The sequence below is a fragment of the Aliisedimentitalea sp. MJ-SS2 genome, assembly GCF_032586155.1.
In the GTDB taxonomy this organism is placed as follows: Bacteria; Pseudomonadota; Alphaproteobacteria; order Rhodobacterales; family Rhodobacteraceae; genus JAWHTC01.
In genome coordinates this window covers 1-56,837 of the sequence record NZ_JAWHTC010000005.1, presented here as the reverse complement: position 1 = coordinate 56,837, position 56,837 = coordinate 1, and the positions used below count along the sequence as shown (strand labels likewise).

At 61.1% G+C, this 56,837-nt stretch carries 54 protein-coding genes, 1 tRNA gene and 1 pseudogene (1 of these 56 running past the window's edge); 37 read left to right on the top strand and 19 right to left on the bottom strand.

The annotated features are described in order from the left end of the window. Positions 1-33, bottom strand: the beginning of a protein-coding gene (locus RXV86_RS17910) for a hypothetical protein (protein ID WP_316301646.1). The gene continues 348 nt to the left of window position 1, outside the view; only the first 33 of its 381 coding nucleotides appear in the window; its start codon is at positions 31-33; its stop codon lies beyond the left edge, outside the window. A 149-nt stretch (positions 34-182) separates the two neighbouring features. On the opposite strand from RXV86_RS17910, the gene RXV86_RS17905 reads away from it, so the two are divergent. The 4 genes from RXV86_RS17905 (at position 183) to RXV86_RS17890 (ending at position 2,878) form a co-directional block, all read left to right on the top strand. Then, positions 183-971, top strand: a complete 789-nt coding sequence (locus RXV86_RS17905) for an exodeoxyribonuclease III (protein ID WP_316301645.1) — start codon at positions 183-185, stop codon at positions 969-971. 141 nt (positions 972-1,112) lie between these two features. Continuing rightward, positions 1,113-2,021 (top strand): thioredoxin, encoded by a 909-nt coding sequence (gene trxA / locus RXV86_RS17900; RefSeq protein WP_316301644.1) that lies wholly within the window; start codon positions 1,113-1,115, stop codon positions 2,019-2,021. Between the two features lie 27 nt (positions 2,022-2,048). Next, positions 2,049-2,690 (top strand): LON peptidase substrate-binding domain-containing protein, encoded by a 642-nt coding sequence (locus tag RXV86_RS17895; protein WP_316301643.1) that lies wholly within the window; start codon positions 2,049-2,051, stop codon positions 2,688-2,690. Continuing rightward, positions 2,687-2,878: a Trm112 family protein gene (locus RXV86_RS17890; protein ID WP_316301642.1), complete on the top strand. Its 192-nt coding sequence runs from the start codon at positions 2,687-2,689 to the stop codon at positions 2,876-2,878. The genes RXV86_RS17895 and RXV86_RS17890 overlap by 4 nt, the downstream gene beginning before the upstream one ends. Before the next feature lie 69 nt (positions 2,879-2,947). Here RXV86_RS17890 and RXV86_RS17885 read toward each other — a convergent pair whose 3' ends face one another. After that, positions 2,948-4,162 carry an FAD-dependent monooxygenase gene (locus RXV86_RS17885; RefSeq protein ID WP_316301641.1) on the bottom strand — a complete coding sequence of 405 codons (1,215 nt, stop codon included), beginning with the start codon at positions 4,160-4,162 and terminating at the stop codon, positions 2,948-2,950. 125 nt (positions 4,163-4,287) lie between these two features. On the opposite strand from RXV86_RS17885, the gene RXV86_RS17880 reads away from it, so the two are divergent. From RXV86_RS17880 to RXV86_RS17865, 4 genes are all read left to right on the top strand, one after another. Further along, positions 4,288-5,631, top strand: coding sequence for an amidase family protein (locus tag RXV86_RS17880; RefSeq protein WP_316301640.1), 1,344 nt, complete (start codon positions 4,288-4,290; stop codon positions 5,629-5,631). Between the two features lie 104 nt (positions 5,632-5,735). Continuing rightward, a complete protein-coding gene (locus RXV86_RS17875) occupies positions 5,736-6,920 on the top strand; it encodes an aminotransferase class I/II-fold pyridoxal phosphate-dependent enzyme (protein ID WP_316301639.1) in 1,185 nt (394 codons plus the stop codon). A 15-nt stretch (positions 6,921-6,935) separates the two neighbouring features. Next, complete coding sequence (locus RXV86_RS17870) at positions 6,936-9,851, top strand: DNA translocase FtsK 4TM domain-containing protein (protein ID WP_316301638.1); 2,916 nt, start codon at positions 6,936-6,938, stop codon at positions 9,849-9,851. 142 nt (positions 9,852-9,993) lie between these two features. After that, entirely contained in the window at positions 9,994-10,596 is a 603-nt protein-coding gene (locus RXV86_RS17865; protein ID WP_316301637.1) for an outer membrane lipoprotein carrier protein LolA, read from the top strand. 169 nt (positions 10,597-10,765) lie between these two features. Here the strand turns inward: RXV86_RS17865 and RXV86_RS17860 are convergent, their stop codons facing one another. Continuing rightward, positions 10,766-11,353 (bottom strand): transglycosylase SLT domain-containing protein, encoded by a 588-nt coding sequence (locus RXV86_RS17860; protein WP_316301636.1) that lies wholly within the window; start codon positions 11,351-11,353, stop codon positions 10,766-10,768. Between the two features lie 196 nt (positions 11,354-11,549). Between RXV86_RS17860 and hspQ the strand changes: the two genes are divergently transcribed. Then, positions 11,550-11,876 carry a heat shock protein HspQ gene (hspQ, locus tag RXV86_RS17855; protein ID WP_316301635.1) on the top strand — a complete coding sequence of 109 codons (327 nt, stop codon included), beginning with the start codon at positions 11,550-11,552 and terminating at the stop codon, positions 11,874-11,876. 41 nt (positions 11,877-11,917) lie between these two features. Here the strand turns inward: hspQ and RXV86_RS17850 are convergent, their stop codons facing one another. The 4 genes from RXV86_RS17850 to RXV86_RS17835 all read right to left on the bottom strand — a co-directional run bounded on the left by RXV86_RS17850 (position 11,918) and on the right by RXV86_RS17835 (position 15,149). Further along, the gene (locus tag RXV86_RS17850; protein WP_316301634.1) at positions 11,918-12,301 is read right to left on the bottom strand and encodes a rhodanese-like domain-containing protein; all 384 of its coding nucleotides are present in this window, start codon (positions 12,299-12,301) and stop codon (positions 11,918-11,920) included. Between the two features lie 24 nt (positions 12,302-12,325). Beyond that, complete coding sequence (locus RXV86_RS17845) at positions 12,326-13,900, bottom strand: gamma-glutamyltransferase family protein (protein ID WP_316301633.1); 1,575 nt, start codon at positions 13,898-13,900, stop codon at positions 12,326-12,328. A 338-nt stretch (positions 13,901-14,238) separates the two neighbouring features. Beyond that, on the bottom strand, positions 14,239-14,778 hold the full coding sequence (locus tag RXV86_RS17840) for an ATP-binding protein (RefSeq protein ID WP_316301632.1): 540 nt from the start codon (positions 14,776-14,778) through the stop codon (positions 14,239-14,241). 32 nt (positions 14,779-14,810) lie between these two features. After that, positions 14,811-15,149 (bottom strand): STAS domain-containing protein, encoded by a 339-nt coding sequence (locus tag RXV86_RS17835; protein ID WP_316301631.1) that lies wholly within the window; start codon positions 15,147-15,149, stop codon positions 14,811-14,813. A gap of 105 nt (positions 15,150-15,254) precedes the next feature. Between RXV86_RS17835 and RXV86_RS17830 the strand changes: the two genes are divergently transcribed. Beyond that, positions 15,255-16,427, top strand: a complete 1,173-nt coding sequence (locus tag RXV86_RS17830) for an acetyl-CoA C-acyltransferase (protein ID WP_316301630.1) — start codon at positions 15,255-15,257, stop codon at positions 16,425-16,427. Between the two features lie 199 nt (positions 16,428-16,626). On the opposite strand, the gene RXV86_RS17825 is transcribed toward RXV86_RS17830, so the two are convergent. Then, positions 16,627-17,670 (bottom strand): aminotransferase class I/II-fold pyridoxal phosphate-dependent enzyme, encoded by a 1,044-nt coding sequence (locus tag RXV86_RS17825; RefSeq protein WP_316301629.1) that lies wholly within the window; start codon positions 17,668-17,670, stop codon positions 16,627-16,629. A gap of 63 nt (positions 17,671-17,733) precedes the next feature. Further along, positions 17,734-18,567: an AraC family transcriptional regulator gene (locus RXV86_RS17820; RefSeq protein ID WP_316301628.1), complete on the bottom strand. Its 834-nt coding sequence runs from the start codon at positions 18,565-18,567 to the stop codon at positions 17,734-17,736. 217 nt (positions 18,568-18,784) lie between these two features. Here RXV86_RS17820 and RXV86_RS17815 point away from each other — a divergent pair, with 217 nt between their 5' ends. Next, positions 18,785-19,825, top strand: coding sequence for an alpha/beta hydrolase (locus RXV86_RS17815; RefSeq protein WP_316301627.1), 1,041 nt, complete (start codon positions 18,785-18,787; stop codon positions 19,823-19,825). A gap of 98 nt (positions 19,826-19,923) precedes the next feature. On the opposite strand, the gene RXV86_RS17810 is transcribed toward RXV86_RS17815, so the two are convergent. Beyond that, positions 19,924-20,259 (bottom strand): DUF1294 domain-containing protein, encoded by a 336-nt coding sequence (locus tag RXV86_RS17810; RefSeq protein WP_316301626.1) that lies wholly within the window; start codon positions 20,257-20,259, stop codon positions 19,924-19,926. Positions 20,260-20,397: 138 nt separating this feature from the next. Between RXV86_RS17810 and RXV86_RS17805 the strand changes: the two genes are divergently transcribed. The 10 genes from RXV86_RS17805 to rarD all read left to right on the top strand — a co-directional run bounded on the left by RXV86_RS17805 (position 20,398) and on the right by rarD (position 30,827). Further along, a complete protein-coding gene (locus RXV86_RS17805; protein ID WP_316301625.1) occupies positions 20,398-20,967 on the top strand; it encodes an XRE family transcriptional regulator in 570 nt (189 codons plus the stop codon). An 11-nt stretch (positions 20,968-20,978) separates the two neighbouring features. Beyond that, entirely contained in the window at positions 20,979-21,350 is a 372-nt protein-coding gene (locus tag RXV86_RS17800; protein WP_316301624.1) for a GFA family protein, read from the top strand. A gap of 14 nt (positions 21,351-21,364) precedes the next feature. Further along, positions 21,365-21,748 carry a GFA family protein gene (locus RXV86_RS17795; RefSeq protein ID WP_316301623.1) on the top strand — a complete coding sequence of 128 codons (384 nt, stop codon included), beginning with the start codon at positions 21,365-21,367 and terminating at the stop codon, positions 21,746-21,748. A gap of 3 nt (positions 21,749-21,751) precedes the next feature. After that, positions 21,752-22,375: a LysE family translocator gene (locus tag RXV86_RS17790; protein ID WP_316301622.1), complete on the top strand. Its 624-nt coding sequence runs from the start codon at positions 21,752-21,754 to the stop codon at positions 22,373-22,375. Between the two features lie 7 nt (positions 22,376-22,382). Continuing rightward, positions 22,383-24,839, top strand: a complete 2,457-nt coding sequence (locus RXV86_RS17785) for an FAD-dependent oxidoreductase (protein ID WP_316301621.1) — start codon at positions 22,383-22,385, stop codon at positions 24,837-24,839. Continuing rightward, entirely contained in the window at positions 24,836-25,285 is a 450-nt protein-coding gene (locus RXV86_RS17780) for a DUF2867 domain-containing protein (protein WP_316301620.1), read from the top strand. The genes RXV86_RS17785 and RXV86_RS17780 overlap by 4 nt, the downstream gene beginning before the upstream one ends. After that, on the top strand, positions 25,282-26,184 hold the full coding sequence (locus RXV86_RS17775) for a homocysteine S-methyltransferase family protein (RefSeq protein WP_316301619.1): 903 nt from the start codon (positions 25,282-25,284) through the stop codon (positions 26,182-26,184). The genes RXV86_RS17780 and RXV86_RS17775 overlap by 4 nt, the downstream gene beginning before the upstream one ends. 6 nt (positions 26,185-26,190) lie before the next feature. After that, on the top strand, positions 26,191-27,162 hold the full coding sequence (locus RXV86_RS17770) for a helix-turn-helix domain-containing protein (protein WP_316301618.1): 972 nt from the start codon (positions 26,191-26,193) through the stop codon (positions 27,160-27,162). 160 nt (positions 27,163-27,322) lie between these two features. Then, positions 27,323-29,770 (top strand): FAD-dependent oxidoreductase, encoded by a 2,448-nt coding sequence (locus RXV86_RS17765; RefSeq protein WP_316301617.1) that lies wholly within the window; start codon positions 27,323-27,325, stop codon positions 29,768-29,770. 154 nt (positions 29,771-29,924) lie between these two features. After that, a complete protein-coding gene (gene rarD / locus RXV86_RS17760) occupies positions 29,925-30,827 on the top strand; it encodes an EamA family transporter RarD (RefSeq protein WP_316302294.1) in 903 nt (300 codons plus the stop codon). Between the two features lie 301 nt (positions 30,828-31,128). Here the strand turns inward: rarD and RXV86_RS17755 are convergent, their stop codons facing one another. The 7 genes from RXV86_RS17755 to RXV86_RS17725 all read right to left on the bottom strand — a co-directional run bounded on the left by RXV86_RS17755 (position 31,129) and on the right by RXV86_RS17725 (position 38,299). Next, positions 31,129-31,836: a YafY family protein gene (locus RXV86_RS17755; RefSeq protein WP_316301616.1), complete on the bottom strand. Its 708-nt coding sequence runs from the start codon at positions 31,834-31,836 to the stop codon at positions 31,129-31,131. 3 nt (positions 31,837-31,839) lie between these two features. Continuing rightward, a complete protein-coding gene (locus RXV86_RS17750) occupies positions 31,840-32,211 on the bottom strand; it encodes a VOC family protein (protein WP_316301615.1) in 372 nt (123 codons plus the stop codon). Between the two features lie 72 nt (positions 32,212-32,283). Continuing rightward, complete coding sequence (locus tag RXV86_RS17745; protein WP_316301614.1) at positions 32,284-32,967, bottom strand: NnrU family protein; 684 nt, start codon at positions 32,965-32,967, stop codon at positions 32,284-32,286. Positions 32,968-33,006: 39 nt separating this feature from the next. Further along, a complete protein-coding gene (locus RXV86_RS17740; protein WP_316301613.1) occupies positions 33,007-33,870 on the bottom strand; it encodes a 3-keto-5-aminohexanoate cleavage protein in 864 nt (287 codons plus the stop codon). Positions 33,871-33,873: 3 nt separating this feature from the next. Further along, the gene (locus tag RXV86_RS17735; RefSeq protein ID WP_316301612.1) at positions 33,874-34,665 is read right to left on the bottom strand and encodes a TIGR03084 family metal-binding protein; all 792 of its coding nucleotides are present in this window, start codon (positions 34,663-34,665) and stop codon (positions 33,874-33,876) included. Continuing rightward, the gene (locus RXV86_RS17730; RefSeq protein ID WP_316301611.1) at positions 34,662-36,632 is read right to left on the bottom strand and encodes an acetyl-CoA carboxylase biotin carboxylase subunit; all 1,971 of its coding nucleotides are present in this window, start codon (positions 36,630-36,632) and stop codon (positions 34,662-34,664) included. The genes RXV86_RS17735 and RXV86_RS17730 overlap by 4 nt, the downstream gene beginning before the upstream one ends. A gap of 47 nt (positions 36,633-36,679) precedes the next feature. Continuing rightward, positions 36,680-38,299, bottom strand: coding sequence for a carboxyl transferase domain-containing protein (locus RXV86_RS17725; RefSeq protein WP_316301610.1), 1,620 nt, complete (start codon positions 38,297-38,299; stop codon positions 36,680-36,682). A gap of 180 nt (positions 38,300-38,479) precedes the next feature. Between RXV86_RS17725 and modA the strand changes: the two genes are divergently transcribed. The 4 genes from modA to RXV86_RS17705 all read left to right on the top strand — a co-directional run bounded on the left by modA (position 38,480) and on the right by RXV86_RS17705 (position 41,227). Next, positions 38,480-39,247, top strand: coding sequence for a molybdate ABC transporter substrate-binding protein (gene modA, locus RXV86_RS17720; RefSeq protein WP_316301609.1), 768 nt, complete (start codon positions 38,480-38,482; stop codon positions 39,245-39,247). Beyond that, a complete protein-coding gene (gene modB / locus RXV86_RS17715) occupies positions 39,244-39,936 on the top strand; it encodes a molybdate ABC transporter permease subunit (protein WP_316301608.1) in 693 nt (230 codons plus the stop codon). The genes modA and modB overlap by 4 nt, the downstream gene beginning before the upstream one ends. Further along, positions 39,933-41,030, top strand: coding sequence for a molybdenum ABC transporter ATP-binding protein (gene modC, locus RXV86_RS17710; protein ID WP_316301607.1), 1,098 nt, complete (start codon positions 39,933-39,935; stop codon positions 41,028-41,030). The genes modB and modC overlap by 4 nt, the downstream gene beginning before the upstream one ends. 121 nt (positions 41,031-41,151) lie before the next feature. Next, a tRNA-Thr gene (locus tag RXV86_RS17705) sits at positions 41,152-41,227 on the top strand. Between the two features lie 181 nt (positions 41,228-41,408). Here the strand turns inward: RXV86_RS17705 and RXV86_RS17700 are convergent. Further along, positions 41,409-41,867 (bottom strand): aspartate/glutamate racemase family protein, encoded by a 459-nt coding sequence (locus tag RXV86_RS17700; protein ID WP_316301606.1) that lies wholly within the window; start codon positions 41,865-41,867, stop codon positions 41,409-41,411. Here RXV86_RS17700 and RXV86_RS17695 point away from each other — a divergent pair. Beyond that, a pseudogene (locus RXV86_RS17695) lies at positions 41,866-42,270 on the top strand (cytochrome c). The gene RXV86_RS17700 and the pseudogene RXV86_RS17695 overlap by 2 nt on opposite strands. 447 nt (positions 42,271-42,717) lie before the next feature. Here the strand turns inward: RXV86_RS17695 and RXV86_RS17690 are convergent. After that, positions 42,718-43,482 carry an IclR family transcriptional regulator gene (locus tag RXV86_RS17690; RefSeq protein ID WP_316301605.1) on the bottom strand — a complete coding sequence of 255 codons (765 nt, stop codon included), beginning with the start codon at positions 43,480-43,482 and terminating at the stop codon, positions 42,718-42,720. Positions 43,483-43,590: 108 nt separating this feature from the next. On the opposite strand from RXV86_RS17690, the gene RXV86_RS17685 reads away from it, so the two are divergent. From RXV86_RS17685 to RXV86_RS17635, 11 genes are all read left to right on the top strand, one after another. Next, positions 43,591-45,192, top strand: coding sequence for a GMC family oxidoreductase N-terminal domain-containing protein (locus RXV86_RS17685; RefSeq protein ID WP_316301604.1), 1,602 nt, complete (start codon positions 43,591-43,593; stop codon positions 45,190-45,192). Positions 45,193-45,337: 145 nt separating this feature from the next. After that, complete coding sequence (locus RXV86_RS17680; protein WP_316301603.1) at positions 45,338-46,432, top strand: TRAP transporter substrate-binding protein; 1,095 nt, start codon at positions 45,338-45,340, stop codon at positions 46,430-46,432. Positions 46,433-46,562: 130 nt separating this feature from the next. Beyond that, positions 46,563-49,037 carry a TRAP transporter large permease subunit gene (locus RXV86_RS17675; protein WP_316301602.1) on the top strand — a complete coding sequence of 825 codons (2,475 nt, stop codon included), beginning with the start codon at positions 46,563-46,565 and terminating at the stop codon, positions 49,035-49,037. A 3-nt stretch (positions 49,038-49,040) separates the two neighbouring features. Then, complete coding sequence (locus RXV86_RS17670) at positions 49,041-50,087, top strand: DUF475 domain-containing protein (protein ID WP_316301601.1); 1,047 nt, start codon at positions 49,041-49,043, stop codon at positions 50,085-50,087. Between the two features lie 26 nt (positions 50,088-50,113). Further along, entirely contained in the window at positions 50,114-51,421 is a 1,308-nt protein-coding gene (gene hisD / locus RXV86_RS17665; RefSeq protein ID WP_316301600.1) for a histidinol dehydrogenase, read from the top strand. Beyond that, positions 51,414-52,175, top strand: coding sequence for an SDR family oxidoreductase (locus tag RXV86_RS17660; RefSeq protein ID WP_316301599.1), 762 nt, complete (start codon positions 51,414-51,416; stop codon positions 52,173-52,175). The genes hisD and RXV86_RS17660 overlap by 8 nt, the downstream gene beginning before the upstream one ends. Continuing rightward, on the top strand, positions 52,172-53,152 hold the full coding sequence (locus tag RXV86_RS17655; protein WP_316301598.1) for an alcohol dehydrogenase catalytic domain-containing protein: 981 nt from the start codon (positions 52,172-52,174) through the stop codon (positions 53,150-53,152). The genes RXV86_RS17660 and RXV86_RS17655 overlap by 4 nt, the downstream gene beginning before the upstream one ends. A 24-nt stretch (positions 53,153-53,176) precedes the next feature. Beyond that, positions 53,177-53,587: a universal stress protein gene (locus tag RXV86_RS17650; protein WP_316301597.1), complete on the top strand. Its 411-nt coding sequence runs from the start codon at positions 53,177-53,179 to the stop codon at positions 53,585-53,587. A 27-nt stretch (positions 53,588-53,614) separates the two neighbouring features. Next, positions 53,615-54,121: a sulfopyruvate decarboxylase subunit alpha gene (gene comD / locus RXV86_RS17645; RefSeq protein ID WP_316301596.1), complete on the top strand. Its 507-nt coding sequence runs from the start codon at positions 53,615-53,617 to the stop codon at positions 54,119-54,121. Then, a complete protein-coding gene (gene comE / locus RXV86_RS17640; RefSeq protein ID WP_316301595.1) occupies positions 54,118-54,672 on the top strand; it encodes a sulfopyruvate decarboxylase subunit beta in 555 nt (184 codons plus the stop codon). The genes comD and comE overlap by 4 nt, the downstream gene beginning before the upstream one ends. After that, a complete protein-coding gene (locus tag RXV86_RS17635; RefSeq protein ID WP_316301594.1) occupies positions 54,672-55,787 on the top strand; it encodes an alpha-hydroxy acid oxidase in 1,116 nt (371 codons plus the stop codon). The genes comE and RXV86_RS17635 overlap by 1 nt, the downstream gene beginning before the upstream one ends. Positions 55,788-56,837 lie beyond the last annotated feature (1,050 nt).

Below are 56,837 nucleotides of genomic sequence, written 5' to 3'. Positions count from 1 at the left end.
CGAGGTATTGCGACGTTTGCGTGTTCCAAGCAATCAACTCCGGGACTCGACCGGGCCAGAGAGACCAGTATGGCGCTCTCAGGCCGCTTCTCACTTTGGGCGGTTTTCAATCTGGCCTCTCCTGTCTCGCCGGGATAGCCTGCCGCGCACCGCGACAGGACTTCGACAGGAAAGACACGCCCATGCCCTTCACACTCGCCACCTGGAATATCAACTCGGTCCGCCTGCGCGAACCCATCGTCCTGAAACTTCTTCAGGAGGAAGCGCCCGACATCCTGTGCCTGCAGGAGTGCAAAAGCCCGGTCGAAAAAATTCCGACCGAAGGCTTTGCCGCGCTCGGCTACACCCACATGGTTGCTCGCGGTCAAAAGGGTTACAACGGCGTCGCCATCCTGTCGAAACTCCCGATGGTCGAGGCTGGATCACAGGACTTTGCCGCCCTCGGTCACGCCCGCCATATCGCCGGGCGGCTGGAAGATGGCACCGTGATCCACAATTTCTATGTCCCGGCGGGCGGAGACAAACCCGACCGTGAGGTAAACGAGAAATTCGGCCAGAAACTCGACTACCTGACCGAGATGCGTGACTGGTTCCATTCCGAGAAACCGAAAAAATCCATCCTCGTCGGCGACCTCAACATCGCCCCGGGCGAAGATGACGTCTGGGATCACAAGAAACTCTTGAAGGTGGTCTCACACACCCCCATCGAGGTCGAACACCTGGCCGAGACCCAGGACGCCGGCAATTGGATTGACGTCACCCGCGCCGACATCCCCGAAGGCCAGCTTTACTCCTGGTGGTCCTACCGCGCCCGCGACTGGGATGCTGCCGACAAGGGCCGCCGCCTCGATCACATCTGGGCCACCCCTGACATCTCGAACACCGCGCACGGCTCCCGCATTCTTCGCCATGCGCGCGGCTGGGAGAAACCAAGCGATCATGCACCCGTCTTCGCCACATTCGACCTGTAACAGCCCCTCTTTCTTTGGAAAAATACTCCGGGGGTGCGGGGGCTGGCCCCCGCTCCTGACATTTGCGTCAGAAAACCCCCTTTGAATTTGCAGCGCGCCACATCATATATGGCTCAAACCTGATCCCAAAGGACGTGACCAATGCTCGAACTCGGCCAAAACCCTTCCACCGCCCCCGCGGGCGACCTGATCAAAGACGTTTCAGAGGCCGATTTCATGGCCGAGGTGATCGACGCCAGCCAGGAAACCCCTGTCATCGTCGATTTCTGGGCGCCATGGTGCGGCCCCTGCAAAACCCTCGGCCCTGCGCTGGAAGAGGCCGTCACCAAGGCCGGTGGCAAGGTCAAGATGGCCAAGGTCAATGTCGACGAAAACCAGATGATCGCCGGGCAGCTCAGGGTGCAATCCATCCCCACCGTCTATGCCTTCTACCAGGGCCAGCCGGTCGACGGGTTCCAGGGCGCGATAGCCCCTTCGGATATCGCCAAGTTCGTCGAGAAAACCGCCGCCCTTGCCGGTGACGGTGGCCTGGGCGAAGCGGTCGCCGCTGCTGAAGAAATGTTAGAAGAAGGCGCGCTTGCCGACGCCGCCCAAACTTTTGCCGCCATTTTGGAGCAAGAGCCTGCAAACGTCGCCGCCTATGCCGGCCTCGTACGCTCCTACATCGCAGCTGGCGATCTTGATCAGGCCGAAGCGACCCTGAATGGCGCACCTGCTGAAATCGCCTCCAAGCCCGAGCTTGAAGCGGCCCATGCCCAGCTTGAACTCGCCCACGCCGCCGCCAACGCTGGTCCCGCCGATGAACTGGCTGGTCAGGTCGAGGCCAACCCGGACAACCACCACGCCCGGTTCGACTTCGCCCAGGCGCTGCACGGCGCAGGAGACATCCAGGGCGCGGTCGATCAACTGCTCGAGCTTTTCCGCCGGGATCGCGAATGGAATGACGGTGCCGCCAAGGCCCAGCTGCTGACCATTTTCGAGGCCTTGCCGCCGCAGGACGAAGTCGCGTTGACCGGTCGTCGCAAACTCGCCTCAATGATCTTGGTCTGAACGCCCGACCCGGTCTATGCTGACCCCATGACCATGCCCCAGGATCTCCCCGAGGTCATCTCGGTCTTCCCGCTGCCGGGCGCGCTCCTCTTGCCGCGCTCGCGCCTGCCCTTGCATATTTTCGAGCCCCGCTACCTGACCATGCTCGAAGATGCGCTCAAGACACCCGAGCGACTGATCGGTATGGTGCAACCTTTCGAAGCGCCCGATGGCAGCGACACCCTGATGACCATCGGTTGCGCCGGGCGCGTCACCCAGTTCTCGGAAACCGAGGACGGGCGCTACATGATCACGCTCACCGGCATCTCGCGCTTCCGCATCGTCGAAGAAGTCGAAGGCTTCACCCCCTATCGGCGGGCTCAGGTCAATTGGGACGGGTTCGACCGCGACCGCGCGGGCAAAGACCGCGACCCCACATTCGACCGATCCCGTTTCATGGACCTGCTACATCGGTTCTTTGCCGCCAAAGGGTTCGATACAGACTGGGACACGCTGAAAGAAGCCGATGACGAACTCTTGATCAACTCGCTGTCGATGCTGCTGGAATTCGATCCCGAAGACAAACAGGCGCTCTTGGAGGCGCCCTCGTTGGCCACCCGCCGCGAAACCCTGATCACATTGATTGAATACGCCCTGCACGGCGGCAACGGAGACGACCTGATCCAATGAGTGACACACCCCAATCCCCCACCTTCGACCGCCACATGCTCGAAGCCCTGATCTGCCCGCAGACCCATGCGACGCTGGAATACGACGCTGAGAAACGGGAGCTGATCAGCAAATCCGCCGGTTTGGCGTTTCCGATTCGCGACGGCATTCCGGTTATGCTGATCGACGAGGCGCGCAGGTTGGATTGACGCCGTGGTGCGTGAAATTACACACCCCACATATGCGCGCACCCCGTAGGGTGTGTGCTTGCACGCACCTTACCCCCGCATCAACTCGGGCAATTCCCCGGTCAGCCCCGCTGCCTCGCGCATGAACCCACGGCGCAACCCCGGCATGGCGCCAATCATACCCATACCCACATCGCGCACCGCGCGCAGAAGCGGATTATCGTTGGAAAACAGCTTGTTGGTGAGGTCCGTCGCCATCGCCAGCGCCTGCGTATCGAACCGCCGCCATTCCTGATACCGCGCCAGAACCAGCTCGCTGGCAAAATCTTCACCTCGCCTGACAGCGTGGCACAGAACATCCACCAGCGCGCCGACATCGCGCAGCCCGGCGTTCAACCCCTGCCCGGCAATCGGGTGCATCCCGTGCGCCGCATCGCCAATCAGCGCCAGACGGTCCGCGACAAAGGTATTCGCGATGGTCAGGTTCAAGGGATAGGTGAACCGCTTGCCCTTCAGCTTGATGTCGCCCAGAAAATCGCCAAACCGCGGCCGCAGAACTTCCATGTAATCTGCATCATTCAGCGCATGGATCGCCGCCGCGTTTTCGTGGGTTTCCGACCAGACGATGGACGACACCTTGCCCGGCAGAGGCAAGATCGCCAGTGGCCCACTTGCCATGAAGAACTGATGCGCAATCCCGTTATGCGGCTTTTCATGGCCAATGGCACAGACCAGCGCCGTCTGCCCGTAATCCCAACCGCTGCGTTTGATGCCCGCCCGTTCCGCCGTGCCCGATTGCCGCCCGTCGCAACCCACCAACAGCCGCGTGCGCAGGGTCTTGCCCGAGGCCAGCGTCACGGTCACGCCCAAGGCATCCACCTCCTGCGCCACCACGCGATCCTCGATCTGGGTGATTCCCTTTTCCTCGCCCATCGCCTCCAGAAACGCACGACGCAGGTACCGGTCTTCCAGCATGTAGCCCATCGCGCCTTCTTCGATCTCGGCGGCGTCGAAATGCAGGAAAAACGGTGCGGGCCCTTCGCCCGCGCGTCCGTCACTTGCCTTGATCTCGTACATCGGCTGGCTGTGTCCGGCCACGCGCGCCCAGACCCCGATCCGATCCAGCAACCGCTTCGAGGCCAGCGCCAGCGCATAGGCGCGGCCATCAAAGGCGGCATTCTTGCGCACAGTCTCGGGCAGGGCATCGACCACTGTCACACGCAACCCGCGTTGCGCCAGCGGCAACGCCAACGCCGGGCCATTCAGCCCGCCACCGACAATCACGATATCGCTGTCATGTTCCATGGGTTTCATAAAGCCCGCGCAGGCGGGATTGTCCATGGGGCGTATCACCGCTAGCGTTGGCGCATGCCGGAACTTTGGGAGCCTCCGGCGGGGATATTTAAGGCAAAAGGAAGAGGGTGGGTGCGATGAAAGACTGGCTGTGGATGAGCATGGGCGATCTGGGGCGTGGCATCGCCGCGGGTGAGATTGATCCGTTGGCGCTGACCGAGACCTATCTTGACGCGATCAACACCCATGAGTTGCGCGACCGTATCTATGCCCGCACGACCGACGACCGTGCCCTGGCCGAGGCCGAGGCCGCATCGAAACGCGCCAAATCGGGCCACCGGCGCGGGCTTCTGGATGGCGTGCCAGTCAGCTGGAAAGACCTGTTTGACACGGCAGGCGTCGCCACCGAGGCTGGATCGGCCCTGCTCGAAGGCCGGGTGCCCGATGCGGACGCGCCGGTGCTGAAAAACGCCACGCTGGCGGGCACAGTCTGCCTTGGTAAGACCCACATGTCAGAACTGGCCTTTTCCGGGCTGGGCCTGAACCCGATCACCGCCACGCCACCCTGCGTCAATGATGCGGGCGCGGTATCGGGCGGATCGTCCTCGGGCGCAGCGGCGTCAGTGGCCTTTGGCCTCGCCCCTTGTGGCATCGGCTCTGACACCGGCGGATCGGTGCGGATTCCGTCTGCGTGGAACGACCTCGTGGGCCTGAAAACCACCTCCGGGCGGCTGACCCTCAAGGGGGTTGTTCCGCTTTGTGCCCGGTTCGACACCATTGGCCCGCTGTGCCGCAATGTCGAAGATGCCGCGCTGATGCTGGGCGCGCTGGAAGGCACTGCGGCCGTCGATCTGCGCGGCGCTTCCACCAAGGGGTTGCGCATCGGGTTGTTGCAGGCCCCAGCGCTGGATGATGTTCGTGACGCGCCCATGGCGGCCTATGACGAAGCGGTCACTCGCCTCGCCGACGCCGGTGTCACCATCGAAAAATTCGACGCGCCCGAGGTTGAAACCGCGATGTCGCAATCCGGGGTTACCTTCACCGCCGAGGCCTACGGCACATGGAAAGACACAATTGAGGCCGCGCCCGAAAAGATGTTCGACCAGATCCTCGAAAGGTTCCGCGCCGGGGCCCAGCATTCCGGCCCCGATTTCGTCCGGGCCTGGCAGATGCTCGATGAATGTCGCGAGGTCTGGAACGCCCGCGTCGCCGGGTATGATGCGGTGCTGATTCCCTCGGCCCCGATCCTGCCGCCCAATGTTGAACGGCTGCTTTCGGACCACAACTACTATGTCACCGAAAACCTGCTGGCGCTGCGCAACACCCGGATCGGCAACATGCTGGGGCTTTCCGCGATCACATTGCCGGTATCGGGCCACCCCTCCTGTGGTGTCATCGCCATGGGTAAAGCTTATGGCGAAGAGGCGCTTTTGCGGGTGGCCGCAGCGATGGAACCAGCCCTGAAACCATCGTTGTCATAATTGCCACAACTGCCCGTAAACCCGTGTCTTTTTCTGGACGACACGGGGCGTCCGCGCTAATTTCACCTCAAACGGGGCGCCAATGACCCCGACTTTGAGGCAATTTGAATATGTTCCCCGAGCGGTTTTCGAACCTACCGGAATACGCGTTCCCGCGTCTGCGGGCGCTTTTGGACCACCACCAGCCAGGCGGCGAGGTGGTGCATATGACCATTGGCGAACCCAAACATGCGTTTCCGCCCTGGGTCACTGATATCATTGCGGAAAATGCTGCTGGCTTTAATCGTTATCCCCCCAATGACGGCAGCGACGGGCTGCGTTCTGCTATCGCGGACTGGGTGAAAAACCGCTTTGACGTTGCGGTTGACCCGGCCAGCCAAATCCTTGCCCTCAACGGCACCCGCGAAGGGCTCTACAACGCCTGCATGGCGCTGGTGCCCGAAAAGGTCCGGGGTGAACAGCCGCTCGTCCTTTTGCCGAACCCGTTTTATCAGGTCTACATGGTCGCCTCGATTTCCGTTGGCGCGCGCCCCGTCATGGTGCCCGCCACCCGGGACAATGGCTACCTACCCGACTATACCGGCCTGCCCACCGACATGCTCAACCGTGTCGCCGCGGCCTATATCTGTTCCCCGTCGAATCCGCAGGGGGCCGTCGCCGACAAAGGCTATCTGCGCGAGCTGATCGAGCTGGCCGAGCATTTCGATTTCAAGATCTTCGCCGATGAATGCTATTCCGAGATCTACCGCAATGACCCGCCCCCGGGTGCCCTGCAAGTGGCGCGCGACATGGGCGCAGACCCGGAACGGGTGGTGATCTTCCATTCACTGTCGAAACGCTCGAACCTTCCGGGCCTGCGCTCGGGCTTTGTTGCCGGTGGCCCGCAAAGCATCGCCCGCATGAAGCAACTACGCAATTACGCCGGTGCGCCCCTGCCCCTGCCCCTGCAAGCGGCGGCAGAAAAGGTTTGGGCCGACGAAGCACACGTGATCGAAAACCGCGCGCTCTACCAGGAAAAATACACCGTCGCCGACGAGGTGTTCAGCGGCGTGCAGGCCTACCAGGGACCCGAGGCCGGGTTCTTCCTGTGGCTGCCGGTGGACAATGGCGAACAGACCACGCTCAAGGCGTGGAAGGAAACCGGGGTCCGGGTCCTGCCCGGCGCTTACCTTAGCCAAGAGGTGAACGGCCAGAACCCGGGACATGAATATATCAGGGTGGCCATGGTCGCCCCCAAAGAAGAAATGCGGCAGGGGCTGATCCGGCTTCGCGACTGCATCTATAGCTGAGGACGAGGGAAACACATGGCATATCAGGCACGCGGGCGCGATCCGCTTCTTGACAGCAACATGGCCGAAGCGATCGAAAAGCGCGGCAAGGAACTGATCGGTATTGCACTCCTGCTGACCGGATTGGCCGCCGTCGCGATGTTCTGGTCCTACGCTCCTTCGGACCCGTGGTGGATGTCGGCCACCGATGCCCCGGTGCAGAACTGGCTTGGTCGCTTTGGCGCCTCGATTGCCGCACCGATGTTCATGATCGTCGGCTTTGGCGCCTGGGGTCTGGCCGTTGTGCTGCTGGCCTGGGGCCTGCGCTTTGTCCTGCATCGCGGCAATGAACGCGCCATTTCCCGGCTGATCTTTGCCCCGATCTGGATTGCCCTGATCTCGATTTATGCCGCCACGCTGACCCCCGGCCCCGGCTGGACCCATTCTTTTGGTCTTGGCGGGTTGTTCGGCAAAACAGCCGCCGGTAGCCTTCTGAACCTCTTGCCCATCGTTGAAACCACCGGCCTCAAGATCCTGTCGCTGGTGCTGGGCGTTGCCGTTGTCGCCATGGCCTCTTTCGTACTGGGCTTTACCCGCCCCGAACTGCGCCAGTTCGGCCGCTTCCTTCTGGTTGGGTTGATCCTTCTCTATGCCTCGCTGATGAAGCTCTTGGGCCGCACCGCCCAAGGCGCCGTCGCCAGCGCCCAAACCCTTCAGGCAAAGAATGCCGAGCGCCGCGAACGTCGCGCCGTCGAGGCTGCCGAGGCCGCCGAATTTGCCGCCATGCAGGCCGAGCAAGAGGCCCAGGCCGCCGCCGCCCACGCCGCGGCCCATCCGGCCGAGGTCGCCCTGCCGCCCGAACCGTCCCTGACCCAGCCGATGGCTGGCCACGCGCCGGAACACGTCGCCGAAAAACCCGGCCTGCTGTCGCGTGCCACCAACCTGATCAAACGCCCCGAGGCCGACCCGGAACCGGAACTGATCGAAACCGAACCGCATTTCGACGACGCCACCCAGGCCCCGAGTGAGGACCACATCAAGGCCCGCATCGCCGACGTGATCAAATCCCGGGTCCGTCAGAATCCATCGGTTCAGGTTGAATCCGTTGCCCCCCTGACCAAGGGCCGTGGCCGTGGACCCGACCCTTTGGTCCTGAACACCGAACCGTCTCACGAGCTTCCCCCGGAACCGCCCATGACCGCCATGGACCTGCCGCCCGAGCCCCCGCTCACGGCACCGCAACCGCTGGCCTACGCCCCGGAACCCGCGCCCGCCGAGGCGCTGCCGCTGCAACCGGCCCCTGCCCCGGCGCAGGCCGCGATCCCCGTGGCGCAGCCGAAAAAGGTCGTCCAACAACCGGCGCGCAAACCGATCAAGCACAGCACCCGCGCCAAGGCCGAGGCCCAACCCTCGCTCCAGTTCGAAGAAAACCGCCCGCAATACGAATTGCCGCCGCTGTCGCTTCTGGCCAACCCGGTCAGCATAGAACGCCACCACCTTTCGGACGAGGCGCTCGAAGAAAACGCCCGCATGCTCGAAGCCGTGCTGGATGACTACGGCGTCAAGGGCGAGATCGTCTCGGTCCGCCCCGGCCCGGTTGTCACCATGTACGAGTTGGAACCGGCCCCCGGCCTCAAGGCCAGCCGTGTCATTGGCCTCGCCGATGATATCGCCCGCTCGATGTCGGCCCTTTCGGCCCGTGTCTCCACCGTGCCCGGCCGCTCAGTGATCGGCATTGAACTCCCGAATGACCACCGCGAGATGGTCTCTTTCCGCGAAATCCTATCCTCGCGTGATTATGGCGACGGCAACCACAAACTGCCGCTGGCCTTGGGCAAGGATATTGGCGGCGACCCGATGGTCGCCAACCTCGCCAAGATGCCCCACCTCCTGATCGCGGGCACCACCGGTTCGGGTAAATCCGTGGCAATCAACACCATGATCCTGTCGCTGCTTTACAAGCTGACACCGGAAGAATGCCGGTTGATCATGATTGACCCCAAGATGCTGGAACTCTCCGTCTATGACGGCATTCCGCACCTTCTGTCGCCGGTTGTGACCGACCCGAAAAAGGCCGTCGTCGCCCTGAAATGGGTCGTCGGCGAGATGGAAGAACGCTATCGCAAGATGTCCAAGATGGGCGTGCGCAACATCGACGGCTACAACAGCCGCGTGGCCGACGCGCTGGCCAAGGGTGAAACCTTCGACCGCACGGTCCAGACCGGGTTCGACGATGAGACCGGCGAGCCGATCTTCGAGACCGAGGAAATCACCCCCGAGAAAATGCCCTACATCGTCGTCGTCGTCGACGAGATGGCCGACCTGATGATGGTCGCAGGCAAAGAGATCGAGGCTTGCATTCAGCGACTAGCGCAAATGGCGCGGGCCTCGGGCATCCACCTGATCATGGCCACCCAGCGCCCGTCGGTCGATGTCATCACCGGCACGATCAAGGCCAACTTCCCGACCCGGATTTCCTTCCAGGTGACCTCCAAGATCGACTCGCGGACGATCCTCGGCGAAATGGGCGCCGAACAGCTTCTGGGCATGGGCGACATGCTCTACATGGCCGGTGGTGCCCGCATCACCCGCTGCCACGGGCCCTTCGTGTCGGACGAAGAGGTCGAGGAAATCGTCACCCATCTCAAGGCCTACGGCCCGCCTGAATATGTCGGCGGCGTGGTGCAGGGTGTCGATGACAAAAAGTCCGGTGATATCGACGCCGTTCTGGGCCTCAACACCGGTGGAAACACCGGCGGCGAAGACGCGCTTTATGACAGCGCCGTTGCCATCGTCATCAAGGATCGCAAATGCTCCACCTCCTACATCCAGCGCAAGCTTGGCATCGGCTACAACAAGGCCGCCCGTCTGGTCGAGCAGATGGAAGAGGAGCAGCTGGTCTCGCCCGCCAACCACGTCGGCAAACGCGAAATCCTGATCCCGGAACAGTGACCCGTGTATGGTGCGTGATTTCACGCACCTTCCCCGGCTTGCCTGTTAAGAACACTGGCTTGTTATCGCTTATCAATTGGGTTTGCGGCAGACTGTGCCTATCTAATCGGCTAGACCGACAAAAAAGCACGAGGTCCGAGTAATGAAACTGTCCCGCCTGATCCTGGCCACGGCCACGACCATCGCGCTCGCCCTGCCCGCCAGTGCCGACAAACAGTCGCTGAACGCCATCTCGAAATATCTCAACGGGATGAAACAGGCGAAAACCAAATTTACCCAGATCAACGATGACGGCACCATCGACACCGGCACGATCTATATCAAGCGCCCGGGCAAGATGCGGTTCGAATACGACCCGCCCAACAAGGCGCTTGTGCTTGTCTCGGCGGCCACCGTGGCGCTGTTTGATCCCAAGACCAACCAGGGCCCGGAAACCTATCCGCTGAACAAGACACCGCTCTCGATCATCCTGGCCAAGACTGTAAACCTGGCTCAGGCCAACATGGTCACGGGACATTCCTATGACGGCACCGCCACCATCGTGACGGCGCAGGACCCCAAGCACCCGGAATACGGCAATATCCAGCTCAAGTTCACCGGCAACCCGGTCGAGCTGCGCCAATGGATCATCAACGACGACAGCGGCTCGTCGACCACCGTGGTCCTGGGCGCGCTGAGCAAGGGCGGGTCCATGCCGCACAAGCTTTTCGACATCGACCTGAATACGAACACCTTCAACCGGTAGCTTCCGCTCAAAGACCGGTAATGGCCTCAAGCGGTCATTCCAACACTCCGGTCCACCTCTTCCTCTTGCCAGAAATATCCCGGGGGGTCTGGGGGGCTGGCCCCCCAGCCGGTCGGATTGCGTAAGCAATTCGAAAGTCAGCTCCAGGCCAAACCCGGCCCTTTGCTCATCACTTCAACCGCCGACAGGTCCTCAGCTGCGCCTGGTAGGTCTTGGACCGCGCGCCCACCTCGCCCGAAATCCGCATCAGCCACGCCTTGCGCCGATAGGTCCCGCGCTTATAGCCGGTATGCCCCTCGTGATAAGCAAGGTACTGGTTGCGCGCATCATTCAAGGGAATGCCGTTCCGCTCCTTGGTGATGTTCATGTACCAGCCCATGAAATCGGTGGCATCGCGGATATCGTCGCGCTTGGCGCTGCGGCTGCCAGTGGCCTGCTTGTACTCCTTCCAGGTCGCATCCAGCGCCTGGGCAAAGCCATAGGCGCTCGATTGCCGCCCCATCGGGATCACGCCGATCGCCCAGCGGAACGGCGTGCGCGCATCAGCCTTGAACTTGCTCTCCTGATAGATCGTCGCCATCTGCACATGCACCGGCACGCCCCATTTGCGTTCCGTCGCGCGAAAGGCGCGCACGAAATGCGGTCGGCTCTTCAGGATCGTACAGGCATTGTCGAATGTTTTCGGCGCCGAACGGTCCCTGGTGCCGCAGCTTGCCAGCAGCAGCAGGATCAAAACGGCGCGAAGGGGTCTGCTCATGATGCCTCTCGCTATTTTTCTTGTTTGCGGGCATTTTAGCCTTTTTTTGCCCGTGGCTAAAGACAAAACGCGGGAACGACGGAAACCTCACTGTCATGTGTGGGTTCACAGACTGTTTCCCGGTTTTTACCCCCCGGCAAATGGACAATCCCCCCTTGTTCCCTGTATGGTACATCGTTAAGGGGCTGTAGAATAAATGTTGAAGACTCGTGCGAAATATCACTTGGGCCAAGTTGTCCGGCACCGCAAACATCCGTTTCGCGGCGTGGTTTTTGATGTCGATCCGGAATTCAACAACACCGAGGAATGGTACGAAGCGATCCCCGAAGAGGCCCGCCCGGTCAAGGATCAGCCCTTCTATCACCTGCTCGCCGAAAACGATCAAAGCTACTATGTGGCCTATGTCAGCGAACAGAACCTGATTGCCGACTATTCCGGCGAACCGGTCGACCACCCCGACATTCCCGACCTTTTCGGCCCGTTCGAAGACGGCCTCTATCCGCTGCATTTTCAGCTGAATTGAAGGTGCGGATGGTGCGTGATTTCACGCACCGTTACCCCCGTTCACATCTCGATCGCGCGTTCTTCCTTCTTCCAGGCTGAAAACCCACCTTCCATCTCGGCCAGATTCTCCACGCCCATCTCCTGCAAGGCCTTGACGGTGAGAGCCGATCGCCAGGCGCTGGCACAGAAGAACACCAACGTCTTGTCGGTGGTCAACGCCTCCTTGTAATAGGGGCTCGTCGGGTCGATCCAAAACTCCAGCATCCCGCGCGGCGCATGAAACGCTCCCGGAATGCGCCCATCCCGGGATAGCTCTCGCGGGTCCCGGATATCCACCAGCAACGCCTTGCCCGCGGCGGCCATTTCCTCGGCCTCCTGCGTCGAGATCGAAGTGATCACCGCCTTCGCCTGTCCCACCAGTTCCTTGACCGGAGTAATCCCCATCCCGCGTGTCCTTTCCTGTTAACCTCAATAGCCCAGCGCAATACCGTCCTTGCGCGGGTCCGATGCCCCTTCCAGCACCCCGTCCTCGCGGATCAGGATCGCCTGACCGCCGCCCAGCGGCCCGTCCGGCACCTCAACCTTGTGGCCCATCTCGGCCAGCTCGTTCCGCACCGCGTCCGAATAGCCACGCTCGACCTTCATCACACCGTTTTCCGAGAAACAACGCGGCGCATCAATCGCCGCCTGGGGGTCCATGCCGTAATCGATCATGTTGGTCACTACCCGCGCATGCCCGTTGGGCTGATACTGCCCACCCATCACACCAAAGGGCATCACCGCGCCCCGCTGTTTGAACATCCCCGGAATGATCGTGTGCATCGGCTGTTTGCCGGGCCCCAGCTCATTTGGATGCCCTTTGGTCAGGTTAAACCCAGCGCCCCGGTTCTGCAGCAGCAGACCGAATTTCTCGCTGGCAATCCCCGACCCGAAACCGTGGAAAATCGAATAGATCAGGCTCACCGCCATCCGGTCCTTGTCCACCACCGTGATATAGACCGTATCCTTGTGCACCGCTTCGCTCAAAGGCGCCGCTGCCTCCATCGCCCGTTTCGGATCGATAAGCGCCGCCAATTTCTGTGCCGTCTCCATGCTCAGCATGTGCTCGACCCGTGCTGTGTGATCCGGATCAGCAAGAAAACGGTTGCGCGCATCATAAGCCAGCTTTGACACTTCCGCTTCGATATGCGCCCGTTCGGCCCCCAGCGGGTCCATCGCCGCCAGGTCAAACTGCCCTAGCATGTTGAGCATCAGGATCGCCGTCGCGCCCTGCCCGTTCGGCGGATGCTCAATCAACTCGCTGCCCTTGTAATCCCCGCTGATCGGATCGGTGTAAAAGCTCTCAGCCGCAGCGAAATCCTCAAGCGAATGCACCCCGCCACGCGCCCGCAGCTCGGCCAACATGTCCTCGGCCACTTCGCCGCTATAGAACGCACCGCGACCATCCCTGGCGATGCGTTTCAACACCTCGGCCTGCCCCGGTGCACGGAACATCTGCCCGACCTGCCCTGGCTTGCCGTCAATCAGGTAATGCCTTGCCCCATGCCCTTGCAGCGCCTTGCCCGCATCTGGCCAGTCAAACGCCACCCGTGGCGCCACTGGAACACCCTCTTCGGCATAATGGATCGTCGGGGCCAGCACCTGGTCCAACCCCATCCGCCCCCAATCCGCATTCAGCCGGCAGAACGCATCCACTGCCGTTGGGATCGTCACTGCCTCGGGCCCGTTGAGCGGCACCGTCTCCAGCCCGCGCTCGCGTAACGCCTCGGCACTTGCCGCCTTGGGTGCCCGCCCGGATCCGTTCAGCGCACGTATCTCGTCGCTGCCCGCCGGTTTGAACAAAACGAAACAGTCTCCGCCAATCCCGGTCATCTGCGGTTCGCAAATCCCCAGCAGCACCGCGCCGGCGATCGCCGCATCCATCGCGTTGCCACCATCCTGCAGAATATCCACCGCAACCTTCGCCGCCAGCGGATGCGAGGTTGCACAAACCCCGTTTGCCGCCAGAACCGGCGAGCGTCCCGGAAAATGAAAATCACGCATATCCAAACCCCTCTTGCCTCGGGGGCAGAGCCTATGCGCGCAAATGCCGAAAGCCAATCACATGTTTGCGGTTGGCTCAATCTGACGTCCGGTTTTCTGGGGAAGTACCTCGGCACCGCGCACTGGGTGGGGGCTGTTAACGCACGGCACCGAGGGAAGCCATATGCAGCTACCCTTTTGTTATGCTGCTGGATTCGGGCGCCATTTGGGGGGGAATATGGCGATTCAAAGATTGTTTGGAGCGGTTTCAAGACAGGCTTAACACGACATATATCGCGTCTCCCGTCGCCTCTCACACTGTCCGCGGACAGCAATCTCCGGGGGCGGCCGAAGTTAATCTAGCCCACGGCCCCCTGCCCCGAGGCCGCCCTCACGACCTCTTGGTCAAAAGGAATATCGAACCGGAAAAAGTTTCGCTCTCCGCGCCGGGCATAGCGCAATCGTGTTGCCAGGCTGTGCACCAGGAACCAGCCAAATCCACCCTCGGGCAAATACTCGCGTCCGCATTCCAAGTTGGGCAGCTTGCCCGGCGGCAAGCTTGATCCTTTGAACGCCCGCCCCGCGTCGCAGACGCAAAAGCTCAGACCATCCGTGCGCAGACGACAGTTGATTCGGATTTCTCCGGGCTGATCCGGCCCATAGGCGTGTTCCACGACGTTGTTGAGAACTTCACCCAGAACCAGTTCAACCGTACCTAGGTCATCCCGGGTCAAATCAACCTGCGCCAGAATCTGTTTCAACTGCCCTAACGCCGCCCTTACCTCATGTTCACCACTGGCAAAGCCAAGGCGGATCAGTTTCGACCCGGGTGCCGAATCCGGTGCCGTGCCGGAGGGCACGCCTGATTTCAACCTCAACTGTTTCGGTATGGGCTGCATGATCCAATCCCGTGTCCAACTCGTTGGTCGGGTCACCCGGCATAGACCGCCTGTGCATCGGCAAGGCTGTCGTGAATGGTAAAGACCGAATCCATTCGGGTCAGACGGAACACCCGGTCCACCGTCGGCGTCAATCCGGCCAGGTCCAACCGTCTTGTCCCGCCCAGCTGTTTCATCGCTGCGACAACCGCGCCAAGCCCGCTGCTGTCAATAAACTCCACTTCGCTCAGATCCAGCACCACATGCGGCGTTCCGTTCGCCGTCAGGTCGCGCATCCTGTCCTTGAACCGGATCGCTACGGCAGCGTCGATTCTCTCCTCATTAACCGTGACCACCTGGAAATCACCGTCATCGCTGCTCTCAAGGTTCATCTGCTACCCTCTGCATGCCGTAGAAATACGAATGTTGCCCGGGCAGGCTAGACCTCAATCCTTACCATTCGGTATGCAAGGACCCAGGAATTTGGAGGATTTGCCATGAAAGAGGTTGTCATTGCCGGGGCGTCGCGTACGCCGATGGGTGGTTTCCAGGGGGTATTCAATGGTGTGCCCGCCGCCGATCTGGGCGGGGCTGCGATAAAGGCCGCGCTTACCGACGCCCGCACCGACACGGTTGACGAGCTTCTGATGGGCTGCGTCCTGCCCGCCGGTCAGGGCCAGGCCCCGGCGCGTCAGGCCGGTTTTGCCGCCGGTCTGGGCGAAGAGGTCCCTGCCACCACGCTCAACAAGATGTGCGGCTCGGGCATGCGCACCGCGATGATGGCCTTTGACCAGATCGCCCTTGGCCACAACACCACGCTGGTCGCTGGTGGCATGGAAAGCATGTCGAACGCGCCCTACGTTCTGCCGAAAATGCGCGGCGGCGCCCGCATCGGCCACCAGGAAGTCAAGGACCACATGTTCCTTGATGGTCTCGAAGACGCTTATGACAAGGGCCGTCTGATGGGTACCTTCGCCGAAGACTGCGCCGAGGCGTTCCAGTTCACCCGCGAAGCCCAGGACCAATATGCTATCGGCTCGCTCGACAATGCGCTGGCCGCTGAACGCTCGGGCGCTTTTGACGGCGAGATCACTCCTTTCACTGTCCATGCCCGCCATGGTGAAGAGGTCATCACCACCGATGAACAACCCGCCAAGGCCCGCCCCGAGAAGATCCCGATGCTGAAACCCGCCTTCCGCAAGGACGGCACCGTAACCGCGGCCAATTCCTCGTCGATTTCCGATGGCGCCGCTGCACTGGTTCTATCCAGCCGCGACCATGCCGAGGCAAACGACCTCAACATCCGCGCCCGCATTCTTGGCCATGCCTCCCATGCCCAGGCCCCGGCGGATTTCCCCACCGCCCCGGTGCCTGCCGCGCGCAAGCTGCTCGATCAAATCGGCTGGGACATCTCCGACGTCGACCTCTGGGAAGTGAACGAGGCGTTCGCCGTGGTCCCGATGGCCTTCATGCACGAACTTGGCCTGCCCCGTGACATCGTCAACGTCAACGGCGGCGCCTGTGCGCTTGGCCACCCGATCGGCGCAAGCGGAACCCGCATCATGGTCACGCTCTTGAACGCCTTGGAAAAACGCGACCTCAAGCGAGGCGTCGCGGCTATCTGCATCGGCGGCGGCGAAGGCACGGCGATTGCCATCGAACGGATTTGATCCACGCCAAGACATGTGAGACGGCGGGGCGCCTCGTCTAGGCCTCTTGCCAGAAGTGTTGCCGATTGTGCGTGCGTGCGGAATCGATCGGCAACACCGCAACAACCGGTTTGAGCCCTTTTTGAACATTACTGCAGCTTGTTGAAATGGGTGCCGCCGCATCAATGGCAAACATTGTTTTCTGTCGGCGCCCCCAGACCTACACGGCCTTTCGATCCAAACTGCTGACCTCTGCAAGGAACGCGTCCACGTGTTCTTTCGTGGTGGCCCATGATGTGACCAGCCGTGTTACCGAGTTCTCAGCATCCCAAGGTTCCCAGACATAGAAGTCGAACCGCTTCTTGAGCCGAGCAATAAGGGCGTTCGGAAGGATCGGAAACAGTTGGTTGGTCTCGGTTTCGGCGAAAAATCCATAACCGGCTTCGGTGATCCCCTGCGATAGTTGTGCCGCCATGGAATTGGCGTGACATGCGAGATCGAAATAGAGCCGATCACGGAACAGTTCCCGGAACTGGAGACCCAAAATTCGGCCTTTCGCCAGCAGGGCGCCTCGCTGTTTGATGTGGAATGCAAAATCCTCACGCAGTTGAGGGTTCGGAATGACGATGGCTTCGCCCAGCAACGCACCCACCTTGGTACCACCGACCCAAAAGATGTCTACGAGCTCGGCAATATCCTTGAATGTCACGTCGTTCTTTGTGGCGGACAAGGCTGCCCCCAATCGCGCGCCGTCAAGCAGTAACAGCAAACCACGTTCCCGGCTCAGTTTCGAAATCGCTTTAAGTTCGGCCTTGGTGTAAAGCGTACCCACTTCGGTCGCATTCGAAATGTAGACAAGACGCGGCTTGGCCATGTGTGGGAAATGCGCGTTTGCGTCGAGAGCCGCCTCGATGCTGTCAGGAGTTAGTTTGCCTTGGACCGGTGGAACCGTAATGATCTTGTGGCCTGTCGCCTCGATGGCACCGGTTTCCCGCACGACGATGTGGCCGGATGCAGGCGCAATCACAGCCTCATGCGACTTGAGGGCGCTTGAAATGGCAAGGATATTGGCAAGAGTCCCGCTGGCGACGAACCAAATGTCCGGATTGACCTTGCCCATGTGCTGACGAAGCATGTCCCTGGCTTCCTGAGAGTAAGCATCATCGCCATAGGCTGTCTGCTGAACCATGTTGGTCTCGGACAGAGCCGCCAGAATTTTGGGATGAGCCCCTTCACTGTAATCGTCCAGAAAGCTGTGTTTCATTGTCGTCTCCTTTCCTCGCCTTCCATGACTTAAGGGCGAGCGAGGCAGGAATATAGAACGATTTTACGTCGCTTGCCGAATGTAGCGCGCTGGCGTGACACCGTAGATGGCGCGGAAATTTCGCGTCAGGTGGCTTTGGTCGGAAAATCCCGCCTGGAACACCGCATCAGCGATGCTGGAACCTTTCTGTAGCATATCTCTTGCCCTGCGCACGCGTGCCTGCATCACATACTGATACGGGGCCATGTGAAACTTCTTCTGGAAGCGGGACATGAACTGGCGTTTCGTGAAGCCTGACAAGTCGGCCAGCGTTGATATGTCGAAGGCGCCTTGGATATTGTCGTGGATGAAGGTCCGAACTTCGGCCAACTCGTTCTCGCCGGTGGCCTTTTCCTCGTCCACTGCATTAGACATGGTTTCAAAAACCTGCCCGACCGACTGCAACACCTCTTGTTCTAGCAAGAGCCGGTCTGAACCGCTTTCCAGCAACCTTCGTAGCTTGAGAAGCCGCGCGGCGGTCTCGGGCGAATGTTTGAAGGGCTGGTGAAAGGAATAGGTGCTGTCCGCGCAATCCATTGCCACGCTCACAATCTCCCGCGGGAAATAGAAAATGGTTTGGCGCCACGCATCCGTATCACCCAGACCACCATGATGGGCTTCATCAGGTGAAAAGGTTGCCACGACATTTTTTGAGGCATGCCACCATTCGCCCTTGCACCAGACATCGTGAACACCATCCTCGATGACACCAACCAAATACTCCTCATGAGAGTGCCGAGGAAACGTCTGCTCGGTATAATCTGCCCGAAGATAATCGAAACCGCCAAGAAGATCGGTGTGCTTCAGCGTCGCTTCGTTCCTCGGACGGCGACCGGCAGGTGCATGCGTGTCTGGCATGCCAATCAGCCTTATCCGCGCATTGGAATTTTTCAAATTCCGCTGGCACGCTCACTGCGGAATTCCGTGCATTCGCAGCGAAAGTACATTTGCCCGCGTATCTGACCTTTGAAATGGCAACACTTCCGACAAAAGGCCTGCCCTTCGCCCGACTGTTTTTCATTTGCCCTCGGTCTAATTCCACCTACCATCCCGACTGGGACCTGTGGGGAAGCACATGCACAAACTCAAAATCATCTGGGCGCTGATCCGGGTCTTCCTGCCCGAACCGCTGGTCCGCTTGCTCTACCTTGGTCGCCTGCCCAGCGTAGCAGGTCGCCGGATCGACCCCAAAGCCCAGGCCGCCACCGATCTGGTTGACCTCCTGCGCGATCCCGAAAACCCGCCAACCCTGGAAGAAAGCCGCGCCCAGCTTGCCGCCATGGCTGCAAAGTTCGAACGCCCCTGCCCACCTTCGGTGACGAAAACCAACATCACCCTGCCCGGCGCCACAAGCGAGCGCCCGGCCCGCATCTACACCCGGTCAGACCGTGATCCTTTCGCGGCCCAGCCCACCCTGCTTTATCTCCACGGCGGCGGCTGGGTCCAAGGCAGCATCGACAGCCACGACGGGCTCTGCGGCGCGCTGGCCAACCTTTCCGGGGTGCGTGTCATCTCTTTTGATTATCGCCTCGCGCCCGAGCACAAGTTCCCCGCCGCCCCTGACGACATCCTCACATGTTACCGTGCCCTGCTGAAAGGCGCAGGCAACCTCAACATCACGCCCACCCAACTTGCCATCGGTGGCGACAGCGCAGGCGGTAACCTCACTGGCTCGCTGATGCATGATCTGGCCACGTCGGACCTGCCCATGCCCGCCGCCCAACTGTTGATCTATCCCGGCACCGACGGGCGTCTCACCTCGCAATCCATGCAGGATCTTGCCCACCAACCGCTCCTCCCCGCCAGCCGGATCGATTGGTATCTTTCGCTCTACTTGCCAAAAGGTCATGACCGCACCGACCCCCGCTTCTCAACGCTCCTTTCCCCACACCACGCCGGCCAACCCCCGGCCCTGATCATCGCCGGTGGGCACGATCCGCTGTGGGATGATGCCCTCTCCTATGCCAGATCCCTCGAAGAGGCTGGCGTTCAAGTTACCCTGCATACATATCCCGGCCAGATCCACGCCTTCGTCTCCCTGACTCGGGTCATCCCCCAGGGCCGCGTTGCGCTGGACCAAGCCGCCCAATGGCTGAAAACCACCCTGGCCAGATAGAGAAACACGCCCTCTCCTTCATCTGACCGGAAATATCCCGGGGTGTGGCGGCTGGCCCCCACACTTTTCCCTTCAACACACGCAACCAGTCCGGATGACTACCCGATCACCCGCGGCAGCATCTCCCCCAAGCTCTCCAACACCTGCGGAACCGCCGCCCCCTGCCACAGGCAAAGCCCGACCACCACCAGCTGAAGCAGGGCAATACCCTGCTGAATCCTTCTGAACGGCTGCTTGCGTGTCTTGTGACGAAACCGTTGGCTGGCCCAGAACGCTGCCGGTGTTCCTCCAAGCAACGTCCAGACATGAAGCGTCATTTCCTGAACCCGCCACCCCTGTTTCTGTGCCCGGCGCTTGTCATGCCAAAACAACGCAACCGTGATGACATTCACCGCCACAAACAGGCCCACCAACCAGAAAACGGCATTTAGCATCCATACCTCCACAAGCAATGCCGCACTCCAACCCAAACCCGACACGGAGACAAGATCTTCCGGCCATGAAAAAACGCTTTGAATTTTCACGCGAATCAGGCACCGTGAAATTCAAACGCATTTTTTCACGGACAGCCCATGCGCCACGACCCTCCAATTGCCGCCACCCTCGGGGCCGATATCCGCGCCCTGCGCAAATCGCGCACGCTCACGCTCGCGGACATGGCCGAGACGTTGAACCGCTCGGTCGGCTGGCTTTCCCAGGTCGAACGCGACATGTCCGAGCCGTCAATTTCCGACCTGCGCCAGATTGCAGCCGCCCTTGATGTACCAATGTCCATGCTCTTCGGACATTCCGCCGCTCCTGCGATCGAACAGGGTTACGTGGTACGCGCCGGTGCCCGCCGCCCCATGGGCTCGGGCGAAGAGGGCCTGTTCGAGGAACTACTTTCCCCCGACCTGACCGACGATTTCGAAATGGTCCATTCCACCTTCCAGCCCAATTCTCGTATGCAAACCCCGGCCCAACGCCCAACCCAGGAAGTGGGCTATATTATTTCGGGGCAACTCGACCTGACCATTGGCGAGCGTAAATTCACCGTCGGCCCCGGCGACAGCTTCCGCTTCCGCGGCGAGCCTTACCAATGGGCCAACCCCTACGATGAACCCACCGTTGCGATCTGGGTCATTGCCCCGCCGGTCTATTGAAGGGGAACGTCATGCACTCCGGATCCTGCCTTTGCGGCGCAGTCAGCTACCAAACTGATGCCACCCCCCAGGGGGCATCCTTCTGCCATTGCGGCCAATGCCGCGCACAATCCGGTGGCGTATGGTCCTCGGCCCATGTGCCCGTCGACATGCTCACCATCACCGGCCCGGTCAAATGGTTCGCTGCCTCCGACATCGCAAAGCGCGGCTTCTGCCCGGACTGCGGCTCGTTCCTGTTCTGGAAAGCCCATGACGAGGACATGATCAGCTTCTCGCTCGGCTCGCTACCGAACCCCACCGGTATCGCCCTCGAAAAACACATCTTCACGGCCGACAAGGGCGATTACTACACCATCGCCGATGGCCTGCCACAGAAACCATGAGTGAAAGGACGCCAATGCTTACAGGACATTGTGAATGCGGATCGGTCGCCTTTACCGTGGCCCGGGTGCAATCCCACCCCTCGGCCTGCCATTGCAGCCAGTGCCGCCGCCTTTCTGGCCATATCTGGTCCGGCACCAGCGTGGCCCATGACGACCTGACCTTCACCAGCGACAGCAACCTGAAATGGTACCGCTCCTCCGATCATGCCCAGCGCGGCTTCTGCGGCACCTGCGGATCGTCTCTCTTCTACAAGCCCGATGGGGCCGACCATGTCTCGGTCGCCACCGGCAGTTTCGACACCCCCACCGGCCTCAAACTCCGCCGCCACATCTTCGTGGCCGACAAGGGCGATTATTACGACATCGCTGACGACGCCCCCCAGTTCGAGAACTATTGAACCATGCTGGAAACACTTCTTTCCATGGACCCCGCCACCATCGTCGCCTTCATGGGCGCGGGTATCCTGCTCAACCTGACCCCCGGCGCCGATGTGCTCTTCACCTCCGCTTCCGGCCTCGCCGGCGGCCCACGTGCGGGCATCGCGGCCGCGGCTGGCATCTCTCTGGGCTCGCTGGCCCATACCGTCCTTGCCGCGCTCGGCCTCTCGGCGCTGATCGCGGCAAATCCGCTCGCCTATGACGCCATCCGCTGGCTGGGCGCGGGGTATCTTGCCTTCCTCGCCATCCGCACGTGGCGCGCGCCGCCGGTCACGGCGGGCAAGCGCCCCGCCACCACGCTTTCAACCGCCCTGAAACGCGGCTTACTCACCAATATCCTCAATCCCAAGGTGGCGCTCTTCATCCTCGCTTTCCTGCCGCAATTCACCACCCCCACAGTCGGTCCGATCTGGCACCAGATCCTGATCCTCGGCATCCTTTTCGCGTCGGTCGGCATGGTCGTCACCTCCGCCTATGGCATCGCCGCCGGAACGCTCAGCCGCGCGCTGACCCGCGTGTCCGGCACCCTCAACAAAATCACCGCAGTTATCTTCGGCGGCCTCGCCGCCCGTCTCATCTGGGAGTAAACCAACCATGTCCGATTTCCCCACCAAGGCCCGCGTCGTCATCATCGGCGGCGGCGTTGTCGGCGCCTCGTCGCTCTATCACCTGGCCAAAAAAGGCTGGACCGACTGTGTCCTGCTCGAAAAGAACGAACTGACCGCAGGATCGACCTGGCACGCCGCCGGTAACGTACCCACGTTCAGCATGTCCTGGGGCATCATGAACATGCAGCGCTACTCGACCGAGCTTTACTCGGGTCTCGCCGACGAAGTCGATTACCCGATGAACTACCACGTCACCGGCTCGATCCGCCTCGCCCACACCAAGGAAAGGATGCAAGAGTTCGAACGCGCCATGACCATGGCCAAATACCAGGGTATCCCGATGGAAATGTGGACCCCGGAAGAGGCCAAGGAGCATTACCCCTTCCTCGAGGTCCACGACCTGATGGGCGTGCTATACGATCCCACCGATGGCGACATCGACCCGGCCCAACTGACGCAAGCCTTGGCAAAAGGCGCCCGCGACATGGGCCAGAAAATCCTGCGCTTCACCCCGGCCACCGGCGTCACCCAGCATGACGATGGCACCTGGAGCGTCCACACCGACAAGGGCGACATCGCCTGTGACTACGTCGTCAACGCCGCAGGCTACTATGCCCAGCGCATCGGCGAATGGTTCAAACCCTTCGGAGGGCGCACCGTGCCGTCAATGGTCATGGAGCACCAGTATCTCCTGACCGAACAAATCCCCGAGGTCGAAGCCTGGACCAAGGAAAATGGCCGCAAACTGCCGCTGATCCGTGACGTCGACGTCTCCTATTACCTGCGCCAGGAAAAAGCAGGCTACAACCTCGGCCCATACGAACCCAACTGCCAGGCCCATTGGCACGACGACACCGACACCATGCCCGAGGATTTCAGTTTCCAACTCTGGCAGGAAAACCTCGACCGGATCGAGGACATCGTCGTCGACGCCATGGACCGCGTGCCGCTGATGCAAACCTCGGGCGTCTCTTCGGTCATCAACGGCCCGATCCCCTATGCCCCCGATGGTAACCCGCTGATTGGCCCGATGCCCGGCGTTACCAACGCCTTCGAGGCCCACACCTTCACCTTCGGCATTGCCCAGGGCGGCGGCGCAGGCAAGGTGCTGGCCGAATGGATTGTTGATGGCCACACCGAATGGGACATGTGGTCGGTCGATCCGCGCCGCTACACCGATTACACCGATCACGACTATTGCGTCGCCAAGGGCATGGAAATCTACGGCCACGAATACGGCATGCATTTCCCATGGAAACGCTGGCCCGCTGGCGCCGACAAGAAGCTCTCGCCGCTGCATGACAAGGTGAAAGAACTCGGCGGCCAGATGGGCGCCTACAACGGCTGGGAACGCGCCAACTGGTTCGCTGGGCCCGGCGATGACACCTCGCTTGAGTCCACGGAAACCTGGGGCCGCGCCGGTCCGTGGGAACAACGCATCAAGGAAGAATGCGAGGCCGTCCGCGACGGCGTCGGCGTGCTCGACCTGCCCGGTTTCTCGCGCTTCACCCTGCGTGGCGAAGGCTCTGCAGAATGGCTCCGCACCCGCATCGCCGGAGCCCTGCCTAAGACCGGCCGCATGAACCTCGCCTATTTCCCGGACGAGCGTGGCCGCATCCTGACCGAGATGTCGATCATCCGCCATGACGAGGAGCTTTTCACCCTCATCACCGCCGCAGGCGCACAATGGCACGACTGGGAACTCCTAAGGCACAACCTGCCTAAGGACACCGGTCTCGAACTCACCGACGATACCCTCGGCACCGGCACCCTGATCATCTCGGGGCCGAAATCCCGCGAGTTGCTGGCAAGCCTCTCAGACGATGCCGACCTGTCGCTTGGCTGGCTCACCCGTCAGACCGCCACCGTTGCTGGTAAACCGGTGCTTCTGCTCCGAGTCTCCTTCGCCGGTGAACTGGGTTGGGAGGTCCACGCCGACAACGAAGACCTGCCCGCCATCTATGACGCGGTCCTCGCAGGTGGGGCCAAACCCTTCGGCATGTGGGCGCTGAACGCGTTGCGCCTCGAAAAAGGTTACCGCGCGTGGAAAGGCGACCTCTCGACCGACTACTCGCTGTTCGAAGGTGGCCTCGACCGCTTCGTGCGTCTCGACAAACCGCAGGACTTTCCCGGCAAGGCCGCCCTGCAAAACGAGAAGCAACAGGGCGTCAAGAAACGCTTCGTTACCCTCACCGTCGATGCAGGCGACTGCGACGCGCCCTACATGGCCACGCTCTGGAACGGTGACGAGGTTGTCGGCGAAACCACCTCGGGCGGCTGGGGCTACCGGATCAACAAATCCATCGCCCTTGGCATGCTGCGCGCCGACCTGACCGAGCCCGGCACCGAGATCGAGGTCGAAATCTACGGCGAACGCCGCAAGGCCGTGGTCCAGCCGGACGAGCCGCTGTGGGATCCGCAGAACGAAAGGATCCGCGCTTGAGGCTCGACCTCCCAGATCGGGCACCGGATTGGCAGGATTGCCATTCCGGCCCAGTCTCGCCGCCGCGCCACCCGGCGCGCGCGGTATTCCGGCGCGCGCTGGCACAGGCCCCGCGCTGGATGGGCCCGGCCATGGCCCTTCGCAACATGGCTTTGCGCCCCTTCGGTCTGCACACCAAAACCCCGGACCCCCTGACATCCCCGGGCGGATTCCTCGATGCCATGCCGGTCGTCGACGACAGCGACACCCGCTTTGAAACCGGCCTCAGCGACCGCCACCTCACCTTCACCCTGACCGCACAAAGCGACGGGCAGGACATCCACCTCACCACCCGCATCTGGTTCAATCACTGGCTTGGCCGCGTCTACCTGTTGGTTGTTTGGCCCGCCCATGTCATCCTGATCCGCACCATGCTGCGCCGCATTTCTCCAAAGGTGACCCCATGACCGACATCACCCTCCTTGACGGCTCCATCGGCCAGGAAATCCTCAACCGGTCCGGTGATCGCCCCACACCGCTCTGGTCCACCCGGGTGATGATCGACCACCCAGGGATCGTGACCGAGGTCCACAAGGATTATTTCAACGCTGGCGCCACCATCGCCACCACCAATTCCTATGCCATCCACCGCGACCGGATGAACCTCGACGGCGCTGGCCTTGACGACCAGTTCGAAAACCTCGTCGACCTCGCGATCAGCGAATCCGAAGCTGCCCGCGCCGCCCACAGCTCTGGCCGCATCGCCGCCTCCATCGGCCCGCTGGGTGCCTCCTACCGCGCCGATGCCTGCCCCCCCGCAGATCAGGCCGCACCGCTGATCGCCGAACTCGTGTCGCTGATGGATGCCCGCGTAGATCTTTTCCTGATCGAAACCACCTGCTCCGTCGACCAGGCCCGTGGCGCGCTGATGGGCTGTGCCAATGCCACCAAACCCGTCTGGCTTTCGCTGACAGTGTCGGATGACGACGGCACCCGCCTGCGCTCGGGCGAGCCGCTCGCCGACATCCCCCCCCTTATCGAGCAATTCAAACCGCAGGCCATCCTGCTCAACTGCTCGCGCCCCGAAGCCATCAGCCAGGGCCTGCCTCTGCTGAAACCCATGGGCTTGCCCTTCGGCGCCTATGCCAACGGCTTCACCCATATCACCGACGGTTTCCTCAAGGCCGCCCCCACCGTCGACGCGTTGGAAAAACGCCGCGATCTCGATCCTTCCGGCTATGCCGATTTCGCCATGTCCTGGGTCGATCAGGGCGCCACCATCGTTGGCGGCTGTTGCGAGGTCGGCCCCGACCATATCATCGAACTGGCCAACCGCCTGCGCGCCGCCGGGCACATCATCGTCTAGGGTTCCATGACACATTCGGACACCACCGCGGAAAAAACCCATTTCGACATCATCGTCGAAGACGGGTTCGTGCTGTCCGAACTGTCCTCCTGCGTCGATGTCATCCGCGTCGCCAACCGGATCAGCCTCACACCTCCCTTCTCGTGGAGCTATCACAGCCGCTCCGGTGGCCCCGTCACATCCACCGCCGAGGCCTATGTCGCATCCGATCCGTTGCCGGAAAAACCATCCGCAACCTATGCCGTTTTCATCGGTAATATTGACACCGACCAACCCAATCTCGCACGACCCGCGTCGATCCGCGCCTACACCGCACGCGGTACCCGCGTGATCCTGTTGGCCGAAGCCGCCAGCCGCTACATCCGCGACACCGATCAGGACGGCCATTCGACCCACTGGGAAAACATCGCCACCCTGCGCGAACGCCCAGGCACGTTCGAGGCCGGCCATGCGCTGGCAACCGAGGCTGGCCCGATCATCACCTGCGCCGGGATGCTATCGACCGTCGACCTGACGCTTGCCCTGGCAGGGCAACATGTCTCGCCCGCCACCCTGATGACCGTGGCCGACATCATGCTGCACGAACGCATCCGCGACTTCGGCACGATGCAACCCTTCTCGGGGTCATCTTCCAGGTCCGCCGCCACGGCCACCGGTGACCCGGTGCTCGATGATTGTATCGAGATCATGCAAGCCAATATCGAGGACCCGATCCCGATCCACGAACTTGTCCGCGTACTCAAGGTCTCGTCCCGCTCGCTCGAACGCAAGTTCCGCGACCGGCTCGGCCCTTCGCCCGCCGCCTATTACAAGGAGTTGCGCCTGCGCCGCGCCAACAACCTGCTGCTGAACACCTCGCTCAGCGTCGGCGACATCGGCATCGCCTGCGGCTTCCCCAACGGCTTCTCGTCGCTCTACAAGGGTTTCTTTGGCATCACCCCGCAGGCCCTGCGCAAACAGAAGGCCAGCCGCCCATGACGCATCCCCTGACGCATTTCGACCATCCAGACATGCGTCCGCGCTCTAATCTGACCAACAAACCCACCCCTTCCTTTTGCCAGAAATATCCCGGGGGTGTGGGGGCTGGCCCCCACTCCCGCCCTCGCAACACCGCGACCCGTTACAGGAGACCGTGATCATGCCCAACCTCCCCACACATGCCCGTGTCGTCATCATCGGTGGCGGCGTCGTCGGCTGTTCCGTCGCCTACCACCTGACCAAGCTCGGCTGGAAAGACGTTGTGCTGCTGGAACGCAAACAACTCACCTCCGGCACCACCTGGCACGCCGCCGGTCTGATTGCGCAGCTGCGCGCCACCGCCAACATGACCAAGCTGGCGAAATACTCCCAGGAACTCTACGGCAGCCTGGAGTCGGAAACCGGCGTCGCCACCGGCTTCAAGCGCGTCGGCTCGATCACCGTTGCCCTGACCGAGGAACGCAAGGAAGAGATCTACCGTTCCGCCGGTATGGCCCGCGCCTTCGGCGTCGAGATCGAAGAGATTTCCCCCGACGAGGTCAAGAAACGCTACGAGCACCTCAACATCGACGGCGTCACCGGCGGCGTCTACCTGCCGCTCGACGGTCAGGGCGACCCGGCCAACATCGCCCTCGCGCTCGCCAAGGGCGCCCGCCAGCGCGGCGCCGTGGTCCAGGAACGCGTCGCCGTCACCGACATCGCCAAAGAAGGCCGCCGCGTTACCGGCGTCTCATGGCAAGGCGAAGACGGCAGCGACGGCCACATCGCCTGTGACATGATCGTCAACTGTGCCGGGATGTGGGGTCACGAGGTCGGCCGGATGTCCGGCACCAACGTGCCTCTACATGCCTGCGAGCACTTCTACATCGTTTCGGAACCGATCCAGGGTCTGACCCAGATGCCGGTCCTGCGCGTCCCGGATGAATGTGCCTACTACAAGGAAGACGCAGGCAAGATGATGCTCGGTGCCTTCGAGCCGGTCTCGAAACCCTGGGGCATGAACGGCATCCCCAAGGATTTCGAGTTCGACCAGCTCCCCGAGGATTTCGACCATTTCGAACCGATCCTCGAATGGGCCGTGAGCCGCATGCCGATGCTCGGCACCGCCGGGATCCACACCTTCTTCAACGGCCCCGAGAGCTTCACCCCCGACGATGCCTACCACCTTGGCCTTGCGCCGAGCATGGACAATGTCTGGGTCGCCGCAGGCTTCAACTCGGTTGGCATCCAATCCGCAGGCGGTGCTGGCATGGCGCTCAGCCAATGGATGGACAGCGGTGAAAAACCCTTCGATCTCGGCGATGTCGACATCGCGCGCATGCAACCCTTCCAGGGCAACAAGACCTACCTGTTCGAGCGATCCAAGGAAACGCTCGGCTTGCTCTATGCCGATCACTACCCCTACCGTCAAAAGACCACCGCCCGCGGCATCCGCCGCACCCCGTTCCATCATCACCTGCTGGATCAGGGCGCCGTCATGGGTGAAATCGCCGGGTGGGAGCGCGCCAACTGGTTCGCCGACGAAGGTCAGACCCGCGAATACCAATACACATGGAAACGCCAGAACTGGTTCGAAAACGCGGCCCGCGAACACCGCGCCATCCGTGAAAATGTCGGCATGTACGACATGTCCTCCTTCGGCAAGCTCCGCGTCGAAGGCCCAGATGCGGAATCCTTCCTTAACAAGGTCTGCGGCGCCAACATGTCCGTCCCCGCGGGCAAGATCGTGTATACCCAGTTCCTGAACACGAACGGCGGGATCGAGGCCGACGTCACCGTCACCCGCCTCTCCGAAACCGCCTACCTCGTCGTCACCCCCGCCGCTACGCGACTCGCCGATGAAACCTGGATGCGCCGCCACCTCGGCGATGCCCGCGCCGTCATCACCGATGTAACGCCGGGCGAAGGCGTCCTCGCCGTCATGGGCCCAAACGCCCGCAAACTGATGCAGGCCGTCTCCCCCAATGACTTCTCCAACGACGCCAACCCCTTCGGCACCGCGCAGGAGATAGAACTGGGCATGGGCCTCGCACGCGCCCACCGCGTCTCTTACGTGGGTGAGCTTGGATGGGAACTCTACATGTCCGCCGACATGGCCGGTCACGCCTTCGAAACACTCCACGAAGCAGGTCAGGACCTCGGCCTCAAACTCTGCGGCATGCACATGATGGACAGCTGCCGCATCGAAAAGGCCTTCCGCCATTTCGGCCATGACATCACCCCCGAAGACAACGTCATCGACGCCGGTCTCGGCTTTGCCGTCGACATGTCCAAGGATGACTTCATCGGCAAGGTTGCGGTCGCCGCCCGCAAGGAAAGCGGCCCCCACATGCGCATGGTCCAGTTCCTGCTCAAAGATCCCGAACCGCTGCTCTACCACAACGAGCCGATCGTGCGGGACGGCAACATCGTCGGCTATCTCAGCTCCGGGAACTACGGCCACACCCTCGGCGGCGCCGTCGGCATGGGCTATGTCCCCTGCGACGGCGAAAAACCCGCCGACGTGCTGGCCTCGACCTACGAGATCGACGTCATGGGCACCCGTGTTCCCGCGACCGCCTCGCTGCGCCCGATGTATGACCCGAAATCGGAACGCACCAAGGCATAACCAATGCCACACCGAGGCCCGGTCTGTTTTCACGCCGGTTCTCGGTCCGAAAACCTGCCACACTCCGCGCTCTTTCTTGGCAAAATACTCATGGCGCCGCCTCGTCCATTGGCGTAACGCTCGCAGGGCAGCCACCGCCAGAAAGACCACCCAAGTGACCGAGAACCGCGACACACCCCAAGGCCTTGCTTTCGCACTCGCGGCCTACGGCCTCTGGGGCTTCCTGCCGCTCTACATGAAGCTGCTCAGCCACATTCCTGCCGCCGAGGTCGTCACCCACCGCATCCTCTGGTCCCTGCCCATCGCCGGAGCTCTGCTGATCCTCATGCGCCGTACCGGCGACATCCGCACTGCACTTCGAACCCCCAAGACCCTCGCCATGGGCGTGCTCACCGCTGCTCTCGTCTCACTCAACTGGGGCATCTACGTCTGGGCCATCGTTTCGGACCGGGCGCTCGACGCTGCGCTTGGCTATTACATCAACCCGCTCTTCTCGATCTTTCTCGGCGCGGCCCTGTTGCGCGAACGCCTCGCCCCTCTGCAATGGGCCGCCATCACGCTCGCCGCTGCTGCCGTCGTGATCCTGACCCTCGACAACGGTGCCGTCCCTTGGGCCGCGCTCTCCCTGACCCTCACGTGGGGGTTTTACGCCTTCTTCAAGAAGTCCCTCCCGATCGGCCCGAACCAGGGCTTCCTGCTCGAAGTCCTCATCCTCACACCTCCGGCCCTGGCCTATCTCGCCTGGCTGACCGCCACCGGCCAATCCCACTTCTCAACCACGCCCGACGTCGCCCTTCTGCTCGGTTGCGGCGTCGTCACTGCCGTGCCGCTCTTGCTCTATGCCAACGGCGCCAAGCTTCTGCGGCTCTCGACCATCGGCATCCTGCAATACATCGCCCCTACCATGATCATGCTAATCGGTGTCTTTATCTTCGACGAGCCCTTCGGCCGCGCCCGCATGATCGCGTTTCCAATGATCTGGGCCGCCTTGGTGCTCTACTCCATCGCCATGCTGCGCCAGCTGCGCCGCAAAGCCAAAGCCAAAGCCAAAGCCTGAACCAGCCTTTTCATCTTTCTGCAAATACTCAAAACCCGGCCCGCCGCGGGCACGGCATCGCAGTTCCGGCCCTATTCCCCAGCCGCCTTCAAGCATTTCCGCACAAACTTCGCTGCCGAGCGACAATGGCTCGCCCCGATGGTAGCGAATAGCGTCGCGCGCTGCCTTAACCAATCTCTTGTCAAATCCTTGGCCCACCGGTCGCGGGACGGAGAGCCGACAGATAGCAGACAGATACCAGCCCCCTAATTTTCACCGAATCTTCGCCGTTAACCTGCCGGAACGGTCCAGCTACGAAGGCTCAACTCAAACACTCTCCGCGCTTTGTCCCCTCGCCTCGCATCTTGCCATAGAACGCCGTCAGCGACTTGTCCCGCTCGCCCCGGAACCCGCCCGCCGCCTCAAGCGCCTCAATCCGGTCAATCCGGAACATCCTGAAATCATTTCGCAATTCGCACCACGCCACCAGGGTCCAGACCTTGCCCCAGAAAAACAGCCCCAAGGGTCGAATCGTCCGCACGGTCGCAGCCCTGGCCTCATCACAATAGGCCATCCGCGCTTTCTCGCGGGCCGTGATCATCGCATCCACGCGGTCCAGCGTGGCCCGCAATTCTTCCGTCATTTCAGGAGCTTGCAACGCGTGCACCCGCACCTCTCCGGCTCGGTTGCGGGCCTCGTCGGGCAGCACCGCCTCGATCTTGACCAAGGCTTCCTGCGCCGCCTCTGCCATCGCCGCCCCACCCCAGGCCTGGATCAGCCGCGCCCCGGCCACCAGCGCGGCCACTTCATCATTTGTAAACATCAGAGGCGGAAGATCATATCCAGCCCGCATCACGTATCCGACGCCCGCCTCACCCTCCACCGGCACGCCCGAACCGATCAGATCGGCAATGTCGCGATAGATCGTCCTCTGGCCGACCTCCAGCCGCTCGGCCAAGGTCTGCGCCGTAATCAGCCGACCGCCCCGCAGATACTGAACGATCTGGAACAGACGGTCGGCACGTCTCATGGATTAGCCCGCCGCCTGGAACAGGCCGATCGAATTGCCATCTGGATCGGCCGCATAGCTCCAGCGCCCGAACGGCATTTCAACCAGCGGCCCCGGCACCGCACCGCCACCGGCCTCGACCCGCTTGGCGGCCTCTTCCACGGTATCGCCGGACGCCAACGCCAAATGCACCGTTGGCCCGGTCCCGGCAACCGCAGGTTTGCCCGGGTAGAGGTTCCCCGCCGGGCCATTCATCTCACCATTCAGGATCGCCATCGGGTTCGGCCCCGAGGTGTCGATCTCCATCTTGTAGCCAAAGACGTCGCCGTAGAATTTGCAGGCTTTCTCCATATCCGTCACCGGAATTTCACACCACACAAGAACAGGTCGGGTCATGTCGTTTCTCCTTCTTTCATAACCTGACCCTGTTTCGCACACCCCTGCTGACAGCATTCTGTCAGCATCCGATCAGGGAGTCGGAGAAACCCCGATCACCGGCTGGTGCAGGTACCATATCATGGCCCAAGCAAGGACACATAACACCAGTCGAACAAGGTTCGGTCCGCCCAGCGGACGCCATCGCCCCGCAATCAGCGCGGCAAAGGGGAAAAGCCCCGTTCGCACCGTTGCCGCGTCCCATTCGGCGCGTCCCATCGCGGCCTTCCGCCGTCGCTCCACTATCGTCATGCCAAGCACCGAAAACCCCAGGAACAACCCGAAAAGGATCACATGCGCCAAATCCCCGTTGGCCAGCAGATGCGCCCCAGACCACAGCGCCAGCGCCCACAAAAGCGGTTGTCGGGTCACCCCGGCAATCCCGGGCTGTTGGGGATCAAACCCCTCTGCCCGCCCCTCAAAGGCAAACGGGTTCACCGCGCTCGTCCCGAATGCGGCCAGGGCCACCACCAGCGGCATCACGACATTCACAAACCACCGATGCCAGCCTGCTTGATCCCACAATCCAACATAGGGAGCCCGCCCGGCGGCAAAGATCACCCAGAACAACAGAGCGGTCGAAATCACGCTGAACACGATGACGTAACCCCTCCGCCCCAACGCGCCTTCCAACCGATCCTTCAATCCTGCCATTGCCGGGATTCGATGCGACCCCATGAACAGGATCAGCGCAACTGCAAACTCCAACCACCCCATGTCAGCCTCCGTAGGGCGGGGTTCACCCCGCCACTCGCCTCACGCAGATTTCAACCCCAGCATCGTCCGAGCTTCGTCAACACTCGCCACCTCGCGCCCCGCCGCTCTGGCACACTCCACCAGCGCCGCAATCAGCTCACCATTCGACCGGGTCTTGGCACCGTTCGGTAAGTAAAACGTATCTTCAACCCCGGTGCGCAACATGCCGCCCAATTCCGCCGCGCGCTGATGCACGTCCCAGATCTCGGAACGCCCGATCAACGTTGCCTGCCAGCGCGCACCCTCCATCAGATACCCCATGAGGAGCTCCAGAAAATTCACATCCACCGGCATCCCCGAAGCCACCCCCATCACAAGATTGTAATGCGCTTGCCTTGCCATACCATGGCGTATGTACATCTCGACCGACCGCACAACGCCCGTATCGAAACACTCGAATTCGGGCATCGTGCCGCCCTCGGCCATCACGTCCAGGAAATCCTGCACCTTGCCGGGCATGTTATCAAACAGCATCGGCGGCCAGGCCCACTCGCCATTTGCCCGCAGCTTCAGGTAATTCAGCGACCCCGCATTGCAGGCTGCGATCTCGGGCTTCAATGCACGCAACACGCTCAGCGGCCCGTCATAATCCGGCCCCGGCACCCCCGTCGTCGAATTGATGATGATCCCCGGACAGGCCTCGCGAATGGCACTGACGATCTCACCGGCCACCACCGGATCCCAGCTTGGCAGATGGCCCTTGCCCTCGCCCTGCTGGCGATAGTGGATGTGGATGATCGCAGCGCCCGCCTCCATCGCCTCGCGAGCCGAGGCGCCGCATTCTTCGGGCGTCACCGGCACCGGATGCTGTTTCGGGTCGGTCAAAACGCCATTCAGCGCACAGGTAATGATCGCCTTTTCCATCGCTCAGCCCACCCCCCGTGACCCTGGTGCGGGCGGGGTCTCCTTCGGCCCGGCAAAACACTGCGCGTTCTCCATCCAGAGCCGCGCCACGTCGCCCTCAACCTTCAGCCCGGTATCCGCCAACGCTCGCGTCTGCGTTACCACGGCGGCAAAGTCCGCCGCTTTGCCCTCGATCTTCCCGGCACTCCCGCCATACTCCCAAATCTCCCCCGACGGAGCCTCGAGCCTGATCGCCGGCATATCCTCGGGCACGCTCAGACCCTGCACCTTGTGCGACCAGCCAAACGTGTTCACCCCCAACACCACGATGTTGCGGATGCGGTCATGTTCCTGCCGTGTCTTACCCAGCAGGTCGAACACCTCGAATCCATGCGCCCAGGTCTCCATCTGCCGCGCCGTCATTGCCGAGCGCGCCGACATTTCAGGCCCGACCCAAGGCAGCCTTGCCTTGGGGTTCTGGCCCTCCCAGCGTTTCGCCACCGCTCGGGCAAACCCGATCCATGTCGCGCGCAGCACCCGCCCGCTTTCCGGAATCACCTTGCGTTCGACCACGCGCAGCGACTGCCCCTTGTTGATCGCACCCATCACCCGGTTGCGCAGACCGGAAAAGGCCTCCTCCCCCTGAGCCGCGAAATCAACCGCCCGGTTCCAGAAATGCAAATGCCGGATCACGTCCTCGATGGTCCAGCCCTTGAACTGTGTCTCCTGCGTCAACGCCTCGTCATTCAGATCGCACAGCACCGCATAAAGCGCCTCGCTCTCTTCAAGGAAATCCTGAACCTGTTCGAAACTCATGCCTTTTCCTCTCCAATCACCACGATCACCTGCCCGCCCGTGACCTGCCCGCCTTGCGCGACCTGGACGCTTTCAACCACGCCCGCCATGTCGGCTACAAGCTGATGTTGCATCTTCATTGCTTCCAGCACGGCCAGCCTTTGGCCCTGTTCCACCCGGTCACCTTCGGCCACGTCCAGCGCCACAACCTGCCCCGGCATCGGCGCAATCACGGCCCCGTCCAGCGCCAGATCCACGTTGCCACCGCCCGGAACCTGTCGTTCCACGTGCCGCGCCACGGCACCGCATTGCAGGTAAAGCCCACCCTTGCCATCCCCAGCAAACCAGACGACCTTGCGCCGCCCATCAATCCTCAGCCCGGCCCGTGCGCCATCGATACGCTCCAGATGCACAACGTGCTCCCAGCCATCACCGCAGACAACCCATTCCTTGGGGCCAACGACCCTGATCCCAGCCGCAAAGCCGTCAAGATCAACCGGGATGAAACGCCCCCCGTCCGAAGCAAAACCGATCATCAAATCATCGGCCATCAACGATACCGCACGTGCCGCCCTGACTTCCTGCCACAGGATCAACGCGACTGCGGCTGCGATCTCCTCCGACGCCATGCCGCCGGCTTCGACCCCGGCGGCGAATGCTTCGTCAAGATAACCGGTGGTCACCCCGCCTTGGACAAAGGCCGCGTCCTGCAACACGACGGACAAGAAACCGGTATTTGTGGTCACTCCCAAACAAGCCGACTCTTGCAGCGCCTCAAGCAACCGCACCCGTGCCTCTTCACGATCCGCTCCCCATGCGATCACTTTCGCCAGCATCGGGTCGTAGTAGGGTGTCACCTCGCTACCACTCTCGATCCCGGCATCCACGCGAATCCCTTCGCTCTTGCCCGCTTGCCAATGGGCAATTCGACCAGTCGCAGGCAAAAAACCGTTCGCCGCATCCTCTGCATAAAGCCGCGCCTCGATGGCGTGCCCTTCGAACCGCACATCGGCCTGCGTCATCTCCAGCGCCTCGCCCTGCGCCACGCGAAGCTGCATCTCGACCAGGTCCAGCCCCGTAACCATCTCCGTCACCGGGTGCTCCACCTGCAATCGTGTGTTCATTTCGAGGAAATAGAAGCCCTCGTCATCCAGCAGGAACTCCACCGTTCCCGCCCCGACGTATCCAACAGCCTCAGCCGCCCTCACCGCCGCTTCCCCCATCTCGGCGCGTAGCGCGTCACTCATCCCCGGCGCAGGTGCCTCCTCAATCACCTTCTGATGCCGCCGCTGAACCGAGCAATCCCGTTCGCCCAGATGGATGCAACTGCCATGGGCATCGGCAAAGACTTGGATCTCGACATGACGCGCCTTCACGATGGCCTTCTCAAGGATCAAAGCGTCCGACCCGAACGCCGCCCTGCCCTCGGACCGTGCCCGCTCCAGCGCCTCCGGCAACTCGGCAGCGTCAGACACCAGCCGCATCCCCTTGCCCCCGCCGCCCGCGGCCGCCTTGACCATCAGCGGAAACCCGATCCGTTCGCCCTCTTCCACCAACCGCTTATCCGTCTGCTCCGCGCCGTGATAGCCCGGTACGCACGGGATCCCGGCCTCTTCCATCACCCGCTTGGCCGCCGCCTTGTCACCCATTGCCTCAATGGCCTCCGCAGGTGGCCCGACAAACAGCATCCCCGCGTCGGCCACCGCCTGCGCGAACTCTGCATTCTCACTCAGGAAGCCATAGCCCGGATGCACTGCCCCCGCGCCGGTTTCCTGTGCAGCCCTAAGCACCGCTTCACCATCCAGATAACTCTCACCCGCAGGCGCAGCCCCGATCCGCACCGCCATATCGGCCATCCCGACATGCGGTGCCCCCACATCTGCGTCCGAATAGACTGCCACCGTCGACAGCCCCATCGACCGTGCCGACCGGATCACGCGGCACGCAATCTCGCCCCGGTTGGCCACCAGCACCCGATCAAAGCCCATACCCAACCTGCCTCTTCATTATGTGAAAAATGCTCAACTCCGCCCCCTCACATCCGTGCCACGCCAAACGAATTTGCCCGCACATCCCGCCGACGTGCCTCACCGACCGTCTGCAAACAAAATGCAATCACCTTGCGACTGTCGCGCGGATCAATCACCCCATGATCCAGACACCGTCCCGAGGTATAAAACGGCGAGGCCTGCGCATCGAAAATCCCCTGGATCACGGCTTCCTGCTTGGCCAACCGGTCCTCGTCCACCTCAATGCCCTTACGTGCCGCCCCGGCCCGCGCCACCGTGCTCATGGTCCGCGCCGCCTGTTCGCCCCCCATCACACCGGACCGCGAATTGGGCCAACTGAACAGGAAATCCGGCTCGTATGCCACGCCGCACATGCCGTAATTCCCGGCCCCGAAGCTGGCCCCGCAATAAAGCGTGATCTTGGGCACCGTCGCATTCGCGACCGCCTGGATCATCTTGGACCCATGCTTGATCATCCCCGCCTGTTCATACTCGGTGCCGACCATGTAACCGGTGGTGTTCTGCAAGAAGATCAAAGGCGTGCCCGCTTGTTCGCAGGCCTGGATGAAATGCGTCGCCTTGTTGGCCCCGGCCGGATCAATCGGCCCGTTATTTGCCAGAATGCCAACGGTGATCCCATGAACCGCCGCTTGCAGGCACAAGGTCGCCGGACCGAAATCCGGTTTGAACTCGTCGAACTCGGACCCGTCCACCAGCCGCACCACCAACTCGCGCGCGTCATAGGGTTGCTTCAGATCCTCCGGCACCACCCCCGCCAACTCGTCCGGATCCCGTTCCGGCTCTGCAAAACTGCGCGGTTTGGCCTGTGCCATATCCTTGTTCCAATCCAGCCGCCGCACCACCTGCCGCGCCATGGCAATCGCGTGCACATCGTCCTCGCCCAGGTATTCGACCAACCCCGAGACCGACGCATGCATCTCTGCCCCGCCCAGATCGGCATCTTTCGCCTTCTCCCCCGTCGCCGCGTAAACCAGCGCCGCCCCGGCCAACGCCGCCATGCCGGTATTTTTCACGCCAATCACGTAATCCGACAGGCCGGGCATATAGGCCCCTCCGGCGGTTGACGGCCCATGCAGCACCGCAATCACCGGCAATCCAGTAGCAGACAGGCGCGCCAGATTGCGAAACACTGCCCCGCCAAGTGCCCAATCATCGACCTTGTAGTTCATCAGGTTCGCCCCGGCGCTTTCCACCAGGTGAATGAATGGCAGCTTCTGGCGCAACGCGATCTCCTGCATCGAGATCATCGCCTTCAGCGCCTGTGGCCCCAAGGCACCCGCATTGATCCCACTGTCATCCACCACGATCATCGCCCGAACGCCTTCGACAAAACCGATCCCACCGATGAAGGTCGACCCCGGCACTGTCTTCTCAGGATCATTCGTATCGGCCAGAAACCCCGTCATCGAATGTAGCCGCAGAAACGGCATCCCCGGATCTAACAACCGCGACAACCGTTCTCTTGGTGTGATCTGACCGCGCTCGTGAAACCGTGCCCGTCGCTCTTCCGACTTGGCCTCTGTGCGCGCCTCCAGCGCCCTGAGTTCTGCCACCGCCCGCAGCATCGCCTCGCGGTTTTCGGCATAGCCAGGGCTCTCCGGGGTCACTTTCGCAGCACGCCACATGATCGGCCTCCCTTTTCGCTCTGTTCTCCACTCTAACCGCTCTGCACCATGTCGCCATGCAAATCTGCGTCGGTGGCGGAACGTCATTTGGGGCCCACAAAAAGACCGCTTGCGTGTCTCCGACCGGCGTTCGATTATCGCCATACACCAGCACCCGAGCCGATGATGCCCAACCGATCCATGACCCTCCTTCACTCCCTCCGTCGCTGCGCGGCGCTGGCGGTGATGGGCGTGGCCAGCATGGCGCAAGCCGACAACATCACCGTCTTCGCCGCCGCCAGCCTGAAAACGGCATTAGACGAGGTCGCGGCCGAGTTTACCACCCAGACCGGTCATCGCGTCACCCTGTCACTGGCCGGGTCCTCGGCTCTGGCACGGCAAATCGAGATGGGCGCGCCCGCCGACATCTTCATCTCCGCCAATCCCGACTGGATGGACCACCTCGAAACCAATGGCCAAGTTGCCCAGGGCACCCGCCGCAACCTGGTGGCCAACCGCCTGGTGCTGATAGCGCACGGTGCGAACACCGAACCACTCACCCTCTCCACCGGTCTCGACCTGCCCGCACTTCTGAATGGCGGTCGTCTCGCCATGGCGCTCGTTGAGGCGGTCCCCGCGGGCATCTACGGCAAGGCCGCGCTGGAGCATTTCGGCCTCTGGCAGGCCATCGCTCCGCATGTCGCGCAAACCGACAACGTCCGCGCCGCGCTGCATCTGGTGGCTCTGGGCGAGGCCCCCTTCGGCATCACCTACGCCACCGATGCCGCCGCCCAGCCACAGGTCAGCATCGCCGCCACTTTTCCTGCCGAAAGCCACCCGCCGATCCTCTATCCCGTCGCCATCATGGCAGGCCGTGACAGCGAGGCCGCAACAGCACTCCTGACCCATCTCACCAGCCCCGCGTCCCTTTCCATCTTTACCGCCCATGGCTTCGAGGTGCCGCAATGAGTTGGCTTGGCCCCGAAGAGTGGCAGGCGGTCGCCCTCTCGCTCAAGGTCGCCTTCTGGGCCGTTGCGCTTTCTCTACCCTTTGGCCTTCTCACCGCCCATGCTCTGGCCCGGTGGGAATTCCCCGGCAAACAGATCCTCAACGGTATCGTCCACCTGCCCCTGATCCTGCCCCCAGTGGTCACGGGCTACCTTCTCCTGCTGACTTTCGGCACTCAAGGCCCCATCGGCGGTGCGTTGCAAACCATCGGCATCACCTTCGCCTTCCGCTGGACCGGTGCCGCCCTTGCCGCCGCCGTCATGGCCTTCCCGCTGATGGTGCGCGCCATGCGCCTGTCGATTGAGGCTGTTGATCCCAAGCTTGAGCAGGCCGCCGCCACACTGGGTGCGTCACGCCTCTGGGTCTTTCTCACCATCACCCTGCCGATGATCCTGCCCGGCATCCTTGCCGGTGCGATCCTCGCCTTTGCCAAGGCCATGGGGGAATTCGGCGCTACCATCACCTTCGTTTCCAACATCCCGGGCCAGACTCAGACCCTGCCGTCGGCGGTCTATGCTTTCCTGCAGGTCCCCGGCGGCGAAGATTCGGCCATGCGCCTGGTCATCGTCTCGGTCATCATCGCCATGTCGGCGCTTTTGCTGTCCGAAATGATCGCACAACGCATCGCGAAACGGGTGGCGGGCACATGACGCTTTCGGTTTCCATCGCCCATAGCATGGAGAATTTCACCCTCAATGCAGGCTTTACCGCCCCCCCTGGCCTGACCGTTCTTTTTGGGCGGTCCGGTTCGGGCAAGACCACTCTAATCAACGCGGTCTCGGGGCTTCTGACCCCGCAATCGGGCCGCATCGCCGTGGGCGAGCATGTGCTGTTCGACAGCAGCCAGGGCATCAACCTGCCACCACATAGACGTCGCCTCGGCTATATCTTTCAAGAAGGCCGCTTGTTTCCCCACCTCACCGTGCGCCAGAACCTGAGTTATGGCCGCTGGTTCGCCCCCAAGTCCGCGCCCCGCGAATCCCTCGACAAGGTGATCGAGATGCTGGGCGTCGGTTCGCTTCTTTCCCGGCGTCCGGCGCAACTCTCTGGTGGAGAAAAGCAACGCGTCGCGATTGGCCGCGCCCTTCTCGCCGCACCGCGCATGATCCTTGCCGACGAACCGCTGGCGGCGCTGGACGAACCCCGCAAGGCCGAAATCCTTCCCTACTTCGAACGCCTACGCGACGAAGTCGAAATCCCGATCCTATATGTCAGCCATTCGGCCACCGAAGTCGCCCGCCTCGCCACCACAATCGTCGTTCTGGACGACGGCCACACAACCCACCAAGGCAGCGCCGCCGAGGTTCTGGGCGATCCGGAAATCTCACCGGCTGGTGTGCGCAGCATCGGCGCCTTCCTGACCGCAAGCGTAGCGGTCCACCACGACGACGGTTTGACCGAGCTTGACGCCGGGGGCACGCCCCTTTTCCTGCCCCGCATTCCCCAGGCTCCGGGCGACACCGTGCGCATCCGAATCGCCGCTCATGATGTGATTCTTGCCCGGCGTAAGCCCGAAGGCCTCTCGGCACTCAACACGCTGATGGGGACCATCAACGCCGTGCGTCCCGGATCAGGCCCCGGCGCCATCGTCTCGCTTGATACACCCGCCGGTCGGGTTCTGGCCCGGATCACCCGCCGCTCCGCCGCAGCCCTGGAACTGGCGCCCGGTGTACCCTGCTATGCGGTGGTAAAAACTGTTTCCATCGCCCCCCGGAACATCAGCGGCCCGGCGGTTTCATCCTGAAATGAGCCGCCGTTGCCACACTTGAGATCAAACTCGGCCCCACTGCTTCGCCGTCAATTTCTGCTTTGCCGACAGATTGACTTGCAAATCCTCCAACTTCGCGGCAAATGGAGCGCCAGGCGCCGGTGTAGCTCAGCTGGTAGAGCACGTCATTCGTAATGATGGGGTCGTAGGTTCGAGTCCTATCACCGGCACCACTTCTCGAGGCACTCCAGACATTTCCGGCCCAGACCGGCCATTTCGGGAGAACCGAGAGAATGTTCGCGTTGGTATTTGAACTGTTTTTCCGGCGTCAAACCGTGAATGCTTCGACAATAAATCTCAACACACGTTTGCGCCGTAGGCGCACACTGTACTCCAAATGCCCATTCGTCTCGTCTACACTATGCCCGAATACACCTGTCGCGAAACAACATCGTGCATCAATTTTGCATGGGTGGTGAGATCAAACACTGGTCGGTCGAGAGCTGCCTGAAGCTGGTGCGCGTAGGGGGGCAGGTCAGTACATTCCAGTACAACCGCGCCAATATTCGGCGCTTTTTCAATCAGCGCGCGGCCCGCGGCCAGCACCTCTTGCTCAACCTTGCCCAAGTCCATCCCCACGCGCTCGTTGCGCAGGATCACGGCTGCAAACTCCTCGGTTTCCTCCAGCCCTTGCACCGCGATGGGGATGCCCTCGCAACCCGCACCGGCAATATGCTTTTCAGTCAGTGACGGCGCCGAAGCGGTAAGCACCCCCACAGGCGCCCGAGTCATCTGATGGGCCAAGGGCACCTGCAACAGCGAAGAGACGAAGACCGGGATCGACACCGCCTCGGCAATTTCCTTCTGAAACATGGCGAGAAATCCGCAAGAACCGGTGGTAAAAGCACGTCAGGCACAAATGCAGCTTTACGCCTTTAACCTCGGCATTCTCGGTGCAATGGCAAAGGGTGAAGCCGAATATGATGCCGATGCGGCAAATCTGGCAGCTTCCAACATCGTGCATATCGCGTCGATTCACCAACCACAGGCTTAGGCGCCAGGTTCGGACAACTCCGCCGTTGAAGGCACCCGCGCACTTCCTACTCTTTGGCAAAACTTCCCGGATGCCGGCGAAAAGTCGAAAGAGCTGTTTGCCGCGAGCGAGGCCATGAAGGCTGTGGCAGGTGATGGAGCGCAAGCCATTGGTGGCGCGATGGGCCGACTGGGCGGTGCCTGCGGGGCTTGCCACAAGGCATACCGCGCACCGGAGAGTTAGGTCGCGCTCAGAGCCTGACGATTATCCGATGTTCCCGGGGGGCGAATCCGGGGCATCGAATGTATTTTGCGGCTAAAGGACGAGCCGGATTTCCCCTATCTAACGAAGAAGATCATCCCCGAATTTGTCCGCATCCTTGCACATCAACGGGATCATCAAAAAGGCGGGAATTGGAACTGGCTACGCCTTCAGATCCGTGCGCTCCAACGCGCATACGAGCCCAAACTGACCGACGCTGCACATCACATGGACAACTACAAATGAAAGAGGCTGATATTGTCTACAAGCGCCACGTCAGCAAGTCATTTTTCTGAGTCTAGACTCCCGAGGAGAACTAGTCTGGATAAGGCGTTGTTCGATATGGCAACTGCGCGCTTTGTTTCCTTATCCGTTGACCAGAGGTTCAAAGACCAGCCCCCCGGGAGGTCGCTGGGGTGTCGCAACCCTTCAAGCCGAAAACAGCACCTCACTGAGCCGCTTGGCGGCTTCCTGAATCAAGTCCACTTGCGAAACCAAAAGATCTATAGACAATCGTTGGGTCGGGCCATGCATGGCGATTGCCGAGATGAACCGCCCGTTTTTGTCCGTCATTGGCACCGCCAAGGCAATCATTCCGTCAAGGAACTCTTCGCGGTCCAGAGAATACCCCAGTTTTCGAACCCCGGCCAACTCTTCCATAAGGGACTCCGCCGAAACATGTGTGTGGCTGGTCATGCGTTCGAAGTTCAGGTTCTGAACCAGGTTATGCCTCTGTTTCGGTGGCAGGCTTGCAAGAAAACACTTGCCGCTTGCCGTGCAGTGAAACGGTACGTTGGTTCCAATCGGTAACTGAATGCGAAAGGCCCAGTCCGTCTCGACCCGGTCCAGATATCGCATGCCGTCAGTTTCGGGGATAACGAAGTTGACGGTTTCCCCGACGCTGGTCGCCAGGTCCTTCAGGATTTGCCGTCTGGCGATGTGATCTCTTGAATTGTGCAATAGCCCTGCACCCAGTTCGCGCAGCCGCCTGGCAATCTGGTATCGCTTCGAGTGTCCAAGCCGCGCGATGAACCCGTTTTCTTCCAGCGTGACGCAAAGACGATGCACGGTTTGCTTGGGCAGGCCAAGCTGTTCGTTGATCTCGGTGGCGGTCATCGGCTGATCGCTGCGACCCAGAACCTCGAGAATGAGCAGCGTTCTCAGGTTTGTCGGAATCCGGTCAGACGACGCCATTTCGAGAGCCCCAAAAAAAGATTGGTTTATTTGATACGAATCATAGTAGCGTCCATTTTTACGAAAAACGAGACCTAAAGTCTCATTTTTTGATATTTTGGAGGAAAAGTGGAGTTTGACTTCATCGTAGTTGGGGCAGGGTCCGCCGGATGTGCGCTTGCCAACCGTCTTTCCGAGAGCGGAAAGTACTCGGTCGCGCTGCTGGAGGCGGGGCCGAAAGACAGCAGTCCGTGGATTCATATTCCGGTCGGCTATTTCCGTACGATGGACAACCCGCGCAGCGATTGGCGCTATAAGACCGAGGCCGACCCGGGCATCGCCGGGCGCTCGATCCCCTGGCCGCGTGGCCGCGTTTTAGGTGGATCAAGCTCAATCAACGGGCTTCTTTATGTGCGGGGTCAGCCGCAGGATTACGATGGCTGGGCGCAGATGGGGTGCACCGGCTGGGGATGGGATGACGTGGTGCCCCATTTCAAACGCTCGGAAAGCTGGGAAGGCGAAGACGACACCGGCCTGCGCGGCAAGAACGGCCCGCTGTCGGTTCAGCATTCCCGCCTGAAACGCGAAATCGTCGACACCTGGGTCGAGGCTGCTGTTGCCGCCGGGTATCGCCGCAATCCTGACTATAACGGTGCCGACCAAGAGGGCGTCGGGCATTTCCAGCTGACGATGAAGGGCGGTCGGCGCTGTTCTTCGGCGGCGGCATATCTGACCCCGTACCGCAGCCGCGAGAACCTGCATGTTCTGACCGACATCCAGACCGAGAAAGTCCTGATCGAAGACGGGCGTGCTGTCGGCGTTCGGGCGCGCCACAAGGGCCAGATGCAGGACCTCAGGGCGCGCTGCGAGATTATCCTCAGCGCGGGCGCAATCGGGTCTCCGCAAATACTGATGCTGTCGGGGATCGGCGACGCGGATGAATTGAAATTGCACGGTATCGACGTGCAGGTCGACCTCAAGGGCGTCGGCAAGAACCTGCAGGATCATCTGCAGGCCCGCCCTGTCTTCAAAACCGATCTCAGCACGATCAACACCGAGACCAGCAACATTTTCAAACAGGCGATGATCGGCCTTCAATATGCCCTGACCCAGCGCGGTCCGATGACCATGGCAGCAAGTCTGGGCACCGGGTTTCTGAAAACTGAAGACCATCTGGCCACCCCTGACATCCAGTTTCACATTCAGCCATGGAGCGCCGACAAGCCCGCCGATGGTCCGCACAAGTTTTCGGCCTTTACCGCGTCGGTCTTGCAGCTTCGTCCCGAAAGCACGGGGCATTTGTCCCTGGCCTCGGCCAAAATGGACGATCACCCCGAAATCCATCCTAACTACCTAGCCACCGAAACCGATTGCAGGACAATCGTGAAAGGCATCCAGATCGCTCGTAGAATCGCCCGGACCGAGCCGTTGAAATCGCATGTTACTGAAGAGCACGCGCCGGGTGCGGGGGTGGCATTTTGCGATGTCGAGGCAACACTGGACTGGGCGCGCCGGACTTCGGTGACGATTTATCACCCGACCGGCACCTGCAAGATGGGCACTGACCCGATGGCCGTTCTAGACCCCGCGTTGCGGGTCAGGGGGGTGCGTGGCCTGCGCGTGGCGGATGCATCAATCATGCCGCAGATCGTCAGCGGCAACACCAACGCCCCCGCCATCATGATCGGTGAAAAGGCCAGCGCCCTCATACTGGAAGACGCGAACAGATGAGCGTTTTTAATACCTTACCCAATTTCATGCCGCGCGGACTTGCCTGTCCCAGCGGCCAACAACCCAACACTGCCAGGTTTTTGCCTTCGCCTTTGGCAGCAAAGAAAATGAACCGTGAGGGCGATACAACTAGGGAGGAACAATCATGTTCAATCTAAAACACTTGGCGGCCGGTGCTGCCGCTTTGGCGCTGACGGCGTCGGCCGCGATGGCCGACAAGGTACTGCGCATCCAATCGGTGCTGCCCAGCACCGCAGACGAAGTCCACATGCTGAATGAGTTCGGTAAGGACGTGGCCGCCCTGACCGGCGGGTCGCTGACCATCGAGGTCCTGCCGGCCGGTGCCATCGTCGGGCCGCGCGACATCCTGGATGCAGTTGACGCGGGCCTTGTCGAAGGTGGCTTTGCCTGGACCCACTACTGGGGCGGCAAGCACGTTGCCGCGAACCTCTTTGGCGCACCGGTTGCCGGTGCCGGTGTCGGTCTCGACAACATCGCCTTCCTGAGCTGGTTCCAGTATGGCGGCGGCAAGGAACTCTATGACCGCCTGTGGGACGAAATGGGCGTCAACGTCAAAGGCTTCCTGCTGCAACCGGTCGGCCCCGAGGCCCTGGGCTGGTTCCCGAAGCCGATCAAATCCATGGATGACTTCCGCCAGATGCGGTTCCGCGCCCCTCCCGGCATGGTTGGCGCAGCCTATGCCGATATCGGCGTTCCGGCCGTGGCCATGGGCGGCGGTGACATCCTGCCCGCACTGGAAAAAGGCACGATCGACGCGGCCGAATGGTGCTGCCCCAAGCCTGACTCGGTGTTCGGCTTCCAGAAGGTGCTCAAGCACTACTACCTGCAAGGTCTGCACCAGGTAACCGTGAACGCCGACATGTATGTTAACGGCGATTTCTATGACAGCCTGACCGATCTTGAGAAAAAGGCGCTGGAAGTGGCGGCAAATGCATCACTCAGCAAATCCCTGTCCTATCGTATCTACGAAAACGGCAAGGCACTGCATGACCTGACCACCAACCACGGCGTGATCCTCGAGGACACCCCGGCGGATTACTTTACCGAGTATATGGCTGCCGCCAAGAACGCGCTGCAGGCCGCCGCGGACGAGAACGAGTTTTTCGCCGAGGTCTGGCAGTCACAGAAGGACTTCGCCGACATCGCGGTTCCGTTCTGGGCCGGTGCGCAGACATCCAACGCAGGGCTGGGCCGCGCCCATGCCAGCACGTTGAAATAAGATCAGTCTTTGGTGCAGGGCCCCAGCGGGCCCTGCGCTTCATTTTCGAAAAGGGCTGCGGGTTTTCAATTCTCGTCTTTTTCAAAAATGAAGCCCCCGAGAAGGGCATTGATGACAAGGGAGAATGGGGATGACCGCAGACGAGGTGAACCCGGAAGAGCTCGAGATTGCCGACGAGCTGATCGCCGAACGACGCGCCGAAGCCCCTGGTGAAACACCAGAGGACATGACCGCGTGGCAACGCCCGATCACAGGCGCCATTGATGTCATCAACTACCGCGCGGGGCAGCTCATCTCGTTGCTGATGGTGCCCTTGATCGCGGTTGTCGTCTTCGAGGTGATTTCGCGCAATTCCTTCGCGATCCTGCAAAACGCGGGGTTCGAGGATCTGGCCCGTTCCCTTGGGTTGGGTCCGACGCTGTGGGTCTATGATACCAGCCGCATGCTGGCCGGTGTGCTGTTCATGGCGGCTGCGGGTTATGGATTGATGCGCGGCGTCCATATCCGCGCCGATTTCCTTTATCGCAACTGGTCGGACAAGACACAGGCGACGGTGGATGCCACGCTCTATTTATTTTTCTTCATGCCCTCGATGATCTTCTTCACCATTGTCTCGGCCGAGTTCTGGTGGCTGGCCTTTTCGCGCGGCGAAACCATGCAGATCGACAGCGCCTGGGGTCCGCTGTTGTGGCCAGCGCGGCTTGCTATGCCGATCGGCGGTTTCCTGTTGATGCTACAGGGTATTCCCGAGATTTTCCGCGCCTTTCACAAGATGGGCAAGGCACGCGAACGCTGGTTCGTGCGGTTCCTGCCAATCTATCTTGTCGGGCTCATTTGGCTGGTTCTGGCGATCTGGACCCCTGAGCTTGTCCCCGGCGGGGAGTGGTTTACCGACATTATGAAAGCACGTCCGGGTCTGTCTAAGCCGACGATCGGTCTGATCATGTTGCTTGCCATGCTCTTCGTGATCTTCATCGGTTTCCCAATCTCGTTCACCCTGATCTTCCTGGCCTTCGTGTTCGGCATCTGGGGCGCGAACTTCAAGCTGACCACCCTGTTGATGACGTTGAACACCAACTCGACCATGCTGAATGATCAGCTGATGGCGGTACCCCTGTTCGTGTTGATGGGGATCGTGATGGAAGCCGCCGGTTTGATGGAGCGCCTGTTTGCCTCGATCCAGATGATCATGGCCCGCGTGCGCGGCGCGCTGTTCATCGCCGTGCTGATCGTATCGACAATCTTTGCCGCCGCGACCGGGATCGTCGGGGCCTCGGTCACACTTCTGGGCATAATGGCCGGTGCCACGATGAGCCGGTCGGGATATAACGTGCAGTTGGCCGCGGGCTGTATCACCGCGGGTGGCACGCTGGGCATCCTGATCCCGCCGTCGATCATGTTGATCGTGATGGGCCCGGTTTTGGAGGTGTCCACGCTGGATCTGTTCCGCGGGGCGTTCATTCCCGGCGCGCTTCTGGCGTCGCTCTACCTGATCTATACACTTGGTCGCTGCTGGATAAATCCCGATCTGGGGCCGATCCTGGCGGAAGAGGACCAGCCCGATACCTCGCGTTTCTATGGGGCCGAGGTTGTCCTGATCTGCCTTGGTGTTCTGACCATTTGCCGTGTCTTCGGCCTTGGTCTCGGCGGCACATTTGGCGCGGTGATCCCGTTTGGCGGGCTCATTGTGCTGGCCGCGACCCTGGCGCTGGCCTACGCGGCCTATCGCAAGCTCAATGTCCTGCGCATCGTCCTACCGCTGGCCGTCCTGTTCCACCTCTACATGATTGTCGCGAATATCGGCGCGGATGGCAGCCTGCCGGTCTGGTCCATTGTCTTTGCCGCATTCACGATGCTTCTGGCTTACCTGGCCCGGGCCATCTATAGCACCGAAGCCAACAGCGGGTTCTACTTCTCGCAGCTTTGGGACGAATTCTTTGCCGGATTGATGCCGCCCACGATCCTGATTTCCTTTGCCCTGGGGTCGATCCTTCTGGGTCTGGCCACACCGGCCGAAGCGGCAGCGATGGGCGCTTTCGGCGCGATCCTTCTGTCGATTGCCTATCGCAAGTTCACCATGCCCAGTTTCTTCGACAGCCTGATCAAGGCGCTGGAGATCACGGTTCTGATCATGTTCCTGGTGGCGGCTTCGAATTTCTTTGGCGCGCAGTTCAGTGCGCTAGGAACGCCCAAAATGATGACCGAGCTGCTCTTGGGTCTGGACATGCCGCCCTACCTGATCCTGGTCCTGGTAATGGCGCTCATCTTCCTCTTGGGTTGGCCGCTGGAATGGGTGCCGATCGTGCTGATCGTCGTGCCCATTCTGCTGCCGACCGTGGAGGCATTGGATATCTACGGATTGGAGCGCTATGACCTGATGGTGTGGTTCGGCATTTTGGTCGCGGTGAACCTGCAAACGGCATGGTTGTCACCACCCGTCGCACTATCAGCCTACTTCCTGAAAGGCGTGGTGCCAAACTGGGATCTCAAGGACATCTACCTTGGCATGATGCAATTCATGCTGGTCCAGCTTCTGGGCCTGATCCTGCTGTTCATCTTCCCGCAGCTGGTGCTCTGGCTACCTGCGGCAATGTCAGGAAACTAACCTATGAAGACACAACGAAGTTCTCTGTCTTATCTAAAATGGCCATTGATCACGACGGTTATTGGCCTGGGCCTGACCGCGTGGCTGGGTTGGGCCACCGAGGGAACCTTGTCAGGCGTGATTTCATTCCTGCTGGTTGGGACCGTTCTCGCCGCGCTCGAGATTGCGCTGTCTTTCGACAACGCGATCGTCAACGCCAACAAGCTTGAGGACATGACCCCGGTCTGGCGACAACGGTTCCTGACCTGGGGGATCCTGATTGCAGTGTTCGGGATGCGGATTGTCTTTCCACTTGCGATCGTGGCGATCTTTGCCTGGATCAATCCCTTTGCAGCGATGCATTTGGCGCTGTCGGACCCGGACAAGTATTCCGAGATCATCGGCCATGCCCATGGGCCCATTTCGGCCTTTGGCGGGACCTTCCTGATGATGGTGGCGCTGAAGTTCTTCATTGACGAGGATAAATCCATCGACTGGATCGAAATGCTCGAGTGCCGGCTGCGTAAATGGGGCTCGATCCGGGGGTTCGAGATCGCGCTGGTTCTGGTCATTGTCGTGGTGATTTGCCGGGGTATTCCCGAACATGAGCAATCCGCATTCCTGATGTCAGCGGTCATGGGCTTGTTGGTCTTTACCCTTGTCGATGGCTTGGGCACCTACTTGGACAACGTGGCGGGGAAGACCGCGGAAATCGGCGCCAAGGGCGGCCTTGGGGCGTTCCTCTACCTGGAAGTCCTGGACGCAAGTTTCTCGTTTGACGGTGTGATCGGTGCCTTCGCCCTGACCACCAACATCCTGTTGATCGCCATCGGCCTGGGGATCGGCGCCATGTATGTCCGCTCGATGACGATCATGCTGGTCGAGCGTGGAACCCTTGCCGAATTTCGTTACCTCGAGCACGGCGCGTTCTATTCGATCTTTGCCCTTTCGATTGTGATGTTCGTTCAATCCTTGGTGCACGTTCACGAGTTGATCACCGGTGGCATCGGAATGCTGCTCATCGGTTTGGCCTTCTATGCCTCAATCCTTCACAACCAGCGCGAAGCCTAGTCTCCGCCATATTACAGGGTAATCCCATGTCCCGAGACTATCTGAAAAAGGCCAAACTGACCTCAAGGTCGAATGCAGGACAAACAGCCGAGACCGTTTCGAAAATCCTTGCTGATATCGAAGCGGGCGGAGAGGCTGCTGCGCTGGAGTATGCTGCCAAGTTCGACAAATACGACGGCAATGTTCAGTTGACCGCGGAAGAGATCGAAGCTGCGTCTGCTCTTGTGCCGCAGAAACTGAAGGACGACATCCTCTTTGCCCATGACAATGTGCGTCGGTTTGCAGAAGTCCAGAAATCGACGGTCGAAGACATCGAATACGAGATCAACCCCGGCCTGATCGCTGGCCAGAAAGCCATCCCTGTCTCCGCCGCCGGTTGCTATGTTCCTGCCGGGCGGTATCGCCATATCGCCAGCGCGATCATGACGGTGACAACGGCCAAGGTTGCGGGGTGCGAACACATCACCGTCTGTTCCGCCCCCCAACCGGGTGTCGGTCTCTATCCGGCCATTGTCTATGCCGCCCACGTATGTGGCGCAGACAAGATCATGGCCATTGGCGGGGTTCAAGGCATTGCTTCGATGGCCTTTGGCCTGTTCGGCCAACCCAAAGCCAACATCATCGTCGGCCCGGGCAACCAGTTCGTAGCCGAGGCGAAACGGTCGCTTTATGGCCGTGTCGGCATCGACATGATTGCCGGACCAACCGACAGCCTGATCCTGGCCGACAAGTGGGCCGACCCGCACATCGTTGCGACCGACCTCGTCAGCCAGGCGGAACACGGCTATAACTCGCCGGTCTGGCTTGTCTCCGATCATCGCCCGCTGGCTGAGGACGTTCTGGCCCGCGTTCCCGGCCTCATCGCCGACCTTCCCGAGCTGAACCGGGAAAACGCCGAAGCGGCGTGGCGCGACTATGCCGAGGTCATCGTCTGTACGGACCGTGAAGAAATGGCCGCCACCTCGGACGAGTACGCGCCAGAACACCTGACAGTGCAGGCCGACGACCTGGATTGGTGGCTAAACCGTTTGCGCTGTTACGGGTCGCTGTTCCTGGGCGAAGAGACAACGGTTTCCTATGGAGACAAGGCGGCCGGAACCAACCATGTTCTACCCACGTCGGGCGCGGCGAGCTATACGGGAGGTCTGAGCGTGCACAAGTACATGAAGATTGTGACCTGGCAGCGCGCAACCCGAGAAGGGTCGAAGCAGGTCGCCGAAGCCACGGCGCGGATTTCACGTCTTGAAGGCATGGAAGGCCACGCACGCGCGGCAGATGTCAGGTTGGCCAAGTACTTCCCCGATGAAACATTTGATTTGACCGCAAATGGCTGATCCGCGCGATCTGTTTGACCTCACGGGCCGGGTGGCTGTTGTCACCGGAGCCAGTTCGGGACTTGGACGTCGCGCTGCGGTGGTCCTTGCCGGAGCCGGAGCGCGTGTCGTTGCCGTGGCCCGACGCGAGGCCCAGCTGACAAGCCTGTGTGACGAGATCGGCGAAGGCGCGGCGGCCGTGGTCGCCGATATCGCGGATCGGGGCAACCTGCCGGCGTTGGTCAAGTCAATTTCGGCCCCGTTCGGTGCGCCTGACATCGTGATCCACGCCGCGGGCGTCAACACCCGCCAGCCCGCCGATGACGTCACGCCCGAGGGCTGGGACCAGACACTGGCTCTCAACCTGTCTGCGCCGTTTTTCCTCAGCAAGGCCATGGTTGGCCCTATGAAGGAAAAGAGCTGGGGGCGGATCGTGAATTTCGCCTCGCTGCAAAGCACACGCGCCTTTCCCGGTGGTATCGCCTATGGCACTTCCAAGGGCGGCATCACACAACTGACCCACGCCATGGCCGAGGCCTGGTCGCCGCACGGGATTACCGCCAACGCCATCGGACCCGGTTTTTTCCCGACCGAGTTGACACAGGCCGTGTTTGATGACCCAGACCGGGCGGCGCGCAATGCGGCACAGACCTGCATTGGTAGGAATGGCAGGCTGGAAGACATCGACGGGCCGCTCTTGTTCCTGTGTTCCGAGGCCTCGGCCTATGTCACCGGGCAGGTCCTGATGGTTGACGGGGGGTTCACCGCGAAATGAAAGCTCTGGTTTACGAAGGGGTCGAGAAACTGGCGATCCGGGACATGCAAAGACCAGTCCCCGACGCGGGTGAACATCTGATCCGGGTGCACGCCGTTGGTTTATGCGGATCGGACATGCATGCCTATCTGGGTCACGATGAGCGCCGCCCGGCGCCGCTGATCCTGGGTCACGAGGCGGCGGGCGTGATCGAGGCGGGTCCCCAGGAAGGCCGTCGTGTCACGATCAATCCGCTGGTGACCTGCCGTGACTGCGCCTATTGCCGCGCGGGGCGCGAGAACCTGTGTCAAAGCCGTCAGATCATCTCGATGCCGCCGCGCGAAGGCGCGTTCGCCCAGTTCATCGCCATGCCGGACAGCAACCTGGTGACCGTTCCCGATAACGTTCCGCTGGCCACCGCCGCGCTGGCCGAACCGCTGGCGGTCAGCTGGCACGCCGTGCGCCTTGGGCTTGAGGCCTTGCATCCGGCGATGGAACGGCGCGCGCTGGTGATCGGTGGCGGAGCGATCGGGCTGGCGGCCGCGCTGAGCCTTGCCGCCATGGGGGTCGATGACGTCACGCTGGTTGAACCCAACGACAGCCGCCGCGCCTACCTGACCGAGGTTTGCGGTCAGACCTGTGTGGCCTTGGCCGAGACAACCGCGCCGCTGGTGATCGACGCGGTGGGATATGCCGCCACGCGCGCGACGGCTTCGCAAGTGGCCGACCCCGGCGGCGTGATCGTGCATGTGGGATTGGGTGACAATGCTGACGGGTTGGACATTCGCCGCATGACCCTGCAGGAAATCACGTTCATCGGGACCTACACCTATAGCGCACAGGATTTTCACGACACCGCCCAAGCGATCTTTGATGGCCGCCTGGGCGCGCTCGACTGGGCGGAAACCCGTGCCCTTGCAGCCGGGGCCGCCGCCTTTGCCGACCTACAGGCCGGCAAGGTGGCCGCGCCGAAAATCATCCTCGACCCATGGGCCTGACAAGGGCCCGGAAAGGAGACGACCATGTATAAAAAGATCCTTGTTCCCATGGCGCTGGACCATGGTATTTCCAAGGACACATTGGAGATTGCCCACGCGCTCTGCGCCACGGATGGCCAGATCACGGCGTTGCACGTTTACGAGGTGCCACGGGGATCGGTCAGCACCTATATCGGGGAAGACACCGTTCGGAAGGGTTTCGAAACCGCCCGTGCCCTCCTTGAGGAAAAGGTCGCAGGGTTGGGCGGGGTCAATGCCGAGATGACACGCGGCGACGCCTACCGGGCGATCATCGAATACGCAGTGACCCATGATTTCGACTGTATCGTAATCGGGTCCCACAAACCCGGTCTCAGTGACTACCTGATCGGCTCCACCGCGGCCAAGGTGGTGCGCCACGCTCCGTGTGCAGTGCACGTGCACCGCGATACATAGTTTTCTAATCAAACTGGACCCACGACCATGAACATAGACCGCAAGATCGCGGATGATCTTGTTGCCAACGACATTTCCTTCGTCACCACGGTGCCCTGCAAGCAGCTTGCCGGTGTAATCGAGGAAATCGATCAGCGCGACGACATCTTCCATATCCCCTCGAACAAGGAAGACGAAGGCATGGGCCTGTGCGCCGGGGCCTGGATGGGCGGAAAACGCCCGGCCATCATCATGCAAAACACAGCCATCGGGGTCACCATCAACACGCTGGCGACCCTGATCCAGTATTACCGGATGCCGCTGCCGATGATCATCTCCTATCGCGGAGAGCTGCGTGAACCGGTGGCTTGCCAGGTGGAAATGGCGGTTCACACAAAAGCGTTGCTCGCTCAGCTCAACATCCCGACCTACCACTTCCATTGGCAAAAGGATGTCGAGGAGTTCGACAACATCCTGAAATACACCTTCATGTGCAACAAGCCCGTGGCGATCCTGACCGATGCCAATTTCTGGGGAGGCTATGGCGACCAATGATCCGTTCCGAAATCCTGAAAGACATCGCCCCGATCCTGCGTGACCAGCTTGTCGTCTGCAATATCGGCATTCCCAGCCAGGAACTGCATGCCATCGACGATCAACCGACGAATTTCTACATGTTTGGGACGATGGGGCTTGCCTCTTCCATCGGGCTGGGGCTGGCATTGGCCCAGCCGAAAACCGTGATTGTCATAGATGGCGATGGGTCTGTTCTCACCAACCTCGGAACCCTGCCAACCATCGGGAACAACGCCCCGAAGAACTACATCCTGATGATCATTGACAACGGGTCCTATGGATCAACCGGTGATCAGCCCACCTATACCGGCAAGAAGACGAATCTTGCTGCCATGGCCAAGGCCGCGGGCTGTGACAGGGTGCTGGAGGTTCGCGACGTTGATACTGGACCCGCCCTGCAAGCCGCGATCGACAGCGGCGAGGCAACGGTGCTGGTCGTTAAATGTGACAGCGGCAATGCCAAGATGCCGGTGATCACCATGGACCCGGTGGTGATCCGCGACCGTTTCATGAAGGCCGTGGCCGGCTGATGCGTGCGAGCCGGATTTTTTCGGCGGCAGATGCTCGCCGGATTGCCAAACGACGGTTGCCCTGGATGGTTTTCGACTATTTCAATGGCACCGCCGGGGGGGGGACAGGTGCTGATCGCACCCGGGAAGCCTTCGACCGGATCACCCTGATGCCCCGCATCCTCAGGGACGTGAGCGGTCGGCGCATTGCGTCGTCAGTGTTTGGCGGCGAAACCGGCGGCCCGTTCGGAATTGCCCCCATGGGCATGTGCAACCTTGCAGCACCCGGCGCAGACCTGATGCTGGCGCGTCTGGCGGCGCGCAAGCGTGTCCCGCATGTTGTCTCGACCGTGGCTTCGACCCCGCTGGAGCGGATCATCGAGGTTGCCGAGGGCAACGCCTGGTTCCAGCTCTACTTCAGCGGCGATGGAAGTCAGGGTTTCAAGCTTGCCAAACGCGCAGGCTCGGCAGGGTACGAAACCCTCGTCCTCACCGTGGACGTGCCCGAAGTTGGACGCAGGCATGGCGAAATGCGTCACGGGTTCAAGTTCCCTTTTCGCATCGGGCCACGGCAGTTTGTCGACTTCATGTGTCATCCCCGATGGTCGATCCCCATGCTGCTCTCGGGCAGGCCGAAGATGGCGAATTTCGAGATGCAGGGCTATGGGTTTGACCGGGCGGCAAGCCGGGCAAAAACCACCTGGGACGTGTTGAAAAAGTTGCGCGAGGAATGGTCCGGCACGCTCGTTGTCAAGGGCGTGATGGATGCCGGGGATGCCCGCAAACTGCAGGGCCTGGGTGTTGATGCAATCCAGGTCTCTAATCATGGCGCGCGGCAACTTGAAAGCTCCCCAACTCCGATCTCTAGTCTACCGGACCTTCGCCAGGCTACAGGCCGGGAAACACCCTTGTTTTATGACAGTGGGCTCCAATCAGGCGAGGACATCCTGAAAGCGTTGAGATCAGGTGCGGATTTCGCTTTTGTCGGGCGAATTCTATTGTTTGCGATTGCCGCTTCCGGAGAGGAAGGGCTTAATCGCATGTGGACAATTCTTGAAGACGAATTGAGCAACGCGATGGCACAAATCGGGCTGGATGTAGTGAACCCACTGAATGCGGTTTCGAATTCCCCCTGAGACCGGCTTTTGTCAGCAATGAAATCAGTTATGACGCGGTGTCAGCATTTTGAGGTAGGTCAGTTAAACAAGAGAGTTTTGCGTCAGGTTGGAACGGAAACAGAATTGAACTCCATGGCATGTGAAGCCAATCTTTAACTGCCTTTCGTAGGACCACCAGAACCCTGAAACTTCACCTACAGACAACTTGCTACATCGTTAGCGGCATTGCAGCTCTTTCGACCGATGGCAGGTGGGATCGGTGTGAACCAATTGACAGCGCTCTCGCGAGTGGCCGCCTTGTCCCGCGACTAGGTCCTTGATCATAGAAGCCTTGCTGCGTCGTGCCTCAATGGCTGGTTTTCGCGCCGCGCAGCGGCATAAGAATTTACGCTCCTGCAGAAAATTTCGTGCCGCGAGCGCACGCAGCGAGAAAATCGAATTCACGGTGAGGGCTCAAGACAGCCAATCGCTGCGATCAGCATCAATTACTGCGACGCGGGACAGAGTTGTCGTTCTCCGCAAATGCAAAATATAGGTATCAACGTTGAGAAACCCGGCACGGTCGGGCGGCAAGCGGAAGTTCTCTGCGGGCGCAAGATGAATCTTGGTAAATTGAGAAAGCGGCCAATTGACTTGGATGACCGCTCAGAACCCCAATTGTTAATTAGCTTGTCTTGCCGCGCATGCGTCCTATGAAATTGCCACGGTCGGAAAATCCACTCTTTAGCTTGGCGGCAAGAGAACCAGCGATTGATACAGGCTGCAAAAATTCAAAAAAATGACAGCGAAATGGTCACGGAAGATTCTGACCTTCATCCGGATTGAACCGAGAACTGCTACCGGTCCACCAGTGTGCTTGAGCGATGCCTTTGCGCCGAGTGGAAGCTTCAACCCATAAGCCTTTGCCGCATAGGCCAATTGTTACTCCCCCATTGTCGGCAAAGCATGTTGCGCCCCTCTGGTGAACGCCTCCATACGTAGGTCTGTCGCCTGTCTGACGTCAGCACCAATGGGACAGTTTAGGGTGATTTGATAAGAGAGGGTTTCTGGCACATCGTAACCACCAAG

Bases quoted from the DNA above. Each gene is read 5' to 3' on its own strand.
- RXV86_RS17845 (WP_316301633.1), bottom strand. From the start codon at position 13,900: ATGCGTGATTTTCATTTTCCGGGACGCTCGCCGGTTCTGGCGGCAAAC.
- RXV86_RS17700 (WP_316301606.1), bottom strand. From the start codon at position 41,867: ATGTTTCAGAAGGAAATTGCCGAGGCGGTGTCGATCCCGGTCTTCGTC.
- RXV86_RS17805 (WP_316301625.1), top strand. From the start codon at position 20,398: ATGCGCCACGACCCTCCAATTGCCGCCACCCTCGGGGCCGATATCCGC.
- RXV86_RS17730 (WP_316301611.1), bottom strand. From the start codon at position 36,632: ATGGGCTTTGATCGGGTGCTGGTGGCCAACCGGGGCGAGATTGCGTGC.
- RXV86_RS17765 (WP_316301617.1), top strand. From the start codon at position 27,323: ATGCCCAACCTCCCCACACATGCCCGTGTCGTCATCATCGGTGGCGGC.
- RXV86_RS17785 (WP_316301621.1), top strand. From the start codon at position 22,383: ATGTCCGATTTCCCCACCAAGGCCCGCGTCGTCATCATCGGCGGCGGC.
- RXV86_RS17775 (WP_316301619.1), top strand. From the start codon at position 25,282: ATGACCGACATCACCCTCCTTGACGGCTCCATCGGCCAGGAAATCCTC.
- RXV86_RS17650 (WP_316301597.1), top strand. From the start codon at position 53,177: ATGTATAAAAAGATCCTTGTTCCCATGGCGCTGGACCATGGTATTTCC.
- RXV86_RS17870 (WP_316301638.1), top strand. From the start codon at position 6,936: ATGGCATATCAGGCACGCGGGCGCGATCCGCTTCTTGACAGCAACATG.
- RXV86_RS17745 (WP_316301614.1), bottom strand. From the start codon at position 32,967: ATGGGGTGGTTGGAGTTTGCAGTTGCGCTGATCCTGTTCATGGGGTCG.
- RXV86_RS17660 (WP_316301599.1), top strand. From the start codon at position 51,414: ATGGCTGATCCGCGCGATCTGTTTGACCTCACGGGCCGGGTGGCTGTT.
- RXV86_RS17895 (WP_316301643.1), top strand. From the start codon at position 2,049: ATGACCATGCCCCAGGATCTCCCCGAGGTCATCTCGGTCTTCCCGCTG.
- modA (WP_316301609.1), top strand. From the start codon at position 38,480: ATGACCCTCCTTCACTCCCTCCGTCGCTGCGCGGCGCTGGCGGTGATG.
- RXV86_RS17755 (WP_316301616.1), bottom strand. From the start codon at position 31,836: ATGAGACGTGCCGACCGTCTGTTCCAGATCGTTCAGTATCTGCGGGGC.
- modC (WP_316301607.1), top strand. From the start codon at position 39,933: ATGACGCTTTCGGTTTCCATCGCCCATAGCATGGAGAATTTCACCCTC.
- RXV86_RS17750 (WP_316301615.1), bottom strand. From the start codon at position 32,211: ATGACCCGACCTGTTCTTGTGTGGTGTGAAATTCCGGTGACGGATATG.
- RXV86_RS17670 (WP_316301601.1), top strand. From the start codon at position 49,041: ATGAAGACACAACGAAGTTCTCTGTCTTATCTAAAATGGCCATTGATC.
- RXV86_RS17690 (WP_316301605.1), bottom strand. From the start codon at position 43,482: ATGGCGTCGTCTGACCGGATTCCGACAAACCTGAGAACGCTGCTCATT.
- RXV86_RS17865 (WP_316301637.1), top strand. From the start codon at position 9,994: ATGAAACTGTCCCGCCTGATCCTGGCCACGGCCACGACCATCGCGCTC.
- RXV86_RS17840 (WP_316301632.1), bottom strand. From the start codon at position 14,778: ATGCAGCCCATACCGAAACAGTTGAGGTTGAAATCAGGCGTGCCCTCC.
- RXV86_RS17740 (WP_316301613.1), bottom strand. From the start codon at position 33,870: ATGGAAAAGGCGATCATTACCTGTGCGCTGAATGGCGTTTTGACCGAC.
- RXV86_RS17635 (WP_316301594.1), top strand. From the start codon at position 54,672: ATGCGTGCGAGCCGGATTTTTTCGGCGGCAGATGCTCGCCGGATTGCC.
- RXV86_RS17830 (WP_316301630.1), top strand. From the start codon at position 15,255: ATGAAAGAGGTTGTCATTGCCGGGGCGTCGCGTACGCCGATGGGTGGT.
- RXV86_RS17880 (WP_316301640.1), top strand. From the start codon at position 4,288: ATGAAAGACTGGCTGTGGATGAGCATGGGCGATCTGGGGCGTGGCATC.
- comD (WP_316301596.1), top strand. From the start codon at position 53,615: ATGAACATAGACCGCAAGATCGCGGATGATCTTGTTGCCAACGACATT.
- RXV86_RS17800 (WP_316301624.1), top strand. From the start codon at position 20,979: ATGCACTCCGGATCCTGCCTTTGCGGCGCAGTCAGCTACCAAACTGAT.
- RXV86_RS17825 (WP_316301629.1), bottom strand. From the start codon at position 17,670: ATGAAACACAGCTTTCTGGACGATTACAGTGAAGGGGCTCATCCCAAA.
- RXV86_RS17725 (WP_316301610.1), bottom strand. From the start codon at position 38,299: ATGTGGCGTGCTGCGAAAGTGACCCCGGAGAGCCCTGGCTATGCCGAA.
- RXV86_RS17860 (WP_316301636.1), bottom strand. From the start codon at position 11,353: ATGAGCAGACCCCTTCGCGCCGTTTTGATCCTGCTGCTGCTGGCAAGC.
- RXV86_RS17885 (WP_316301641.1), bottom strand. From the start codon at position 4,162: ATGGAACATGACAGCGATATCGTGATTGTCGGTGGCGGGCTGAATGGC.
- trxA (WP_316301644.1), top strand. From the start codon at position 1,113: ATGCTCGAACTCGGCCAAAACCCTTCCACCGCCCCCGCGGGCGACCTG.
- RXV86_RS17680 (WP_316301603.1), top strand. From the start codon at position 45,338: ATGTTCAATCTAAAACACTTGGCGGCCGGTGCTGCCGCTTTGGCGCTG.
- comE (WP_316301595.1), top strand. From the start codon at position 54,118: ATGATCCGTTCCGAAATCCTGAAAGACATCGCCCCGATCCTGCGTGAC.
- RXV86_RS17810 (WP_316301626.1), bottom strand. From the start codon at position 20,259: ATGCTAAATGCCGTTTTCTGGTTGGTGGGCCTGTTTGTGGCGGTGAAT.
- RXV86_RS17795 (WP_316301623.1), top strand. From the start codon at position 21,365: ATGCTTACAGGACATTGTGAATGCGGATCGGTCGCCTTTACCGTGGCC.
- RXV86_RS17790 (WP_316301622.1), top strand. From the start codon at position 21,752: ATGCTGGAAACACTTCTTTCCATGGACCCCGCCACCATCGTCGCCTTC.
- hspQ (WP_316301635.1), top strand. From the start codon at position 11,550: ATGTTGAAGACTCGTGCGAAATATCACTTGGGCCAAGTTGTCCGGCAC.
- RXV86_RS17835 (WP_316301631.1), bottom strand. From the start codon at position 15,149: ATGAACCTTGAGAGCAGCGATGACGGTGATTTCCAGGTGGTCACGGTT.
- RXV86_RS17770 (WP_316301618.1), top strand. From the start codon at position 26,191: ATGACACATTCGGACACCACCGCGGAAAAAACCCATTTCGACATCATC.
- modB (WP_316301608.1), top strand. From the start codon at position 39,244: ATGAGTTGGCTTGGCCCCGAAGAGTGGCAGGCGGTCGCCCTCTCGCTC.
- RXV86_RS17890 (WP_316301642.1), top strand. From the start codon at position 2,687: ATGAGTGACACACCCCAATCCCCCACCTTCGACCGCCACATGCTCGAA.
- hisD (WP_316301600.1), top strand. From the start codon at position 50,114: ATGTCCCGAGACTATCTGAAAAAGGCCAAACTGACCTCAAGGTCGAAT.
- RXV86_RS17815 (WP_316301627.1), top strand. From the start codon at position 18,785: ATGCACAAACTCAAAATCATCTGGGCGCTGATCCGGGTCTTCCTGCCC.
- RXV86_RS17735 (WP_316301612.1), bottom strand. From the start codon at position 34,665: ATGAGTTTCGAACAGGTTCAGGATTTCCTTGAAGAGAGCGAGGCGCTT.
- RXV86_RS17655 (WP_316301598.1), top strand. From the start codon at position 52,172: ATGAAAGCTCTGGTTTACGAAGGGGTCGAGAAACTGGCGATCCGGGAC.
- RXV86_RS17675 (WP_316301602.1), top strand. From the start codon at position 46,563: ATGACCGCAGACGAGGTGAACCCGGAAGAGCTCGAGATTGCCGACGAG.
- RXV86_RS17850 (WP_316301634.1), bottom strand. From the start codon at position 12,301: ATGGGGATTACTCCGGTCAAGGAACTGGTGGGACAGGCGAAGGCGGTG.
- RXV86_RS17905 (WP_316301645.1), top strand. From the start codon at position 183: ATGCCCTTCACACTCGCCACCTGGAATATCAACTCGGTCCGCCTGCGC.
- RXV86_RS17820 (WP_316301628.1), bottom strand. From the start codon at position 18,567: ATGCCAGACACGCATGCACCTGCCGGTCGCCGTCCGAGGAACGAAGCG.